At 67.5% G+C, this 56,741-nt stretch carries 51 protein-coding genes, 3 tRNA genes and 1 pseudogene (1 of these 55 running past the window's edge); 32 read left to right on the top strand and 23 right to left on the bottom strand.

The features are described 5' to 3' along the window. The 6 genes from BMX29_RS16055 to BMX29_RS16030 form a co-directional block, all read right to left on the bottom strand. On the bottom strand, positions 1-176 hold the start of the coding sequence (locus tag BMX29_RS16055; protein WP_043842338.1) for a hypothetical protein. It extends 181 nt beyond the left edge of the window; only the first 176 of its 357 coding nucleotides appear in the window; it begins with the start codon at positions 174-176; its stop codon lies off the left edge, out of view. Positions 177-665: 489 nt separating this feature from the next. Next, complete coding sequence (locus BMX29_RS16050; RefSeq protein ID WP_244889265.1) at positions 666-2,414, bottom strand: fused MFS/spermidine synthase; 1,749 nt, start codon at positions 2,412-2,414, stop codon at positions 666-668. After that, positions 2,324-3,607 carry a TRAP transporter large permease gene (locus tag BMX29_RS16045; protein WP_043842340.1) on the bottom strand — a complete coding sequence of 428 codons (1,284 nt, stop codon included), beginning with the start codon at positions 3,605-3,607 and terminating at the stop codon, positions 2,324-2,326. Before BMX29_RS16045 ends, BMX29_RS16050 begins: the two co-directional genes overlap by 91 nt. Then, positions 3,604-4,095 carry a TRAP transporter small permease gene (locus BMX29_RS16040; RefSeq protein ID WP_043842341.1) on the bottom strand — a complete coding sequence of 164 codons (492 nt, stop codon included), beginning with the start codon at positions 4,093-4,095 and terminating at the stop codon, positions 3,604-3,606. Before BMX29_RS16040 ends, BMX29_RS16045 begins: the two co-directional genes overlap by 4 nt. Before the next feature lie 78 nt (positions 4,096-4,173). After that, positions 4,174-5,178, bottom strand: coding sequence for a TRAP transporter substrate-binding protein (locus BMX29_RS16035; protein WP_092814807.1), 1,005 nt, complete (start codon positions 5,176-5,178; stop codon positions 4,174-4,176). A gap of 47 nt (positions 5,179-5,225) precedes the next feature. After that, entirely contained in the window at positions 5,226-6,857 is a 1,632-nt protein-coding gene (locus BMX29_RS16030) for an amidohydrolase family protein (protein ID WP_217644397.1), read from the bottom strand. Positions 6,858-7,105: 248 nt separating this feature from the next. On the opposite strand from BMX29_RS16030, the gene BMX29_RS16025 reads away from it, so the two are divergent. The 6 genes from BMX29_RS16025 to BMX29_RS16000 are packed head-to-tail and all read left to right on the top strand — an operon-like array spanning position 7,106 to position 13,176. Next, the gene (locus BMX29_RS16025) at positions 7,106-9,964 is read left to right on the top strand and encodes a monovalent cation/H+ antiporter subunit A (RefSeq protein ID WP_092814804.1); all 2,859 of its coding nucleotides are present in this window, start codon (positions 7,106-7,108) and stop codon (positions 9,962-9,964) included. Position 9,965: 1 nt separating this feature from the next. Further along, positions 9,966-10,328 carry a Na+/H+ antiporter subunit C gene (locus tag BMX29_RS16020; RefSeq protein ID WP_092814801.1) on the top strand — a complete coding sequence of 121 codons (363 nt, stop codon included), beginning with the start codon at positions 9,966-9,968 and terminating at the stop codon, positions 10,326-10,328. Next, the gene (locus BMX29_RS16015; protein WP_092814798.1) at positions 10,325-11,998 is read left to right on the top strand and encodes a monovalent cation/H+ antiporter subunit D; all 1,674 of its coding nucleotides are present in this window, start codon (positions 10,325-10,327) and stop codon (positions 11,996-11,998) included. The genes BMX29_RS16020 and BMX29_RS16015 overlap by 4 nt, the downstream gene beginning before the upstream one ends. A gap of 1 nt (position 11,999) precedes the next feature. Next, positions 12,000-12,500 carry a Na+/H+ antiporter subunit E gene (locus BMX29_RS16010; protein WP_092814795.1) on the top strand — a complete coding sequence of 167 codons (501 nt, stop codon included), beginning with the start codon at positions 12,000-12,002 and terminating at the stop codon, positions 12,498-12,500. After that, positions 12,497-12,772 carry a K+/H+ antiporter subunit F gene (locus BMX29_RS16005; protein WP_043842349.1) on the top strand — a complete coding sequence of 92 codons (276 nt, stop codon included), beginning with the start codon at positions 12,497-12,499 and terminating at the stop codon, positions 12,770-12,772. The genes BMX29_RS16010 and BMX29_RS16005 overlap by 4 nt, the downstream gene beginning before the upstream one ends. Further along, positions 12,769-13,176 carry a Na+/H+ antiporter subunit G gene (locus tag BMX29_RS16000; protein WP_092814792.1) on the top strand — a complete coding sequence of 136 codons (408 nt, stop codon included), beginning with the start codon at positions 12,769-12,771 and terminating at the stop codon, positions 13,174-13,176. Before BMX29_RS16005 ends, BMX29_RS16000 begins: the two co-directional genes overlap by 4 nt. A 232-nt stretch (positions 13,177-13,408) precedes the next feature. Here BMX29_RS16000 and ggt read toward each other — a convergent pair whose 3' ends face one another. Further along, positions 13,409-15,226 (bottom strand): gamma-glutamyltransferase, encoded by a 1,818-nt coding sequence (gene ggt, locus BMX29_RS15995; RefSeq protein WP_092814789.1) that lies wholly within the window; start codon positions 15,224-15,226, stop codon positions 13,409-13,411. 109 nt (positions 15,227-15,335) lie between these two features. Between ggt and BMX29_RS15990 the strand changes: the two genes are divergently transcribed. Then, positions 15,336-15,411, top strand: a tRNA-Thr gene (locus BMX29_RS15990). Positions 15,412-15,599: 188 nt separating this feature from the next. On the opposite strand, the gene putP is transcribed toward BMX29_RS15990, so the two are convergent. The 7 genes from putP to BMX29_RS15955 form a co-directional block, all read right to left on the bottom strand. Further along, positions 15,600-17,069 carry a sodium/proline symporter PutP gene (putP, locus tag BMX29_RS15985; RefSeq protein WP_092814786.1) on the bottom strand — a complete coding sequence of 490 codons (1,470 nt, stop codon included), beginning with the start codon at positions 17,067-17,069 and terminating at the stop codon, positions 15,600-15,602. A 186-nt stretch (positions 17,070-17,255) separates the two neighbouring features. Beyond that, a complete protein-coding gene (locus tag BMX29_RS15980; protein ID WP_092814783.1) occupies positions 17,256-18,875 on the bottom strand; it encodes an acyl-CoA synthetase in 1,620 nt (539 codons plus the stop codon). Further along, positions 18,872-19,687 (bottom strand): enoyl-CoA hydratase, encoded by an 816-nt coding sequence (locus BMX29_RS15975; RefSeq protein ID WP_092814780.1) that lies wholly within the window; start codon positions 19,685-19,687, stop codon positions 18,872-18,874. Before BMX29_RS15975 ends, BMX29_RS15980 begins: the two co-directional genes overlap by 4 nt. Continuing rightward, the gene (locus BMX29_RS15970) at positions 19,684-20,073 is read right to left on the bottom strand and encodes a rhodanese-like domain-containing protein (RefSeq protein WP_092814777.1); all 390 of its coding nucleotides are present in this window, start codon (positions 20,071-20,073) and stop codon (positions 19,684-19,686) included. The genes BMX29_RS15975 and BMX29_RS15970 overlap by 4 nt, the downstream gene beginning before the upstream one ends. Positions 20,074-20,191: 118 nt before the next feature. After that, the gene (locus BMX29_RS15965; protein WP_092814774.1) at positions 20,192-20,656 is read right to left on the bottom strand and encodes a CoA-binding protein; all 465 of its coding nucleotides are present in this window, start codon (positions 20,654-20,656) and stop codon (positions 20,192-20,194) included. Then, positions 20,657-21,022 carry a 2Fe-2S iron-sulfur cluster-binding protein gene (locus BMX29_RS15960; RefSeq protein ID WP_092814772.1) on the bottom strand — a complete coding sequence of 122 codons (366 nt, stop codon included), beginning with the start codon at positions 21,020-21,022 and terminating at the stop codon, positions 20,657-20,659. It abuts the gene before it with no gap. Then, positions 21,019-22,374 (bottom strand): selenium-binding family protein, encoded by a 1,356-nt coding sequence (locus BMX29_RS15955; RefSeq protein WP_092814769.1) that lies wholly within the window; start codon positions 22,372-22,374, stop codon positions 21,019-21,021. The genes BMX29_RS15960 and BMX29_RS15955 overlap by 4 nt, the downstream gene beginning before the upstream one ends. Before the next feature lie 73 nt (positions 22,375-22,447). On the opposite strand from BMX29_RS15955, the gene BMX29_RS15950 reads away from it, so the two are divergent. From BMX29_RS15950 to BMX29_RS15935, 4 genes are all read left to right on the top strand, one after another. After that, positions 22,448-23,254: an IclR family transcriptional regulator gene (locus tag BMX29_RS15950; RefSeq protein WP_092814766.1), complete on the top strand. Its 807-nt coding sequence runs from the start codon at positions 22,448-22,450 to the stop codon at positions 23,252-23,254. Between the two features lie 301 nt (positions 23,255-23,555). Further along, positions 23,556-24,701 carry a glycine cleavage T C-terminal barrel domain-containing protein gene (locus BMX29_RS15945; protein WP_217644396.1) on the top strand — a complete coding sequence of 382 codons (1,146 nt, stop codon included), beginning with the start codon at positions 23,556-23,558 and terminating at the stop codon, positions 24,699-24,701. 68 nt (positions 24,702-24,769) lie between these two features. Further along, positions 24,770-25,702, top strand: coding sequence for a methylenetetrahydrofolate reductase (locus tag BMX29_RS15940; RefSeq protein WP_092814763.1), 933 nt, complete (start codon positions 24,770-24,772; stop codon positions 25,700-25,702). A gap of 140 nt (positions 25,703-25,842) precedes the next feature. Continuing rightward, entirely contained in the window at positions 25,843-26,346 is a 504-nt protein-coding gene (locus BMX29_RS15935) for a P-loop nucleotide/nucleoside kinase family protein (protein WP_092814760.1), read from the top strand. Positions 26,347-26,440: 94 nt separating this feature from the next. On the opposite strand, the gene BMX29_RS15930 is transcribed toward BMX29_RS15935, so the two are convergent. The 5 genes from BMX29_RS15930 to BMX29_RS15910 all read right to left on the bottom strand — a co-directional run bounded on the left by BMX29_RS15930 (position 26,441) and on the right by BMX29_RS15910 (position 31,848). Next, positions 26,441-27,955, bottom strand: a complete 1,515-nt coding sequence (locus BMX29_RS15930) for a catalase (protein WP_092814757.1) — start codon at positions 27,953-27,955, stop codon at positions 26,441-26,443. 319 nt (positions 27,956-28,274) lie between these two features. Continuing rightward, complete coding sequence (locus tag BMX29_RS15925) at positions 28,275-29,024, bottom strand: ATP-binding cassette domain-containing protein (protein WP_092814753.1); 750 nt, start codon at positions 29,022-29,024, stop codon at positions 28,275-28,277. Further along, positions 29,021-29,959 carry an iron chelate uptake ABC transporter family permease subunit gene (locus BMX29_RS15920; RefSeq protein WP_092814750.1) on the bottom strand — a complete coding sequence of 313 codons (939 nt, stop codon included), beginning with the start codon at positions 29,957-29,959 and terminating at the stop codon, positions 29,021-29,023. The genes BMX29_RS15925 and BMX29_RS15920 overlap by 4 nt, the downstream gene beginning before the upstream one ends. Before the next feature lie 7 nt (positions 29,960-29,966). Then, entirely contained in the window at positions 29,967-30,908 is a 942-nt protein-coding gene (locus BMX29_RS15915; protein ID WP_092814747.1) for an ABC transporter permease, read from the bottom strand. A gap of 4 nt (positions 30,909-30,912) precedes the next feature. Next, complete coding sequence (locus BMX29_RS15910; RefSeq protein ID WP_092814744.1) at positions 30,913-31,848, bottom strand: siderophore ABC transporter substrate-binding protein; 936 nt, start codon at positions 31,846-31,848, stop codon at positions 30,913-30,915. Positions 31,849-32,084: 236 nt separating this feature from the next. Here BMX29_RS15910 and BMX29_RS15905 point away from each other — a divergent pair, with 236 nt between their 5' ends. The 12 genes from BMX29_RS15905 to BMX29_RS15850 all read left to right on the top strand — a co-directional run bounded on the left by BMX29_RS15905 (position 32,085) and on the right by BMX29_RS15850 (position 44,402). After that, positions 32,085-32,546 (top strand): hypothetical protein, encoded by a 462-nt coding sequence (locus tag BMX29_RS15905; RefSeq protein WP_092814741.1) that lies wholly within the window; start codon positions 32,085-32,087, stop codon positions 32,544-32,546. A gap of 150 nt (positions 32,547-32,696) precedes the next feature. Then, positions 32,697-34,358, top strand: coding sequence for a thiamine pyrophosphate-dependent enzyme (locus BMX29_RS15900; protein WP_092814738.1), 1,662 nt, complete (start codon positions 32,697-32,699; stop codon positions 34,356-34,358). Positions 34,359-34,400: 42 nt separating this feature from the next. Beyond that, the gene (locus BMX29_RS15895; protein ID WP_092814735.1) at positions 34,401-35,222 is read left to right on the top strand and encodes an NAD-dependent epimerase/dehydratase family protein; all 822 of its coding nucleotides are present in this window, start codon (positions 34,401-34,403) and stop codon (positions 35,220-35,222) included. After that, on the top strand, positions 35,219-36,427 hold the full coding sequence (locus BMX29_RS15890) for an NAD(P)/FAD-dependent oxidoreductase (RefSeq protein ID WP_092814732.1): 1,209 nt from the start codon (positions 35,219-35,221) through the stop codon (positions 36,425-36,427). The genes BMX29_RS15895 and BMX29_RS15890 overlap by 4 nt, the downstream gene beginning before the upstream one ends. A gap of 171 nt (positions 36,428-36,598) precedes the next feature. Beyond that, positions 36,599-37,795 (top strand): ABC transporter substrate-binding protein, encoded by a 1,197-nt coding sequence (locus tag BMX29_RS15885; RefSeq protein WP_043842383.1) that lies wholly within the window; start codon positions 36,599-36,601, stop codon positions 37,793-37,795. Between the two features lie 78 nt (positions 37,796-37,873). After that, positions 37,874-38,662 carry an ABC transporter ATP-binding protein gene (locus BMX29_RS15880; protein ID WP_043842385.1) on the top strand — a complete coding sequence of 263 codons (789 nt, stop codon included), beginning with the start codon at positions 37,874-37,876 and terminating at the stop codon, positions 38,660-38,662. Continuing rightward, positions 38,659-39,483, top strand: coding sequence for an ABC transporter ATP-binding protein (locus BMX29_RS15875; protein ID WP_092814729.1), 825 nt, complete (start codon positions 38,659-38,661; stop codon positions 39,481-39,483). Before BMX29_RS15880 ends, BMX29_RS15875 begins: the two co-directional genes overlap by 4 nt. A gap of 2 nt (positions 39,484-39,485) precedes the next feature. Continuing rightward, the gene (locus BMX29_RS15870; protein ID WP_092814726.1) at positions 39,486-40,025 is read left to right on the top strand and encodes a hypothetical protein; all 540 of its coding nucleotides are present in this window, start codon (positions 39,486-39,488) and stop codon (positions 40,023-40,025) included. Next, positions 40,025-41,035 (top strand): branched-chain amino acid ABC transporter permease, encoded by a 1,011-nt coding sequence (locus tag BMX29_RS15865; protein WP_043842389.1) that lies wholly within the window; start codon positions 40,025-40,027, stop codon positions 41,033-41,035. Before BMX29_RS15870 ends, BMX29_RS15865 begins: the two co-directional genes overlap by 1 nt. Beyond that, complete coding sequence (locus BMX29_RS15860; RefSeq protein ID WP_175471215.1) at positions 41,032-42,336, top strand: branched-chain amino acid ABC transporter permease; 1,305 nt, start codon at positions 41,032-41,034, stop codon at positions 42,334-42,336. The genes BMX29_RS15865 and BMX29_RS15860 overlap by 4 nt, the downstream gene beginning before the upstream one ends. 196 nt (positions 42,337-42,532) lie before the next feature. Next, positions 42,533-43,474, top strand: a complete 942-nt coding sequence (locus BMX29_RS15855; RefSeq protein ID WP_092814723.1) for a 2-hydroxyacid dehydrogenase — start codon at positions 42,533-42,535, stop codon at positions 43,472-43,474. An 82-nt stretch (positions 43,475-43,556) separates the two neighbouring features. Continuing rightward, positions 43,557-44,402 carry a fumarylacetoacetate hydrolase family protein gene (locus BMX29_RS15850; protein WP_092814720.1) on the top strand — a complete coding sequence of 282 codons (846 nt, stop codon included), beginning with the start codon at positions 43,557-43,559 and terminating at the stop codon, positions 44,400-44,402. 146 nt (positions 44,403-44,548) lie between these two features. On the opposite strand, the gene BMX29_RS15845 is transcribed toward BMX29_RS15850, so the two are convergent. From BMX29_RS15845 to BMX29_RS15835, 3 genes are read right to left on the bottom strand one after another with little or no spacing between them, the layout of a single operon-like run. Further along, positions 44,549-45,427, bottom strand: a complete 879-nt coding sequence (locus BMX29_RS15845; protein WP_092814717.1) for an NAD-dependent epimerase/dehydratase family protein — start codon at positions 45,425-45,427, stop codon at positions 44,549-44,551. Then, entirely contained in the window at positions 45,424-46,248 is an 825-nt protein-coding gene (locus BMX29_RS15840; protein WP_244889264.1) for a glycosyltransferase, read from the bottom strand. Before BMX29_RS15840 ends, BMX29_RS15845 begins: the two co-directional genes overlap by 4 nt. Beyond that, on the bottom strand, positions 46,245-47,462 hold the full coding sequence (locus BMX29_RS15835; RefSeq protein WP_043842394.1) for an NAD-dependent epimerase/dehydratase family protein: 1,218 nt from the start codon (positions 47,460-47,462) through the stop codon (positions 46,245-46,247). Before BMX29_RS15835 ends, BMX29_RS15840 begins: the two co-directional genes overlap by 4 nt. 534 nt (positions 47,463-47,996) lie before the next feature. Between BMX29_RS15835 and BMX29_RS15830 the strand changes: the two genes are divergently transcribed. The 9 genes from BMX29_RS15830 to BMX29_RS18940 all read left to right on the top strand — a co-directional run bounded on the left by BMX29_RS15830 (position 47,997) and on the right by BMX29_RS18940 (position 56,289). Continuing rightward, a complete protein-coding gene (locus BMX29_RS15830; RefSeq protein ID WP_092814714.1) occupies positions 47,997-49,115 on the top strand; it encodes an alkene reductase in 1,119 nt (372 codons plus the stop codon). 150 nt (positions 49,116-49,265) lie between these two features. Then, complete coding sequence (locus tag BMX29_RS15825; RefSeq protein ID WP_092814711.1) at positions 49,266-49,715, top strand: PAS domain-containing protein; 450 nt, start codon at positions 49,266-49,268, stop codon at positions 49,713-49,715. 229 nt (positions 49,716-49,944) lie between these two features. Further along, positions 49,945-52,353, top strand: a complete 2,409-nt coding sequence (lon, locus tag BMX29_RS15820; protein ID WP_043842400.1) for an endopeptidase La — start codon at positions 49,945-49,947, stop codon at positions 52,351-52,353. 217 nt (positions 52,354-52,570) lie between these two features. Then, complete coding sequence (locus BMX29_RS15815) at positions 52,571-52,996, top strand: HU family DNA-binding protein (protein WP_244889263.1); 426 nt, start codon at positions 52,571-52,573, stop codon at positions 52,994-52,996. A gap of 19 nt (positions 52,997-53,015) precedes the next feature. After that, positions 53,016-53,090 (top strand) — tRNA-Val (locus BMX29_RS15810). 128 nt (positions 53,091-53,218) lie between these two features. Next, positions 53,219-54,514 carry a xylose isomerase gene (gene xylA, locus BMX29_RS15805; RefSeq protein ID WP_043842401.1) on the top strand — a complete coding sequence of 432 codons (1,296 nt, stop codon included), beginning with the start codon at positions 53,219-53,221 and terminating at the stop codon, positions 54,512-54,514. A 71-nt stretch (positions 54,515-54,585) separates the two neighbouring features. Then, positions 54,586-54,661: transfer RNA gene (locus tag BMX29_RS15800), tRNA-Val, on the top strand. A 249-nt stretch (positions 54,662-54,910) separates the two neighbouring features. Continuing rightward, positions 54,911-55,774, top strand: a complete 864-nt coding sequence (locus tag BMX29_RS15795) for a PRC-barrel domain-containing protein (RefSeq protein WP_092814708.1) — start codon at positions 54,911-54,913, stop codon at positions 55,772-55,774. A gap of 95 nt (positions 55,775-55,869) precedes the next feature. After that, on the top strand, positions 55,870-56,289 hold the full coding sequence (locus BMX29_RS18940) for a hypothetical protein (protein ID WP_139197065.1): 420 nt from the start codon (positions 55,870-55,872) through the stop codon (positions 56,287-56,289). Positions 56,290-56,653: 364 nt separating this feature from the next. Here BMX29_RS18940 and BMX29_RS18935 read toward each other — a convergent pair. Next, positions 56,654-56,741: pseudogene (locus tag BMX29_RS18935) on the bottom strand (IS5/IS1182 family transposase); the annotation flags it as partial.

Below are 56,741 nucleotides of genomic sequence, written 5' to 3'. Positions count from 1 at the left end.
GCCTTCATCGCGGCATTCTTGGCGCGGACGACTTCGGTGTTGGCGGCACCGGCGGCCTCGAGGTCGAACTTGTGGGCGCTGGTTTCGCTGGCGAGCATCAGGCCGGACTCGCTGTCCACGAGGCAGGCGCCGATGAAACCCTGGATGTTCTTCAGCTCGGAGATGTTGGTCGACATGGTTAACGCATCCTGTTGCGGTTGAGGTGCGTTCCTTCTCGGGGAGCCATTTGTTTACTTATGGTTTTGAATCCGTCCGGATTGTGGGGAAATTGGGGCGGGGTTGATCGGAAATGAGACGCACAACCCGCGGTTTATGGCGGGATATTCAGCGATTGATAACGCTCGATTATTTCGTGCACGACATAAAGTCGCGAGTGCGCTCTTGCAAAATAGTTAACGTATTCAATTTTCGCAAGCCCGCATTATCTATTTGAAGTTAAAGGCCGGATCGCACCCGGAACGTGCAGCCTCCGGGGCGAGGCGCAACTCCGAGGTGCAATTTTCGACAGGTTCGATTCGGATTGTGGCACGGGGGCTGCCTGACTCGCCGGTAGAGCCAAACGGATCGCGAAAAATGGCGCGCGGCCTGCGGGGGAATTGACGCCATCGCCCGATTTCCGACGATCTTCCCGGCGCAGCCGGTTCAGTCATGCAGTCCGGAGTGTCCTACCGGTGGCCGACCCACCCGCGATCATCGGTGAATGCCCGCGCGGGCGAAATCGTGACGGGCGCGTAACCCTCCGGCGCGGAGGCGAGCTCCGCCAGGGGCTCGGGCGACGCGGCGAGGATGACATTGGCGCGTCCGCGCACGCTGAGCGGACCTTGCAGCGCCCGGACGTGGGGATACACCTCGGTCAGGATCGCGTGGACACCGCGCGCCAGGGGGCCGTCGGGCCTGTCGATCAGGTTCACGTAGACCGGGCCGTCGACGATCTCGCGCAGGCGTTCGTAGGTTTCGACGGTCACGAGGTGCGCCGGAACCGTGTCGGACGAAAACGCGTCCATCACGGCCGCGTCGAAGCTATGCTCCGTTTCGTTGAGGAAGACGCGACCGTCGGCGTGGACCATCCCGAGCCTTCCGTCGGTTGCGGCCTCGCCGCCGTCGGCGTCGTAGCCTTCGGCTTCGATCATCGACGCGGCGCGGGGCAGGTGGTCGCGCACCACTTCCGTCACCAGCGGGTCGATCTCGACCGCGATGGCCCGGGCCTCGGGTCGGTCGGCGAGAAGGCGGGTGGGCAGGGTGTAGCCGCCACCACCCACGAACAGGACCGACGGGGCGGGCCCGAGATCGCGGTCCATCCAAGCCCAGAGCACTTCTGCATAGGACAGCGCGAGCTCGGAGTCGTCCCCGAGAGGCGCGCCGTCCGGGCCGACCCGCTCCGCCGCCTGGATGGTACGGTCCGAGAACAGGCGTTTCTCGGCGCCGGACTGTTCCACGTGCAGGCAGGACAGACCGGATTCGTAGCGGCACGCCGGGGCGCTGACCACGCCCGCCAGGAGGACGAAGGCGGTGGCCCCGACCACCGCGCCCGAGCGAAGGTTGGCGGCAGCGTCCGGGGCCGTCCCGCTCTCGGGCCGCACGCGCACGAAGGGCAGGCACAGCAGCGCCGTCGCGCCGCACACGGCGAAGGTCGCGGTCGATCCGATGAGGGGCAGCGCCACGAACCCCGACAGGATCGAGCCCATGATCGCGCCCGCCGATCCGGCGGCCAGCACGAGGCCCAGCGACGATCCCTCGTGGCCGGGGCGCGCCTCGACCGCCAGCTTGGCGAGGAAGGGCGACGGGATGGTGACGCACACCGAGGCGGGGAAGAAGGCCAGCACCACGCTGACCAGCATCCCGCCGGTGCCCCGCGCGCCGAGGGCGTGGATCGCCCCGAGAAGCGTGGGCGACAGGGCCATGAGTACCGCCGTCGCCACGAGCGCGCGGCGGACATGGGCCGCTGCGGCGGACCGCTCCTGTTCCGCGACGAGGCCGCCGAGCGCGCTGCCCAGCGAGAAGCCGGCGAGCACGGTCGCGATGACCGCCGTCCAGGTGAGCAGCGAGGTCCCGAAGAACGGAGCGAGGACGCGGCCCGCGGCGATCTCGTAGGTCAGGCCAACGGCGGACAGAACGAGCGTCAGGGCGATGGTGGTCGCGAAGCGGATGGCAGCCTCCTCGGCCCCCGGGATGGGGGCGGGCCTATGGCAGGGTGGCAGAGTTCTGGCCGATGCTGACGCGGGATGGAAGGCGAAGGCCCGTTTCGTGCGGGCGCGCGGCGGCTCACGTTTGCGCGACGATGTGGCCGGGTGCCCGGCCGGGACGGTGCCCCGGCCGCGGCGGCTCAGCGGATGAGCGAGGGCAGCGCCAGTGTCACCGCCGGCACGTAGGTCACCAGAAGCAGCACCACGAGCATGATGGCGAGCATCGGCCACAGGGTCCGGACGAGCTTCTCGATCGGCACGCCCGACACCGCCGAGCCCACGAACAGCGAGTAGCCGAAGGGCGGGGTGGCCATGCCGATGGCAAGGTTGATGACCACGATGGCGCCGAGGTGGATCGGGTCGAGGCCGATGCTCTGTCCGATGGAGGTCAGGATCGCGCCGAGGATGATCATGGCGGCCACGTTGTCCATCACCGCCCCGATGAACAGCAGGGCGAGGTTCAGCAGCAGCAGGATCACCACCGGGTTGTCCGACACCGACAGGATGCCCGAGGCGATGGTGCCGGGGATCTGCTCGATCGCGATGAGCCAGCCGAAGGCCGAGGCGACCGCGATGATGAAGCACACGATGGTGGCCGTGCGCATGGACTTGACCATGATCGGGCCGAGGTCGCGGAACTTGATCTCGCGGTGGATCCCGACGCCCACGATCAGCGCGTAGGCGACGCCGATGGCCGAGGCCTCGGTGGGGGTGAAGACGCCGCCGTAGATGCCGCCGAGGATCACCAGCGGCGCGGCGAGCGACCACTTGCCCTCCCATACCGCGCGGCCGAGTTCGGACGCGGTGCTCCGGCGGGCGTCGGTGTTGATGCCCTCGCGCCGGGCGACGGTCCAGCACCAGATCATCAGGCCGACGGCGATCAAGAGGCCGGGGATGATCCCCGCGAGGAAGAGCTGGCTGATCGATTCCTCCGCGATCACGCCCCAGATGATCATCGGGATCGACGGCGGGATCATCTGCCCGATGGGACCGGATGCCGTGGCGAGCGAGGTCGAGAAGTCGCGGCGCCAGCCGCGTTTTTCCATCTCGGGGATCATGATGCCGCCGATGGCCGCTGTGGTCGCGGGCGCCGAGCCCGAGATCGCGGCGAAGAAGGTCGCCGACACCACGGTGACCATGCCGAGCCCGCCGGTGATGTGCTGCACCAGCGCCTGGCCGACCTTGACCAGGCGCCGCGACAGGCCGCCGGCCATCATCAGCTCGCCCGCCAGCACGAAGCCGGGGATCGCCAGCAGCGAGAAAACCTGCGTGCCCGCCAGAACCCGCTGGGCCAGCACGACGAAGGGGAAGTCGGCGACGTAGAGACCCACGGCCGCCGAAAGGCCGATGGCGAAGGCGACCGGCACGCCGGTCACGAGGCCGCCGAAGAAGACCGACAGGATGATCCAGGCCGTTGCGCTCATGCCGGGGCCTCGTCGGTTCTATCCGCGACGGGGATGAAGACGCGGACGAAGGCGTGCAGCGCGCCGATGACGCCCGAGACCGGCACGGCGAGGTGCAGGCACTCGATCGGCAGGCGCATGGCCGCCGTCACCTGCCCCAGAGTACGGTCGACGTAGCTGACGCCGGACCACGCGAAGAGGATACAGAAGCCCAGGATGCCGACGGCGATGACCCGCAGCCAGACGCGACGGGCGGGATCGGGCAGGGCACCGAGCGCCGCGTCGAGGCGAACGTGGTCGTCGTCGCGGATCGCGATCGTGGCGGTCAGCAGGACGACCCATGCGAAGAGGATGATCGCCAGTTCCTCGGTCCACGAGAAAGCCGATCCCAGGACGTAGCGCGAGAACACCTGGAGCACGAGCGCGCTCAGCATGATCGTGGCCAGGATCGCCACGACCCAGGCGGTCGCGCGCGCGATGGCGGCGGATATGGCGTCGAGAGCCTTCATCGGTCGACCTCCCCCTTCGGTCGGTGATCGGGCGGGCCGTGCGCCGGCCCGCCCGTGTCTAGCGTCAGGTGGCAGAGATCACTCGGAGCCGGACTGGCCGAGTGCCATGTCCACGAGGTCCGAGCCGATGTCGTCGCGGAACGAGTCGTAGACCGGCTTGACCTTCTCGCGGAACGCCTCGGGGTCCTCGATCTCGTTGATCGTCATGCCGGCTTCCTCGAGGTGTGCGAGCACCGCGTCGGCGTTCTCCTGCACCGTCTGGCGCTGGGTCTCGATCGCGGCGTCCACGGCTTCGGTGACGGTGGTGCGCTGCTCGTCCGAAAGGCCCGAGAGGAACCGCTCGGAGGCGAGGATGTCGAGTGCCGAGTAGGTGTGCTGGGTAAGCGACAGGTACTCGACCACGTCGGCGTACTTGTTGGACGCGATCACGGCGAGCGGGATCTCGAGGCCGTCGATGGTGCCCTGCTGCGCGGCGGTGAACGTCTCGCCCCAGGCCATCGGCACGGCGTTGCCGCCGAGCGACTGGAACATGTCGATGAAGACCGGATTCTGCATCACCCGGAACTTGACGCCCTCGACGTCGTCCGGCTGCTGGATCGGGCGGGCGTTGTTGATCATGTTGCGGAAGCCACCCTCGGCGAAGCCCAGCCCGACGATGCCGGACCCTTCAAGCCGCGACATCAGCTCGTCGCCCAGTTCTCCGTCCAGCGCCTCGTGCGCGGCTTCCTCGTCGGGGAAGAGGAACGGCATGTCGAGGATCTGGAACGCGGGTTCGACGTTGCCCACCGGCGCGTTGGTGATGATGCCCAGATCGAGCGTGCCGAACTGCAGCGCCTCGATCATCTGCTTCTCGTCGCCGAGCTGGTTGTTGGGAAAGAATTCCACGTCGAACACGCCCGGCGCGCGCTCTTCGAGCTCGGCCTGAATCTGGCGTGCGGCGATGGCGTAGGGGTCCGCCTCGCCGTCCGAGGTCGTCCAGCCGATCCGCATGGTCACGTCCTGCGCGGCGGCCCCGGTCACGGTGCCCGCAAGGGCGCCAGCGGCGAGCAGGGCGGCGGCGGATGTCTTCGCGATGATGTTCATGGGGTCTCCTCCCGTCATGAATGGTGGTGAAGTTGTCCCGGGCCCGGTCAGGCCACGGGGTCGAAGCCGTAAAGCCGGGCCGGGTTGTCCACGAGGATGCGGCGGCGCGTCTCCTCGTCCGGCACCCAGTCGGCGAGCATGTCCAGCAGCGCGCCATCATTGGGCATCGGCACGTTCACGTAGGGGTGGGGCCAGTCCGTCGCCCAGAGCACGCGGTCGGGGTTGGCCTCCACGATGGCGCGGGCGAGAGGCGCCACGTCCTTGTAGGGCGTCTCGGTCTCGGACGTGATCCGGTAGCTGCCCGAAAGCTTCACCCAGCTGCGCCCGTCGCGCAGCAGCGCGAGCATGTCGCGAAAGCCCGGATGATCCACGCCGCGCGAGGTCGGCATGTGGCCGATATGGTCGATCACCGTGTCCACGGGCAGCGAGCCCAACGTGTCGCGCAGGTCGGCGAACTCCGACACGTCGATCAGGAGCTGCATGTGCCAGTCGAGCGGCGCGATCTTGTCGGCGAGCTTGCGCACGTCGGACACCTCGATGCCCGACCGGAAGATCAGGTTCACCCGGACGCCGCGCGCACCGGCGGCGTGCATCCGTTCGAGCTCGGCCTCGGTCACCTCCTCGTCCACCACCACCACGGCGCGGTAGCGGTCGCCGCCCGCGCGCACGGCGTCGAGCGTGGCGCGGTTGTCGGTGCCATAGACGCTGGGCTGCACGATCACGCCGCGGTCGATGCCCAACGTGTCGAGCATCTTGCGGTACTGCGCGAGCGGCGCGTCGGGCGGCGTGTAGGTGCGCCCGTGCACGTAAGGATAGGTCTCGGCCGGGCCGAAGACGTGCGCGTGGCAGTCGCAGCTGCCCGGGGGCGGCGTGAAGCGCGCGGGCCGCGGCGCCGGGTCGGCCGCGGCGCAGCGCGGAATCTCGGTCTCTGTCATGTCTCCGATCACCGTCATCCTGCTTTCATCCCATCCCTGCAGCCCGCGCAGACCCAGGCGGTCGGCGGCGCGCAACAGGTGTCGCCACGCCGCGCGGCGGGCCTTGTCCGGATCGCCTGCCGCGATGGCGGCGCGGATCGTCTCGTATTCGGCAACCAGCTCGGCGCCCTGGCCGGCCTGCGGCACCCGCACCGTCTGGAGCCGGTCGGCGAAGCGGCCCTCGAGGTAGCGGATCAGGTCGTTCATGTGCGGATTGCGCGCCGCCGCGGCGACGGCGGACCAGAACGCGCGCTGGGCCGCTTCGGGCTGGCCGTCCTGCCGCTCCACCGCTGCCGACAGCGCGGCCACGGCGTCACCGAGACGGCGCAGGTCGGATTTCGAGCGCCGTCGCGCGGCCATGCCGGCCACCGCCACCTCGATCTCGAGCCGCATCTCGAGGATGTAGCGCAGCCCCGTCATCAGGTCCGGGCCCGTGCTCTGGATGCGGAACTTCGAGCCGTGCGGGTCTTCGGCCACGAAGGCACCGACGCCCTGCCGGGTGACCACGAGCCCGTCGTCCTTGAGCCGCGAGATCGCCTCGCGCACGGCGCTGCGGCCGACGTCGAACTCGGCCTGAAGCCGCGCCTCGCTGGGCAGCCGTGCGCCCGGGGCGAGGTCGCCCGCCGCGATCTGGTCGCGGATCTGCTGCGCGATCTCCTCGGGGAGGGATTTCGGCCGCGAAAGCTTGTGAAAGGTCATCGACATGAAGCGACTCCGGCGAATTGAGCTGAGACAAACAGATTATCAGTTGTCTGACAAGTGACGGTTTGTTGCCGAAAGCCTCGCGTCAGGATTTGCTTTCCGTAGCCTGTCCCCGCGTCACCTGACCCGAATGTTATCGCGAAACCGCGATGCGAAGGGCGAAACCGAACCGAAAATCGGGCCCTAGGACTTGAGGCTAGGGGGAAACTTCCGCATCAAGGGTCAGTGATCCAGCCACGGTGGGAGCGACCTTGTCCCTGATCCTCGTCGTCTTGATGCCCTTCCTGGGGGCGCTGTTGCCGCCGATCCTCGTTCAGGCCGGTCGCCGGACCTGCGCGCTGGGTACCCTGTCCGTCACCGTGCTGGCCCTCGTCGGGCTGGTCTCGAACTTCCCCGCGCTTCTGTCGGGCGAGACCGTTACCGCGCGGATCGACTGGCTGCCCGAGCTGGGATTGAACGTCACCTTCTTCCTCGATCCGCTGGGCGCGTTCTTCGCCAGCCTGATCCTCGGGATCGGCTGCCTCATCATCGTCTACGGGCGCTACTACCTGTCGCGCAACGACGACATGGGCGAGTTCTTCACCTACCTGCTGCTCTTCCAGGGCGCGATGGTGGGCATCGTCCTGTCCGACAACATCCTGCTTCTGCTGATCTTCTGGGAGCTGACATCGCTGTCGTCCTTCCTGCTGATCGGCTACTGGAAGCATCTCAAGGAAGGCCGGCAGGGCGCGCGGATGGCGCTGACCGTGACCGGCATGGGCGGCCTCGCGCTGATCGGCGGGATGCTGATCCTCGGCAACATCGCGGGCAGCTACGACCTCACCGAGATCCTGCAGAACCGCGAGGCGATCCAGTCCTCGGACCTTTACCTGCCGGCGCTGATCCTGATCCTGATCGGCTGCTTCACCAAGTCGGCGCAGTTCCCATTCCACTTCTGGCTGCCGCACGCCATGGCCGCGCCGACGCCGGTCTCGGCGTACCTGCATTCGGCGACAATGGTGAAGGCGGGGATCTTCCTGATGGCGCGGCTCTGGCCGGTGCTGTCGGGGTCCGAGGCGTGGTTCTGGCTGGTCACCGGGGCAGGGCTCATCACCGTCGTGCTCGGCGCGGTCATCGCGTTCTTCAAGCATGACCTGAAGGCGCTGCTGGCGTTTTCCACCGTCTCGCATCTCGGCCTCATCACCATGCTTCTGGGCACGGGGACGGCCTTCGGCGCGATGACGGCGATCTTCCACATCCTCAACCACGCGACGTTCAAGGCGGCGCTGTTCATGTCGGCGGGGATCGTCGATCACGAAGCGCACACCCGTGACATCCGCAAACTCGGCGGCCTGCGCCACCTGATGCCGGTGACGGCGACCATCGCCACGGTCGCGGCGCTGTCGATGGCAGGGATCCCGCTCTTCAACGGCTTCGTGTCCAAGGAGATGTGGCTCGAGGAGGCGCTTCATACCGAGCTTTTCGGTCCGCACTGGCTGGTGCCGGCGCTGGCCACCTTCGGCGCGCTGTTCTCGGCCGCCTATTCGTTCCGCTTCATCTTCCACACCTTCTTCGGCAAGACGCGCGACGATTACCCCAGCCATCCGCACGACCCCAATTTCGGCATGTGGCTGCCGCCCGCGTTCCTGGCGACGCTGGTGGTCATCATCGGCTGCGCGCCGTTCCTCGCCGAGCCGCTGGTCAAGTTCGTCACCGCCGCCGTGCTCGGGACGACCGCCGAGGTGCCGTCCTATCACCTCGCGATCTGGCACGGGTTGAAGCCGCCGCTCTACCTGTCGGGCGTGGCCGTCGCGGGCGGCATCCTGCTGCTGCTCCTGCACCGGTTCCTGCAGAAGGGCTGGGATGTCACCCCGCGCCCCGAGGCCAAGACGATCTTCGACGGCATCGTCGGCGGGGCGGTCTGGGTGGCCCGGCGGGTCACCTGCGGTCTGCATGACGGCTCGTTCACGCGCTTCGCAGCCATCCTCGTCGTGTTCGTGGTGGCGGCGGGCGCCTATGCCTTCGTCACGGGCGAGGCCGGAATGGGCAGCCGCGTCGTCTATCCGCCGACGGCGGTCGCCGTCGCGACCTGGGCGATGCTGGTCGCCGCGACGGGCTTCCTCGTGTTCAAGCACCGCAACCGCCTGGCCGCGCTGATCCTGATCGCGATCGTCGGCCTGATCGTGTCGGTGGGCTTTGCCTACTTTTCGGCGCCCGACCTTGCCATGACGCAGATCTCGGTCGAGGTGGTGACGGTCGTCCTCATGTTGCTGGCGCTGAACTTCCTGCCGCAGGAGACCCCGGTCGAAAGCGGCGCGGGTCGCCGCCTGCGCGACGGCCTCATCGCCGTGGCGGGCGGCGTCGGCGCGGGGATGCTGGCCTTCTACATGCTGGTGCGCGACTTCGTCGAAAGCCCGATCTCGGAGTATCACCTCGCGAACTCCTACAAGGGCGGGGGCGGCACCAACGTCGTCAACGTGATCCTCGTGGACTTCCGGGGGTTCGACACCTTCGGCGAGATCATCGTGCTTGGCATCGCGGCGCTGGTCATCTTCGCGCTGACCGAGGCGCTGATGGGCGGGCCGGTGCGGGCGCGCCTGCTGAACCGGGAGCCGCAGACACGGCTGGCGGGCGACCGGCATCCGCTGATGATGGTGGTGCTGACCCGCGTGATCATGCCGGTGCTGCTGCTGATCGGCATCTACATCTTCCTGCGCGGGCACAACCTGCCGGGCGGCGGCTTCATCGCGGGCCTGGTCGTCGCGGTCGCCATCGTGCAGCAATACATGGCGTCGGGTTTCGCCTGGGCCTCGGATCGTCAGCGCTATCCCTACCACGGGATCGTCGGCGCTGGCGTGCTGATCGCGGGCCTCACCGGCATCGGCGCGTGGTTCACCGGGCACGAGTTCCTGACCTCGTCCTTCACCTACATCAAGCTGCCGCTGCTCGAGGAGTTCGAGGTCGCCTCGGCCATGGGCTTCGACCTCGGTGTGTTCCTCGCTGTGCTGGGCGCCGTGCTGCTGTCGCTCGAGAGCTTCAGCCGCATGGCCCGACGGGCCCACGACACGGACAACGAGCACGCCATGGACATCGACCCCTCGCGGGGCACCACGAACGAAGGAGGCGCCTGACATGGAGCTTCTGGTCGCATCCGGCATCGGCGTGCTGACCGCGGCGGGGATCTACCTCGTGCTGCGGTTGCGCACCTTCCCGGTCATCATCGGCACCGCCATGCTGACCTATGCCGTCAACGTGTTCCTCTTCGCGTCGGGCCGCCTGACCGTCTCGGCGCCGCCGATCCTGATGGACGAGGCGACGCGCTACACCGATCCGCTGCCGCAGGCGCTGGTTCTGACCGCGATCGTGATCTCGTTCGGGATGACGGCGGTGGTCGTGGTCATCGCGCTCGGCGCCTATCTCGGCTCGGACGACGACCACGTGGACGAGCAGGGCGGCGCGCTTGACGCCGTGCGCAAGCTGGAGAAGGCGGAATGAGCCACTGGACCGTTGCTCCCGTCGTGCTGCCGGCGATGCTGGCCGCGTTCATCCTGCTGGCGACGCGGTTCCACGCGCCCATGCAGCGGGTCTTTTCCGTCGCGGGCACCGTGGCGCTGATCGCCATAGCCGTGGGCCTCTTCGTGCAGGCTTCCGGCGGGGACGTCTCGATCTACCAGCTGGGCGACTGGCAGGCGCCTTTCGGCATCGTGCTGGTGGCCGACCGCCTGTCGACGATGATGGTGCTGCTGACCGCGGTGCTGGCATTCTTCGTGCTGCTGCATGCGATCGGCACCGGCTGGGATACGCGCGGGCGGCACTTCCATGCCCTGTTCCAGTTCCAGCTCATGGGCATCATGGGCGCGTTCCTGACCGGCGACGTGTTCAACCTGTTCGTGTTCTTCGAGGTGCTGCTGATCGCGAGCTACGGCCTGATGATCCACTCGGGCGGAACGCAGCGGACCCATGCGGGCACGCAATACGTTCTCTACAACCTGCTCGGCTCGACGCTCTTCCTGTTCGCGCTCGGCCTGATCTATGCCGAGACCGGCACCCTCAACATGGCGGATCTGGCGCAGCGGGTGCAGGCGATCGTCCCGTCGCAGTCGTCGGGCATCCGCACCGCCGCGGTGCTTCTGGTGATCGTTTTCGCGATCAAGGCGGGCATCGCGCCGGTGCACTTCTGGCTGCCGGCGTCCTATGCCAACGCGCCGGGGCCGGTGGCCGCGCTCTTCGCGATCATGACCAAGGTCGGCGCCTATGCGATCATCCGCATCTACACGCTGGTGTTCGGCCCCGACCTCGGGGTCGCGCAGGGCCTGCTGGACACCTGGCTGATGCCGCTGGCGCTGATCGGCCTCGCCGTGGGGATGATCGGCGTGCTGGGCGCGGTGCGGCTCGACCGCATGGTGGCCTTCGCCGTGATCGGCTCCATGGGAATGCTGACCGTAGCCATGTCGCTGTTCACCGAGACCGGCATCGCGGCGGCGCTCTACTACGTGGTTCACTCGACCCTGGCGACGGCGGCCCTGTTCCTGATCGTCGACCTGGTGGCCGAGCATCGTGGCCGCACCGGTGCCGAACTGCGCCGCGCCAGACCGATCCCGGGCGCCAACATCCTTGCCGCGTTCTTCTTCGCCTCGGCCATCGCGATGACCGGCCTGCCGCCGCTGTCGGGCTTCCTCGGCAAGCTGCTGATCCTCGACGCCGCCTTCGACAGCCCGCAGGTGGTCTGGGCCTGGGCGGTGATCCTGTCGACTTCGCTGGTCGCCGTGGTGGGCTTCAGCCGCGCGGGCTCGACCGTGTTCTGGAAGGCCCGCGAGGCCGCCGAGGACCTCGAGGACGACCCCGGCACCGAGATGGACAACGTCGACAGCAAACCCGAGGCCCATCCCGAGCGGCAGCCTGTCCTGCCGCTGGTCGCCATCGGCGGACTGATCGCGCTGATCGTGGCGCACACGGTCCTTGCGGGCCCGATCAACCGGTTCATGGCGGCGACCTCGGCACAGCTGTTCGCACCCGAGCCGTACATCACCACCGTGCTCGAGACCGAGGGCAAGAAGATCTCGTATGACGGAGGGCACGGTTCCGACGATCACGGCACCGAGGCCGCCGGTGAGCACGGTTCGGAGATGACACCCGGGGCCGAAGAAGAAGCAGGGGGGCACTGACATGAACCGCGCCGCGCGAGCCGTCTTTCCCCATCCTCTGCTGACCATTCTGCTGGCCATCACGTGGTGCCTTGTTGCCAACAGCATCGCGCTCGGCAGCATCGTGATGGGCGTGATCCTCGGTATCCTGATCCCGCTCACCACGCGCGCCTACTGGCCCGACGCGCCGCGCGGCCTGCGCCTGTTCAAGCTGGCACGTTACGTTGTGCTGGTGATCTGGGACATCCTCGCGGCCAACGTCGCCGTGGCGTGGCTCGTCGTCACGCGCTCCAACACCGCCATGCATCCGAAATGGGTCGTGATCCCTCTCGAACTGCGCCGGCCGGAGGCGATCACCATGCTCGCGGGGACCATCACCCTGACGCCCGGCACGGTGTCGGCCGACCTGTCGGACGAGGGGCACTGCCTGCTGGTCCATGCGCTCGACGCCGAAAGCGCAGAGGAGGTCCGTGACGAGATCAAGGACCGCTACGAACGCCGACTGAAGGAGATCTTCGAATGAGCTTCGTCGACTATGCCATCTACGGGGCCTTCGGCGCGGTGTCGCTGGCGCAGCTGCTCGCGATGGTGCGCCTGATCCTCGGCCCGCACACCGCCGACCGCATCCTCGCGCTGGACACCATGACCGTGAACGCGATCGGCCTGATCGTCATGCTCGGCATTTCGCAAGGCACGCAGATCTACTTCGAGGCCGCGCTGATCGTTGCCATGCTCGGCTTCGTGTCGACCGTGGCCTATTGCCGGTTCGTGCTGCGGGGGGACATCATCGAATGACGCCCGAAACCGTGACCCTCATCCTCGATATCGCCATCACGATAAGCCTCGTGGTCGGCGCCGTGTTCACGCTGGTAGGCTCGTTCGGCCTCCTGAAGCTCGACGACGCCATGAAGCGCCTGCACGCGCCCACCAAGGCCAGTACGCTTGGCGTGGGCGCGCTGCTGCTGGCGTCGATCCTCGGTGCGTTCGCCCGGGACGAGCCGTCGCTGCAGGAGGCGCTGATCATGGCGTTCCTGTTCGTGACAGCACCGATCTCGGCGCAGTTCATCTGCAAGGTGAACCTGCACCGCCGCAGCTGCATGACCCCGCCGGAGCCGAGCAGCGACAGCACGTGGGCGACCCTCGACACCGCCGACGCCGGGGATGCTCCGGCGCAGCACCTGACCCCGGAAAAGGGCTGAACCGGAGCACGCGCGACAGCCCGGCACCAACACGAACGGCGACGGCGGATCCGGATATTCTTGCCAGGAAGACGGTTGGCGGATGCTGTCAGGGCCGGCTTGAGGTGCGGACTGCGCCGAAGGATCGTCGGTGCCGTCGGTGCCGTCGGTGCCGTCGGCGCGAAAGAGCCGGGTGGGGCGGCGAATCCCAGGCGTCAGGGCCGCGCCCCGCAAAGGCGCGGCCCTCTCGGGCTCACTCGCCGATGGCGATGCCCTCGCGCCGGGGATCGGCGCCGCCGAGAAGACCGCTTTCGGTCACGCGGATCGCGTGCAGCCCTGAGTTCAGATCGCGCACCTCGGTGTCGAAGCCCATTTTCGACAGCGGCGTCGCCAGACCTTCGAGCTCGGTTCCCGCCTCGAGGTCGGTGGTGCCGAAACGGTTGAGCGCGTGCGGCGCGGCGACGGCCTGCTGCACGTCCATGCCGAAGTCGAGCACGTTCATCACGCCCTGCGCCACGTAGCCAATGATGCGGCTGCCGCCGGGCGAGCCGATCACCAGCGCCGGCGCGCCATCCTGCATCACGATCGTCGGCGCCATCGACGAGCGCGGGCGCTTGCCGGGCTCCACCCGGTTGGCGATGGGGCGGCCGTCCTCGTGGGTGGCGAAGCTGAAGTCGGTCAGCTCGTTGTTCAGCAGAAAGCCCCGCACGAACAGCCGCGAGCCGAAGCCGTTCTCGATCGTGGTGGTCATCGAGAGTGCGTTGCCCTCCGCATCGACGATGGAGATGTGCGAGGTGGACGGAAACTCGATCGAGGCGTCGTCGCCCCAGAGTGTCGCGTGATCCCAGTCCGGCATCCCCGGCTCCGCCGTGTCGAGGGCGCGGTCACGGCCCTTGATCTGCTCTGCGCGGGTCTTGAGGTAGTCGCCGGCGACCAGCCCCTTGAGCGGCATCGGCACGAAGTCGATGTCCGCCATGTAGCGGCCGCGATCCGCGAAGGCGAGGCGGGAGGCGTCTGAGACCAGCCGCCATGTCTCGGCCGAGGTCGGGCCCTCCTCGGACAGCTCGAAGCTGTCGAGCGTGCCGAGAATCTGGCCCACGGTCAGCGCGCCGGAGGAGGGCGGCCCCATGCCACAGACCTCGTGCGCGCGGTAGGGCACGCAGACCGCCGGACGCTCGATCACCTCGTAGAGCGCGAGATCCGTTTCGGACAGAAGCCCCGGGTTGCCCTCGGCACCCTGCACGGTTTCGACGATGTCGGCGGCGATCTCTCCTGTGTAGAAGGCGTCGGCGCCGTCCTCGGCGAGGGCGCGCAGGGTCGCGGCGTAGTCGGCGTTGGTCAGAGTAGCCCCGGCCTCCAGCGGCGCGCCGTCGGGATAGAAGTAGTCGGCGGTCGGGCCGAAACGGCCGAGCCGATCCTCGTCGTCGGCGACCAGCGTCGCGAGGCGCGGCGAGACGATGAAGCCGTCCTCGGCCAGCGCGATGGCGCGGTCGAAGAGTCCGGACCATTCGGCGGTGCCCCAACGGTCATGCGCGGCCTGCATGAGCGCGGGCGTGCCCGGCGTGCCGACCGAGCGCCCGCCGACCACGGCGTCGTAGAACTCGAGCGGCTCGCCCTCGTCGTCCTGGAAATAGGTGGGAGAGGCATCGAGCGGGGCCGTCTCGCGTCCGTCGAGCGTGGTGACCGCGCCTTCCTCGGCATCGTACCAGACGAGGAACGCGCCGCCACCGAGACCGGAGCTCTGCGGCTCCACGAGGCCCAGCACGGTCTGCGCCGCGATCATCGCGTCGGCGGCGCTGCCGCCCGCGCGCAGCACCTCGGCACCGGCTTCGACCGCCAGCGGATGCGCCGCGGCGATCATCCAGTCCTCGGCCTCGACCGGCCGCCCTTCGGCCTTGGTCTCGAGCGCCGCGCGCGCGGCATCCGACAGGGGCCCGAACTCGGAGGCCGACTCGGCGCCGCCGGTACCTTCGGGGGCGAGCGCATCGGCCGCCTGCTGCGCGGCGAGCGGCGTGGCAAGGGCAAGAAGCGCGAGGGTGTGTAGGGCGAGGCGGGGACGTGCGGCGCGCATGGCGGTCTCCTCTGACGGTCGCGGTCCCTGACCACCTAGAGGCGAACGTGGCGCGTACCATACCGACCGCTTGCCCCGCGGCGCGGGCGGCGATATGAGACGGCTGCGTGCCGGTATAGCTCAGCTGGTAGAGCAACTGATTTGTAATCAGTGGGTCGGGGGTTCAAGTCCCTCTGCCGGCACCAGCGCACCCCCACGGAGACTGCAAGAGAACGGCCCTCGGGTCGCCGCTGCGGCGTTTTCCGGCCGAGGTTCGTGCGGGCGTATCGGGCAGGTGAAAGCGGCGGGCCGACATTCCGTTGCGGATGTGCACTCCGGTCGGCCTCGGGGAAGCGTGACAGGGGCCGGATCGCCGGCCCCTGCCTTGCGTGGCTCACTCCGCCGGGGCGGCCTCGACAGCCCGGAACTCGCCCTGGTCGGCCGTCGCGCGGCTGACCAGGTAGATGGCGAGCCAGGAGAACGCGAAGCCGGGGATCATCTCGTAGAGGCCGGTGGCGGCCTTGAGGCCGGTGAAGATCCAGAGCGCCACGGTCGCCGCCCCCACCACGAGACCGGCCACCGCGCCGAGACCGTTCATGCGCGGCCACGTCAGCGACAGGATCATGAGCGGACCGAAGGCCGCGCCGAAGCCCGCCCAGGCATTCGAGACGAGTCCGAGGACCTGGCTTTCCGGATCGCCAGCGATCAGTGCCGCCACGACCCCGACCGCGACGACGGCGATCCGCCCGACGGTCACGAGGGTCGTCTCGGACGCGTTCTTGTTGAGCACCAGCTTGTAGAAGTCCTCGGCCAGAGAGGAGGACGACACCAGCAGCTGGCTCGATACCGTGGACATGATCGCCGCGAGAAGCGCCGCCAGCAGGAAGCCGGTGATCAGCCCCGGAAAGAGATTCTCGGCGAGGTAGATGAAGATCGTCTCGCTGTCCTCGATCGAGACGCCGTTGCGCTCGACATAGGCGCGGCCGAAGATGCCCACCCCGATGGCGCCGATCAGCGCGATGCCCATCCAGGCCATGCCGATGTTGCGGGCGGTGGCCACGGCGGCGACGCTTCGCACAGCCATGAAGCGGACGATGATGTGCGGCTGGCCGAAATAACCGAGGCCCCACGCCAGCAGCGAGATGAACCCGATGAAGGTCATGTCGGACGTCCACCAGCCAAGCGTGAAGCCCTCGACGCCAGACAGCGTTTCGCGCGCCTGATCGAAGCCGCCGCCCTCACCGGCATAAAGCACGATCGCGGGCATGATGATCAGCGCGAGCATCATGATGAGACCTTGGCAGAAATCGGTGAGCGACACCGCGAGGAACCCGCCGACCACGGTGTAGGCGAGGACCACGCCGAGTGTCAGCCAGATCCCGACCTGGTAGCTGCCGTCGAAGGCGCTCTGGAAGAGCTTGCCACCGGCGACGAGGCCCGAGGCGGTATAGACCGCGAAGAAGACGACGATGATGACCGCGGAGACCATCCGCAGCGTGCCGCCCTGCGAGGGAAAGCGGTTGGCGAGGAAGGCCGGGATCGTCAGCGAATTGTCGTACCGCTCGGTCTGCTCGCGCAGGCGGGGCGCCACGACGATCCAGTTGACGAGCGCACCGATGAAGAGGCCGATACCGATCCACGCCTCCACGAGACCCGAGGCATAGAGCGCGCCGGGCAGGCCGAGCAGAAGCCAGCCGGACATGTCAGACGCGCCCGCGGACAGCGCGGCGACGGCCGGGGGAAGGTTGCGTCCCCCGAGGATGTATTCCTCGGAACTCGATGTGGCGTTCTTGTAGGCGTACACTCCGATACCGAGCATCAGGATGAAATACGCCGCGAGGCTGATTAGAACTCCCAAAGACATTAAGACCCTCCGAGCCGTTTTTGCATTGAGCGACATGCCTTTTCGGGCCCGACGCCTCTCCGACCATGACGGACTGTGTCAGTCGATCAAGGTTTGCGTCCCTCGCGAGGGGCGTGAGGGGGCGATTTATTTCGGGTCGGGCTGCCGTGGTGCGGGGCGCGCGCACATGCGGCAGCCCCGCAACGGTCAGAGCTCTTTCGCCCGGTCGCGCAGCACGTTCTTGCGGATTTTGCCGGTCGTGGTCTTGGGCAATTCGCTGAAGACCACCTTTTTCGGCCGCTGGAACCCGGCCAGCTTCGTCCGGGCGTGGGCGAGCAGTTCGTCCTCGTCGGTCGCCGCGCCGGCGGCCAGCTCGACGAAGGCGCAGGGCACCTCTCCCCACTTCTCGTCGGGCATCGCCACGACTGCCACCAGCGCCACCGCCTCGTGGGTATAGAGCGCGTTCTCCACCACGATGGACGAGATGTTCTCGCCGCCCGAGATGATGATGTCCTTGGCACGGTCGCGGATCTCGACGTAGCCGTCGGGATGCTGCACGGCGAGGTCGCCGGACCAGAACCAGCCGTCCTTGAACGACTCTGCGGTCTCGTCGGGCTGCTTGAGATAGCCTTTCATGACGATGTTGCCGCGGAAGACGATCTCGCCTTGGGTCTCGCCGTCCCACGGCACCGGCTGCCCGGTGTCGGGGTCGAGGACCAGCACGTCCTCCTGCAGCTCGTAGGCCACGCCCTGGCGCGCCTTGAGGCGGGCGCGCTCTTCCAGCGGCAGGTCCTGCCAGCCGGGCTTTTCGGCGCAGACCACGGCCGGGCCGTAGACCTCGGTCAGTCCGTAGACGTGGGTGATCGAGATGCCCATCTTCTCCATCCCGGCGATCACGCTGGCGGGCGGAGGCGCGGCGGCGGTCATCATCCGGATGTTCTGCGGAAACTCGCGCCTTTCCTCGGCAGAGGCGCCGGCGATCATCGACATGATGATCGGCGCACCGCACAGATGCGTGACGCCGTGGTCGGCAAAGGCCCGATAGATCGCGTCGGCCCGCGGCGCGCGCAGGAACACGTGGCACCCGGCCAGAAGCGTGATCGTCCACGGGAAGCACCAGCCGTTGCAGTGGAAGAGCGGCAGCGTCCACAGGTAGACCGGGTGGTGCGGCATCTCCCACGTGACGACGTTGTTGACCGCGTTGGTCCACGCGCCGCGATGGGAATAGACCACGCCCTTGGGGCGCCCGGTGGTGCCCGAGGTGTAGTTCAGCGCCAGCGCATCCCACTCGTCGTCCGGCAGCGTATAGGCGAAGCCCGGATCGCCCTCGGCCAGCAGCGCGTCGTAGGTCAGCGCGCCGATCCGCTCGCCGCCCGGGCCTTCGGGGTCCTCGATATCGACGACCAGCATGTCGCGGCCCGACGCGCGCACCGCCTCGGCCGCCATGCCCGAGAACTCGGTGTCCACCAGCAGCACTGTCGCCTCGCCGTGCCCGAGGATGTAGGCGATCGTGTCAGCGTCGAGCCGGGTGTTGTTGGCGTTCAGCACCGCGCCCAGCATCGGAACCGCCAACGCGCATTCCAGCGCCTCGGGAATGTTCGGTGCGATCAGCGCCACGGTGTCGCCCTTGCCGACGCCACGCTTCGCGAGGGCCGAGGCCAGCCGCTTGCAACGCTCGGCCACTTCGCCCCAGTTTCTCCGGATCGACCCATGGATCTGCGCGGGCAGTTCGGGATGCACCCGTTCGACGCGCTTCAGGATCGAGACCGGCGACAGCGCGGTGTGGTTCGCCGCGCACCGCGCGAGCTCGGGGCCGTTGTAGTTCATTCGCCGCTCCACTCGGGCATGGGCTCTTTCCGCGTGAAGGCGCCGATCCCGGCCTCGGTGTCGCGGGCCATCATGTTGTCGGCCATGACCTGACCGGCAAGGGCGTAGGCGTCGTCGAGGCTCATCCCGGCCTGTTCGTAGAAGGCGCGCTTGCCCGCCTTGATCGCCACCGGCGACTTCGACGCGATGACCCGGGCCATCTCCTCGGCCGTGGCCTCCAGGTCGTCGCGGGGGACGACACGGTTCACAAGCCCCAGCTCGGCCACGCGCGCGGCGGGCAGGAACTCGCCCAGCAGCAGCATCTCCATCGCCTGCTTCTGTGGCACGTTCCGCGACAGCGCCACCATCGGCGTCGAGCAGAACAGCCCGATGTTCACGCCCGAGGTGGCAAAGCGCGCGTCCTCCGAGGCCACGGCAAGGTCGCACGACGCGACGAGCTGGCAGCCCGCCGCGGTGGCGATGCCCTTCACTTCCGCGATGACCGGCTGCGGCAGGCGCACCACCCGCAGCATCATCGCCGAGCAGGTCGCGAAGAGATCGCGGAAATACTGGTGGCCGCCATCCGCGTCCGTGCGCCGCGCGGTCATTTCCTTGAGGTTGTGGCCGGCGCAGAAGTGGTCCCCGGCACTGCGCAGGATCACCGCGCGCACCGATCCGTCCGCCGCGATGTCGTCGAGCGTGCGCGAGAGCGCGGCCATCATGGCCTCGGACAGCGCGTTGATCGACTTGGGCGCGTTCAGCGTGATGGTCGCGACGCCGCCCGCGTCGGACCGGGTGACGAGGTCGCCGTCCGGCGTCGGTGCCGTATTCATTCCAGTGCTCCTCCCGCTTTCTTCCACGCCGAGACGCCGCCTGCCACGTTCACGACCGGGCTCAGTCCCATGTCCATCGCCGTGCGCGCCGCAAGCGCCGACCGGCCTCCCGAGGCGCAGTAGAACAGGTAAGTCTTGTCCTGTGCAAACTCCGGTTTGTGCGCGGGGCTGTCGGGATCGAGGTGGAATTCCATCATCCCGCGCGACGAGACGATCGCGCCCGGGATGACGCCGGTGCGCTCCTGTTCGGCGCCGTCGCGGAGGTCGACGAAGACGTGGTCGGGCGAGCGGGTGAGCGCGACGGCCTCCTCGGCCGAGATCTCCGGCACCGTCTCGCGGGCCTCGCGGACCAGGTCGGCGGCGCTCTTGGTGATGGTCTGGGCCATGGGGGGCCTCCGTTTCGTGAGGGTCGACATCCACGCGATCAGCGCGGAGAGGGGCCAGTCCGACGTGATCCCCCGCATCCGCAGGCGGACCGCGCGTGCAGGGACGTGCCGGGCCGGGTCATATCGCGAGGTCGAGCCGGGGCTTCCAGAACGGGCGGAAAAGCTCGATCTTGGGGCAGCGATCCATGACGACCTTGAGGCCGGCGTCCTCGGCGAGCCGCGCGGCGCGGTCGTCGTAGACATCGATCTGCGCCCACAGGACCTTGGCGCCGATGGCGACGGCCTGCTCGGCGATGACGTAGAGCTCTTCCTTCGGGCGGAAGACCTCGACCATGTCCACGGGCCGGTCGATGTCCGCGAGCGAGCGATAGACCGGCAGGCCGCGGATCTCGGTCACGGCGTGGTTAGGGTTCACCGGAATCATGTCGTAGCCGGTTTCGTGGAGGACCCGCAGCACGCCGTAGCTGAACTTGGTCTTGTCCGCGCTGGCGCCGACCATGGCGATCGTCTTCACCGACTTCAGGATGTCGGACAGGTAGGCCTGAGAATAGTCGTAGCGGGGCGTGATGACCGTGTCTGGCATCTAGGGCTCCTTCGATGTGGCGATGTCCGCCTTGAGCTCGTGCGGCTCCAGCGGATCGAGGAACGGGTTGCGGTAGAGCTTGTCGTGACTCTCGACGCCGATCTCGAGCGTGCAGTCCGTGACCGGCCGCGCCACGCAGAGCAGGACGTAGCCGCGCGACAGTTGCCGGTTGTTGAGCGCGACCTGTCGGCGCTGGTCGACCTCGCCGTCGGTCAGCTTGGCGGCGCAGGTGATGCAGCCACCGTACTTGCAGCCGTAGGGCAGATCGACGCCCTGCTCGCGCAGCGTGTCGAGCAGGGGGCGGCGCGCCTCCACGACGTAAGTCGCGCCGTCACGGTTCGCGAGGGTGATCGTGTGCGTGGTCACAGCCAGATATCGCTCGTGCAATCGCCGCCGGGATAGCGGGTCTCGTGGCAGCGGCTGGGGCCGTTGGGTTCCTGGCCGAAATCGACGATGAAGTCCTCGTTGATGGTCATGCCACCGTTCTCGACGTCGCAATCGATCAGGACCATGACACCGCCCTTTTCGCGGATCTCGGGGTAGAACTGGTTGTCCCAGGTCGAGAACAGCGACGTCGTGACGTAGAGCCGCTTGCCGTCGAGCGAGAGCTGGAACATCTGCGGCCCGCCGGTGACCTCGACCCCGTTCACCTTCGGCGCCTTGCCGAGCAGGCCGCCCATGTAGACCTGCCCGGTGAGCTTGGGGTTGTGCGGGTCGCTGATGTCATACTGGCGCATGTCGCCGTGCAGCCAGTTGTTGAGGTAGAGATACCTGTCGTCCATCGACACGAGGATCGCAGACATCACGCCCGGCACGGGGATCGGCCATTCGGGGTGCGGCTCGTTCTCGACGTCGATGACCTTTTCCCACTCCCAGGTGCCGGCATCCGACTTCCAGAAATGGATCACGTTGCTGCTGAGCGCCGCGCCGCAGAAGCCGTGGGTGCTGTCGGGGTCGTGGAGGAACTTCACCTCGAGCGGGATCAGCCCGTCCTCGCCGAGATACATGGTCTCGACGGGCTTGCGCGCCTCGAAATCCCAGACGTGCAGGCGGCGGCCGTATTTCAGGTGGCCCACCTCCTCGAGGTCGAAGCCCGGCATGAAGGTGTTGGGCGCCGCCCATTCCGAGCTGATCATCACGTTGTGACGCGGCTGGTACCAGAAATCGTAGCCGAAGGGGATGTCACCCATCGACTCCTCCCAGCGGCCGACGATCTCGAAGTCCTTGTTGAGGTGCAGGTAGCCGCCCGGCGCCTCGCCCTTGGCGTCGCCGAGAAACGAGATGATGATCTCGGAGCCGAGGCAATGCACCGTATGCGGGCCCGAGAGGTCGGTCTTGGACTTGATCTCGGCGCCGTCGATGATCTTGTGCAGGCGCGGCGCGCGCGGGTCGGTGGCGGTGTCGACGACGTGGATGTTGTTCGACCGCACGCCCGGCACCAGCAGGTACTTGCGGCTCATCCCGGCGTCGTCGTGGCATGACGAGCAGGCGTTCCAGCCCATGTGGTGCAGCTCGTCCCCGATGCCCGGCATCTCGAGCCGGTGGATTACCTGGCTGTAGGTCGGGCTGTCGGGATCGGCGTCCACCGTCGCGAGGTAGTCGGGCTTCTGGATGCCCGTGCCGGTGTAGATCGCGATGGTGTAGAGCAGCTTTTCCCGCGGTGCCCTGATCGCCTCGGCGGGGCTCGCGTAGCCCGGTCCGCAACATGTTCCGTCCATCGGTCCGCTCCTCCCTTGAGTCTGCCGTGATTCCCGCATATCGAAAATCTGCGTCTCACGAAACGAGAAAATCATGCACCTCGACCGTCTGACACTGATCCTCGAAACCGTCGGCCAGAAGGGCGAGGCGACCGTGGCCGACATCTGCGCGCATACCGATCTGCCGCGCCCCTCCGCCTACAGGCTGGTGCAGGAGCTGGTGGGTGCGGGCCTGCTGGAGCCCGTCGCCCGCGGGCGCTTCGCGCTGGGGACGCGGCTGAAACGTATCGTGCGAAGCGATCATTCGGACGCGGCGCTGATCGAGATCGTCGCGCCCGCACTACGGCAGGCGTCGGCGGAGCACGGCGCGGCGTTCTTCCTGTCGCGCCAGCGCGGTCGCGCGGTCGAGATCATCCACGTGGAGACCCCGGACACCGGCGTCTCCTTCCTGCATCCCGGACTCGGCAAACGGCCGCTGCACGCCTGTTCGTGCTCCAAGGCGGTCGCGGCGTTCTCGCCCGATCTGCTGGCCTCGAAGACCCTCGAGGGGCGGCTGAAGGCCTATACCGAGTTCACCCTGACCAGAGTCGAGGATCTCGCCGCCGAGTTGGATGTCATCCGGGCGCGCGGCTACGCCGAATGCGTCGAGGAGATCGAGCGGGGCATGTGCTCGGTCGCGGCGCCGCTCGCCGATACCGGGCCTGGCGCGACCATGTCGATCGGAGCCACCGGATCGATCCGGGTCTTCACGCCCGAGGCGCGCGACCGGATCGGCAATGTTCTGTGCGGCATGGCGCGCGACCTGTCGCGGCATCTTGCCGGTGTCGAGCCCGTCGATCCGGCGACCGCGACGCCGCGCCCGATAAACCGCCCGGCTGCCTCCGGCACCGCGGTGAAGTAGGCGGGGGAAGGAACCTGAAAGATGTGCTCCCGTTGGTCCCCACGGGTCCTGTCGGCATGTCTTCATCCGTCCGCGGGGTCCGTTCGCGCACGGCTTCGTGCTCTGCCGGTTCAACCATGCGCGATGTCGGTTTTGAGCGATCCACCCCGACGCAGCGTAAAGCATGGTCGCCGTGGGAGGGCTTCGATTCGGAGGAGGATCGGAGCGGTCGGGCACCGGACGCCACAGCACGCGTCCCCAGCGCCCCACGCTTCTCGGAAGGCCCCTTTGCGACAGCTGGCTTGATAGGAGGAGCCCGTCGATGATGGAGAATTTCGGCTTCGGAACGCAGATCAGGAAATCGCCCTACTTCGACGCGACGGTGCGTTGGGGCGCTGCGGCGTTCTCGGTCTACAACCACATGTATATCCCGCGCGACTTTGGCGACCCGGAGCAGAACTTCTGGAACCTCGTGAACACCGCGATCCTGTGCGACGTCGCGGTCGAGCGCCAGGTCGAGATCACCGGCCCCGACGCGGCCCGGTTCACGCAGCTGCTCACCCCGCGCAACCTGTCGAAGATGGCCGTCGGCCAGTGCAAGTATGTGCTCATCACCAATGCCAATGGCGGGATCCTGAACGACCCGATCGTGCTGCGGCTGGCCGAGAACCACTTCTGGATCTCGCTCGCCGACAGCGACATCCTGCTGTGGGCGCAGGGCCTCGCGGTGTTTTCGGGCATGGACGTCCAGATCCGCGAGCCCGACGTCTCGCCGCTGCAGCTCCAGGGGCCGAACTCGGGCCGGATCATGCGCGCGCTTTTCGGGGACGAGATTCTCGACCTGAAATACTTCTGGCTGCGCGAACTCGAACTGGACGGCATCCCGCTGGTCGTGTCGCGCACCGGATGGTCGAGCGAGCTGGGCTACGAGCTTTACCTGCGTGACGGCAGCCGCGGCGACGAGTTGTGGGAAAAGATCATGGCGGCCGGTGCGCCCCACGGTCTGAAGCCGGGGCACACATCGACCATCCGCCGCATCGAGGCGGGGATGCTGTCCTACCACGCGGACATGGACCCCGATACCAATCCCTACGAGCTGGGGCTTGGCCGTCTGGTGGATGTGGACGCCGACATCACCTTCATCGGCAAGGAGGCCCTGACCCGCATCCGGGACGAGGGCATCACCCGCAAACAGGTCGGTCTCGTCATCGACGGAGAGCGCTTGCGCGGGCCGAACACGGTGTTCTGGTCGGTGGTCAAGGATGGCGAGACCATCGGCAAGGTGACCTCGGCGGTCTACTCGCCGCGTCTCGACCAGAACATCGCGCTGGCGCTCGTCTCGGCCGAACACGCGGTCCTCGACGACACCGTGACGGTGATGGTGCGTGACGTGCCGGTTTCGGCGCGCATCGTGGATCGCCCGTTCCACGACCCGAAAAAGTCGATCGCCCAAGCCCAAGTGGCCTGAAGCTCCTGAAAGAGATCCGGGCCGCCCGAGAGGCGGGCCCGGATCCGTCGTGAAAGGACGAACGAGCGATGACGCTGATGAGCTTTCTCAGGCGGAGCGGCACGGAAGGGCGCGGCGACCTCGCCGCGCTTCTCTCGGGTTATTCCATCGAGGTGATGCCGCGCACCGCGAGCCGGATCGCGGACCTGCGTGAGATGATCCCGGCGGGAACGCGGGTCTACATCGCGCATGTCGAAGGCACGCCGATCGACGACATGGTGGCCTGCGCGCGGCGCGTCCGGGCGGAGGGGTTCACCCCCATGCCGCACATCCCCGCCCGCCACATCGACACGCGCGCCAGGCTGGACGCGTGGCTCACGCGCTACGCCGGAGAGGCCGGCGTGTCCGAGGCCCTCGTCATCGCCGGAGGATCGAAGCGTCCGCAGGGGGTTTTCGACAGTTCCATGGCGCTGCTGGAAACCGGCCTCTTCGACCGTCACGGGTTCACCCGCCTTCATGTTGCCGGACACCCCGAGGGGAACCGCGACATCGATCTGCACGGTGGCAATGCTCTCGTCGACGATGCGATCCGCTGGAAGCAGGACTTCGCGGAGCGCACCGACGCCGCGATGGCGCTGGTCACCCAGTTCGTCTTCGACGCGGCGCCGGTCATTGCATGGGAACAGCGGCTTCGCGCCAGCGGAGTTCATCTTCCCATACACGTCGGTGTCGCCGGACCCGCCAAGCTTCAGACCCTTCTGAAATTCGCGGTGATGTGCGGTATCGGTCCGTCCCTGTCCGTGCTTCAGAAGCGCGCCAAGGACATCACGCGGCTGGTCCGGCCCTTCGAGCCGACCGACGTTCTCGAGGCCATCGCGCGATACAAGGCCGCGACGCCCGATACCCTGATCGCCGGAGCCCACCTCTTTCCGCTTGGCGGGATCGAGCAGGCCACCGAGTACGCCAACCGCCAGATCGGAGTGGAGCCGCGCAGTGGGCCGGGCAGGGCGGTGAATGCGTGACCTGAATTGGATGCTGCGCCCCGCTTCGACCAGCTTCGGCGTCTCCTGCTTCCTGTCAGTGGCCTACCCGGAGCGTGTGATCTAGGCTGAGAGTGAGCCGGACGGGTCTGACTGTCCGGCTTCCAGCCGAGGGACTCGCCATGCCCGCCCTCATCTCCTTCGCCGGCTTGCCTGGCACCGGCAAGAGCACCGTCGGCCGGCATCTCGCCGCGGCGACCGGCGCGGCGTTCCTTCGCGTGGACGAGATCGAGGCGGTGATGCAGGCGCGCGACCCGGGGCGCGAGATCGCCGACGAAAGCTACCGGATCGCCGCGGCGCTCGCCGTGTCCAACCTTCGGGTCGGCAATTCCGCGATCATCGACTGCGTGAATCCATGGCCCCTGACCCGAGACATTTTCGCCGACGCGGCGCGGCAGGCCGGGGCGAAGTTACTGGGCGTGGAGTTGCGCTGCGACGACCGGTCCCAGCACCGGCGGCGGGTGGAGGGGCGCGTCCTCGACATTCCGGGTGGCTTCAAGCCCACATGGGCCGAGGTGCAAGAACGCGACTACGTGACGTGGACCGACGCGGCGGTCCGCATCGACTCGGCTGCCTGCGATCCCGACGCGGCGGTGCGCGTCATCCTGAAGGCGCTGGCGAAATGACTGACACAGCGGTGTAGCCCGGTCAGACGAAAGGAGGGACCGCGATCACCGCGATCCCTCCGTCAGGGGACACGCCCCCTGATATGGCGCAGACCTACTCGGCCGCTTCGACCGGTGTCTGGTCGGTCACCGGCAGGGCCGGTTCGCCGTGATCGCCGGTCTCGAGCGCGCGGCGCACGCCGGCCTCGTAGTCCGGGTGGACACGCTTGAGCACGGCAAGCCAGCGCTCCTTCACCGACTCCGACACCGGGGCCATGCCGCCGGCCATGTTCTTGTGGAGCCGGTCGCGGTGTGCGTCGTCGAGCACTTCGAGGTAGAGCTTGCGCGGCTGCACGTAGTCGATGTCGCTGTCCTCCTGGAGGAAGCGCGCGGCCACGGCCTCGGCGTCAAGCTCCATCGGCGGCTCCTGAACGCTCTCGTCCGCCACCGGGCCGTCGTACTGGTTCGGCTCGTAATAGGCGTTCGGATTGCCGAAGTCGTTGGTGAAGAACCGCATGGAGCCGTCCTTGTGGTAGTGCTGGACGTTCGCGTTCTTCGGTGCGTTTGGCGGCAGCGCCTCGTAGTGCGTACCGATCCGGTAGCGGTGCGCGTCGGCGTAGGAGAAGATCCGCGCCTGCAGCATCTTGTCCGGGGAGAAGCCGATGCCCGGCACCACGTTGTTCACGTTGTAGGCGGCGTTCTCGACCATCTGGAAATAGTTCTCGGGGATGGTGTCCATGACCAGCTCGCCCACCTCGATCAGCGGGAAGTCGTCGTGCGGCCAGACCTTGGTGAGGTCGAACGGGTTGAAGTCCGTCTTGGCCGCGTCCGCCTCCGGCATGACCTGGATATACATCGTCCATTTGGGCGGACGGCCTTCCTCGATCATGTGCCACAGCTCTTCCTGGTAGCTCTCGCGGGTGCGGCCGATGATTTCCTGCGCCTCCGCGTCGGACAGGGTCTCGTGGCCCTGGTGGGTGCGGAAGTGAAACTTCACCCAGTGCCGCTCTCCGGCCGCGTTCCACATCGAGAACGTGTGCGAGCCGTAGCCGTTCATGTGCGCGGGGCTTTTCGGGATGCCGCGGTCGGACATCAGGATGGTGACCTGGTGCACGCTTTCCGGCTGGCCGGCCCAAAAGTCGAACATCGCCTCGGGCGAGCGCATGTTGGTCTTGGGGTGGCGTTTCTGCGTGCGGATGAAGTCGGGGAACTTGTAGGCGTCGCGGACGAAGAAGATGGGGGTGTTGTTGCCCACCATGTCCCAGTTGCCCTCTTCGGTGTAGAACTTCAGCGAGAAGCCGCGAACGTCGCGCTCGGCGTCGGCCGCGCCACGCTCGCCCGCGACGGTGGACCAGCGCGACAGCACTTCGGTCGTCTTGCCAACCTCCGAGAACATCTTGGCGCAGGTGTATTTCGTGATGTCCTTGGTCACCGTGAAGTGGCCCTGCAATCCCCAGCCCTTTGCGTGAACCACGCGCTCGGGGATGCGCTCGCGGTTCTGGTGGGCGAGCTTTTCGAAAAGCTGATGATCCTCGACGAGCAGCGGACCGCGGCCACCGGCGGTCTTGGAGGTCTGGTTCGTGGGGTAGGGGGCCCCGGACGTGGAAGTGAGGGTGGGTTTCCGGCTCATGGCTGGGATCCTTTCAGGCTGAAATGGCCCGCGCAGGTCCACGGGTCGTCGCTGCCGAAACACGCGGACCGGAGCTTCGTTCCGATCCCCCCCTCCCGTCGCAGGCGGGTCTGCGCCGACCCGCAGGGGCAGGGTTCGGCGGCGGGAGCGGCGCCGCTCGGCACTGCCGAAAGAGACGCGGCAAAGTGTTTCCATCCCTTGCTTTCGGCCGAGCGTTGGGCGGGTGATCTGCCTCTTCTTGCAGCGCTGTTTTGTGTCGCGAAAATTGCGTCTTACGGGGAGGTTTTCAGGCTGATCCGCACCCGGGCGCCCGCACGGGTCAGGTCAGCACGACCCGGCTGCCCGCCACCTCGTGCACGTCGATCGGCGTGTCGTAAAGCGCGCTCAGCGTCGGGCCTGTGATCACCTCGTCCGGCCGGCCGGCGGCGAAGACGCGGCCGGCCTTGAGCGCGATCAGGGCGTCGGCAAAGCGCGCCGCGATGGACAGGTCGTGCAGCACCACGACAACCGCGACACCGGCCCGGGCGCGCGTTCGCGCCACCTCCATCACCCGGCGGACGTGGCCCAGGTCGAGGTTGTTGAGCGGCTCGTCCAGCAGGAGGGCGCGTGGCGTCTGCGCCAGCGTCATCGCGATCAGCGCCCGCTGCCGCTGCCCTCCCGAGATCGTGTCGAGATGACGCCCGGCCAGAGCCGAGAGATCCAGCTCGGCGAGGCACGCGTCGACGATCCGGAGGTCGGCATCGTCCAGTCGTCCGCCGGAATGGGGATAGCGCCCGAAGCCCACGAGGTCGGCCACGGTCAGCCGGGGCGTGATCGTCGTGTTCTGCCGCAGGATCGCGAGGCGGCGCGCGCGTTCGGGCGGGGGCATGTCCGACAGGTCCGCGCCGTCGAGCGTCACCGACCCCGCGGACGCCTTCAGAAGCTGCCCGATCACCGCCAGCAGGGTGGACTTGCCCGCCCCGTTCGGCCCGACGAGCGCGGTCACGCGACCGGGCGCGATGGTCGCGTCGATGTCGTGAAGGACAGGCGCGCCGCCCAGCTTCGCGGACAGGGAGCGGATCTCGATCATCGCGCGGCTCTCCTCAGGATCAGGATCAGAAAGACGGCGCCACCGAGGCCCTCGATCACCACCGACACCGAGGTCTGCAGCGAAAGGACCCGCTCGAACAGGGTCTGGCCGGCGACCAGCACCACGCTCGCCAGCAGGGCCGAGAGGGGTAGCAGCACCGCGTGCCGCCAGGTGCCCGCAACCGCGTGGGTCAGCGCCGACACCAGCAGCCCGAAGAACACCACCGGGCCCACCAACGCGGTCGACACCGACACCAGGACCGCGATCAGGACCATCACGCGCCGGGCCTCGCGGTCGTGATCCACGCCGAGAGCCGTGGCGGCGTCCCGTCCCAGCGCCACGACGTCGAGCCGTGCGTGGCGGGCGAGCAGCGCGGCGAGCGCGAGCAGCGTGACCGCCGCCGCGGGCCAGAGCAGCCGGTCGTCCACGCTGTTGAACCGCGCGAAGCTCGCCGACTGCACCACCGCGAAGTCGGCGGGGTCGATCATGCGGTTCAGAAGCCCCGAAAGACTGCGGAAGAGCGTTCCGAAAATGATCCCGGTCAGCACCAGCCGGTTGAGGTCGGCTCCCCGGCGCAGGAGCCATGCAAAGAGCACGAGCGCCGCTCCGAGCATCAGCGCGGTTTCGGCTCCGAACAGCACCCGCGCGTCGAGCGCCGCGAGGCCGACGCCGCCCAGGCCGAACACCAAAAGCGTCTGGATCAGCACGTAGAGCGCGTCGAAGCCCATGATCGCGGGCGTCAGGATGCGGTTGCCGGTCACCGTCTGGAAGGCCACGGTGCTTGCCGCGACGGCGCTGCCGACGACGATCAGCGCGGCCAGCTTCTCGCCCCGGAAGGCCAGCACGAAGGACCAGTCCCCGCGGGCGCCGAGCGTCAGGAACACCGCCGAGGCGGCGGCGAGCGCGAGGCCCGTGACGAGAAGGGGGCGGGACATGGCGCGCTCAGCCCCGACCGTGGGCCGGACGGCCGTGCAGCAGCCACAGGAAAAGTCCGGCGCCGAGAACGCCCAGCACCGTGCCCACGGGGATCTCGTAGGGGTAGCGCAGCAGCCGGGCGAGGATGTCGCAGGCCAGGACGAGGGCCGCCCCGGACAGCGCCACGAGGGGTAGGGTGGCGCTCAGGTTGTCGCCGCGCAGACGGCTGACGATGTTCGGCACCACGAGGCCCACGAAGGGGATCATGCCGACGGTGACCACGGTGACGGCGGTGATGACCGAGACCAGCGCAAGACCGAGCGCCATCACCTGCCCGTAGCGCAGGCCGAGGTTGAGGCTCGCATCCTCGCCAAGCCCGGCGATGGTGAAGCGCCCGGCATAGACGAAGGCGAGCGCGCTGGCCGCGCCAGCCGCCCACAGGAACTCGTAGCGGCCGAGGAGGACGCCCGAGAACTCGCCGTTCATCCAGATGTCGAGGAATTGCAGGAGGTCGCGCTCGAAGGCGAGGAATGTGGTCGCCGCACCGAGGATGCCGCCGTAGACGAGGCCGGTGAGGGGTACCAGCAAAGGCTCCTGCGGGGGCAGGCGGCGCACCATCGCGAGGAAGCCCGCTGTGCCCACCAGCGCGGCGGCCGTCGCCGCCAGCATCTTGAGCCACAGGGCCGAACCGGGCGCCACCAGCGTCACAACCACCAGCCCGAGGCCGGCCGCCTGCGCGGTGCCGGCGGTCGTCGGCTCCACGAAGCGGTTGCGCGCCAGCATCTGCATGATGACCCCCGCCACGGCGAGGCCCGCGCCCGCCAGCAGCGCGGCGGCGGTGCGGGGCGCGCGGCTGACCGCCACCAGCCACAGCCCCTCGGCGTCGGCGGTGATCGAGCCGACGCCGGTGAAGAGGCTCGCCGCGATCAGCACGACGAGGCCCGCGGCGATGGCGGCGCGCGCCCGCATGGGTTTACGACCCGGCGGCTGCGGTCAGGGCCTCGGTCACGGTCTTCAGCGTGCGGCGCGTGGCCTGGACGCCGCCGCTGGCGATGTAGACGTCCGCCGCGCCGAGATAGACCACTTGGTCCGACTGCCAGGCCTTGGTCTCGCGCACGAGCGGGTTGTCCAGCGTCGCCTCCGCGCCCTGGCTGTCGGCGCCGATGGCCGCGCCGCGGTCGATCACGAAAAGCCAGTCGGGATCGGCATCGCGGATGAACTCGGAGGACACCGGCTCACCGTGCTGCGCCGCGCTCAGCCCCTCGACGGCCTCGGGCATCCCCGTCGCCTCGTGCAGCCAGCCAAACCGCGAGCCCGCGCCATAGGCCGACATCTTGGCGCCGTTGGTCAGCACGATCAGCGCGGCGCCCGCGTTGCGGCCCGCGGCACGGGCGTCTTCCAGCGCCGTGTCGAGGTCTGCCATCAGGTCGGCGGCCGCGTCTTCCTTGCCCCAGATGCGGCCGTAGGCCTCGATCCGGGCGCGGAGCCCGTTCAAAAGGTCCGTGCCCTCGATGGTCATGTCGATGGTGGGGGCGAAGTCCGCCACTGCCTCGGCTTGCGGCGCCGAGCGTCCGCCGACCATGATGAGATCGGGTTGCAGGGCGTTCAGCGCCTCGAAGTCCGGCTCGAACAGGGTGCCGATATCGCCTTGGTAGTCTGCGAGCCCGTCGAAGTAGGTCTTGTCGGTGGAGGTCAGTCCTTCGACCCCGAGCGCATCCAGCGTGTCGAGTGCGGCCATGTCATAGACTGCCGTGGTCGCCGGAGCGCGCGGCACCTCGGCTGTGCCGGTCGCGGTTTCGACCGAGAGCGTGTCGTCCTGCGCCAGCGCGGGACCGGTCGCAAGCGTGAGGGCGGCGGCCGGGCCGGCGAGGGCGATCGCGGTCGACAGGGCGAGGGATTTCAGGGACATGGGCGAGGCCTCCTTGAGGGTGAGCCGGTTTCCGAGCTTTTCGATAGGGTATGTGCTGACGAACGTCCACCCGGCCACGGCCGCGTTTTGTGCACATGCGCGATCACGTCTCCGGGAACGCCTGGCGTTGCGTCGGCGAAGGACGATTGACCCCAGAATAATTTCCGATAAAAATAATCAGGAAATCCGTGCAAGGTATGCCCCATCAGGGATCGACGCGAACGAGGAGCTACCGCATGTCCCACTACCACGCCGCCGACCATGGCACGCCGCTCTCGGCGCTGGGCTACTCCGAGGCCGAGCGCGATACCCTGCGCGTGGCGCGCCACTTCTTCCACGCTTTCTGCGAACCCGAGAAGCAGGGCTGGATCGCCGCCTTCGCCCACGCGCTCAACGTTCGGGGCGCCGAGGCGGGGCCGCACTTCGCGCTCGCCACCCTGAACGCGATCCAGGCTGTGCGGCGGGTGCGGCACTCGGCCTTCCGGTTCAACTGTCCGACTTGCCGCGAATGCGCGCTCTACCTGTCGTCGAACGAACGGACCTTCATGGCCGCGCTGCGCGCGGCGCAGGCCGGGGATATCGCACGGCTGCGGGCCCATGCCTGGCTTCTGTGCGAGGCCAACGAGGCGGGCGTCGTGGTCGAGGCGTTCCGGGCCCTTGCCGCGACGATCCACGACCGGGAGCCGGTGACGCTCTGATCCGGGATGGCGGAGTGCGCCGGGCGATGGCCGGCCCACGCCCTGCCTGCCTGCGGCGTTCTCGGGCCCACGCCCTTGCCGCTCGGGGCCATTCCTGATCTTCCTTGGCGCAGCGGGCGCACGCGCCCCGGCGGACGGAAAGGGTGCGACATGCATGGCGGTCAGGTTCTGGTGGAAAGCCTCGTGGCGCTTGGCGCGCGCAAGGCGTTCGGCGTGCCGGGCGAAAGCTTCCTCGCCGCGCTTGACGGGATGCACGACAGTGCCGGCCGGCTCGACTTCGTGAACTGTCGCAACGAGGGCGGGGCGTCCTTCATGGCGGCGGCCTGGGGCAAGCTGACCGGGAGCCCGGGCGTCGCCTTCGTCACCCGCGGGCCGGGCGCCACCAACGCCTCCATTGGCATCCACACCGCGCGGCAGGACAGCGTGCCCATGCTGGTCTTCGTGGGGCAGGTCGCCACGCATATGAAGGGCCGGGAGGCGTTCCAGGAACTCGACTACCGCGCGGTCTTCGGCACCATGGCCAAGTGGGCGGTCGAAATCGACGACCCGGCACGGTTGACCGAAATCGTCTCTCGCGCATGGACAACGGCGCTGTCGGGTCGCCCCGGCCCGGTGGTCGTCGCGTTGCCGGAGGACGTGCTCTCGGCGCCCAGCCCCTGCGCGCCCCTGACCGGCGCGGTGCGCGTGGCCGCGCCCGCGCCGGATCCCGACGCGCTGGCCGAGGCGCAGGAGATGCTGGCGGAGGCGACGCGCCCGCTGATCCTGATCGGCGGCTCGGACTGGAGCGCCGACGGCCGCGCCGCTCTGCAGGCCTATGCCGAGGCCTCGGACATCCCCGTCGTGGTGGCGTTCCGCTACCAGGACAGCTTCGACAACCACTCGCCCTGCTATGCCGGAGAGGCCGGGGTGGGAATGCCACCGCATGTCCGGGGCCTGATGCGCGAGGCCGACGTGATACTCGCGCTCAACACCCGGTTCGGCGAGAACGTCACCGGAGGCTACACGCTCCTCGACGTGCCGGAACCGCGCCAGCGGATCATTCATGTCCACCAGAGCGCGGACGAGATCGGCAAGGTCTACCGTCCGGCGCTGGGCCTGCACGCCAGCCATGATGTGTTGGCCCGGTCCCTGACGCCGTCGAAAGCCGACCGCGGGACGTGGCGCACCGAGGCCCGCGCGGCGTTCGAGGCCAGTCTGGACGTGCCCGCGCAGCCCTCGCCCGTCGATATGGCCGCGGTGATGGCACACCTCGCAGAAGTGCTGCCCGAGGACGCCATCGTCACCAACGGCGCCGGCAACTTCGCGATCTGGCCGAACAAGGTTTTCGCCTATGGTCCCGGCCAGCGCCTGCTGGCGCCGCAATCGGGCGCGATGGGCTACGGCCTGCCCGCGGCCATCGCCGCGAAGATCGCCCACCCGGAGCGGACCGTGATCTGCTTCGCCGGTGACGGCGACTTCCAGATGAACGGGCAGGAACTGGCGACGGCCCGGCAGGCCGGCGCCGTCCCGGTGGTGCTGGTCGTGAACAACGGCATCTACGGCACGATCCGCGCTCACCAGGAGCGGAACTACCCCGCGCGGGTGTCGGGCACCGACATGACCAACCCCGACTTCGCGGCGCTGGCGCGCGCCTATGGCGTGCATGGCGAGCGGGTGGGCGCCACGGCCGACTTCGCCGCTGCCTTCGAGCGGGCGCTCGCGTCCGGCACAGGCGCGGTGCTCGACCTCGACGTGGCCGCCGACGCCGTGAGCCCCCGCCAGACCCTGTCTCAGATGCGCGCGGCGGCGCAGGCCGCCGGGGCGGCCGGATGAGAGCAGCGCACCCAAACAACTACTGACAGACCCGGAGGCGCCATGAGCGAGCCCATCTTCGACACGATCCTCATCACCGGCGCCGCCGGCAATCTCGGCACCGAGCTGCGCCGGGGTCTTGCGCCTCTGGCCCGCCGCCTGCGGCTGAACGACCGCGAGGAGATCGCCGACCTCAAGGTCAACGAGGAAGCCGTGATCTGCGACCTCTCGGACGAGGCCGCGGTGATCGCCATGTGCGAGGGCGTGGATGCCATCGTGCACTTCGGCGGCGCGCCGGTCGAAAAGCCCTGGCAGGAGATCCTCGATAGCTCCATCCGCGGCAGCTACCACGTCTACGAGGGCGCCCGGAAGCACGGGGTGCGCCGGGTGGTCTACGCCTCGTCGGTCCATGCGATCGGCTTCCACACGCTCGAGTCGAACATCGACGCCCGCAGCCCGCAGCGGCCGGACACGCTCTACGGCGTGTCGAAGTGCTTCGTGGAGAACCTGTCGAGCCTCTACTGGGACAAGTTCGGCATCGAGAGCGTCATGGTGCGGATTTTCTCGTCCTTCCCAGAACCGGCGGACCGTCGGCACCTGTGGTCGTGGCTCAGCTTCGACGACCTGAACCGGCTAGTGACCGCCGCGCTGACCGCGCCACGGGTGGGGCACACCATCGTCTTCGGGACATCCGACAACGCGATCGTGCCGCTCGACAACCGGTTGGCCGGGCACCTGGGCTTCCACCCGCAGGACAATACCGAGCCTTACCGCGCCGCCGTCGAGACCCGCACGCCGGTGCCCGATCCGCATGACCCGACCGTGGCACGCTACGGCGGGGCCTTCGTGACCTATCCGCACCCGGACGACGACGGCACCGCATGAGCGCATGCCGCGACGTGGTGATCGTGGGCGGCGGCGCGATCGGCGCGTCGGCGGCCTTTCACCTCGTCGCGGATCCGGGCTTCGGCGGCACGGTCACCGTGATCGAACGCGACCCGCGCCACACCCGTAGCGCCACGGCACTGTCCGTCGCCTCGATCCGCAGCCAGTTCTCGCAGCCGGGCAACGTCGCCATGAGCCTTTACGGCGCCGATGTCATCCGCCGCTTCCCGCAGATCACCGCGACGGAGGACGGTCCCGGTCCCGATCTGGCCTTCCACGAGGCCGGATACCTGACGCTCGCCGCGACCGGGGCAGGGGCCGAGACCCTGCGCGCGAACCACGCGGTGCAGGTGGCGGCGGGGGCGGACGTGGCGCTTTGGTCGCCGGACGAAATCGCGGCGGCCTTTCCGCATCTGAGGACCGATGACCTGATGCTCGGCGCCTATGGCCGGTCGAACGAGGGCTGGTTCGACAACATGGGAATGCTGTCGGGCTACCGGCGCGCGGCGCGGGCACGGGGGGCGACCTTCGTCCCCGGCGACGTCACCGGGCTTGTGCGCGACGGCCCGCGCGTGTGCGGCGTGGTGCTGGCCGACGGCAGCGAGATCGCGGCCGGAGCGGTGGTGAACGCCGCCGGCACACGGGCGGGGCAGGTGGGAGCGACGGCGGGGCTGAGGCTGCCGGTCGGTCCGCGCAAGCGCACGGTCTTCGTCTTCGACTGCGCGCGCTCGCCCGAGGGCAGCGCGACCGTGGCGAAGGGGCGCCTGCCGCTGATGGTGGACCCGTCCGGCGTCTACTGCCGCCCCGAGGGGCGGGGCTTTGTCACCGGCGCTGCGCCCGATCCGGACCCCGAGGTGGCGTTCGACGATTTCGAGCCGCGCGAGGCCGAGTTCGACGACGTGATCTGGCCCGCGCTCGCCGCCCGGTCCGAGGCGTTCGAGGCGATCCGCGTGCAGGCGCGCTGGGTCGGGCACTACGAGTGGAACGCCTTCGACCAGAACCTCCTGCTGGGCGCACATCCCGATGCACCGGGCCTCGTCTCGGCCTGCGGGCTTTCGGGACACGGCTTGCAGCAGGCCCCGGCGGTGGGACGCGCGGTGGCCGAAATCGTCCTTTACGGCGCGACGCGCGCGATAGACCTGTCCGACTTTGGCGTCGCCCGGGTGGACGAGGGCCGGCCTCTGACCGAGCGAGCGGTAATATGACGTTGCGGCGCGCCCGCTCCGGATGCCGCCGACGTTGACGGCGGCGCGCGTTCGTTCCATCACGATTGGGCCTGTCGCTTACAAGACAACGTGCCATAATCCGGCGGCGGGCGTCCTGCCCGAGCCGCATATCCGGCCCGGTGAGGGCCACAGAACCGACAAGGGAGACACATGCGACACCTTCTTCTGACCGCCGCCGCCGCGAGCCTGACCGCGGGCGCGGCCTTCGCCGAAAGCCACACCGACTCGGTCAAGATGGGCGTGCTGCTCAGCTTTACCGGTCCGATCGAGAGCCTGACGCCGGCGATGGCCGCGGGTGCCGAAATGGCGATCTCGGAAGCGTCGGGGGACGAGAACTTCATGGGCGGCATGGCGATCGAGCCGGTCCGCGGCGACGCCACCTGCGTCGATGCCGCAGCCGCCACGGCCGCGGCCGAGCGCATGGTGACCTCGGACGGCGTGACCGCGATCATGGGCGCCGACTGCTCGGGCGTGACCACCGCGGTTCTCGCGAACGTCGCGGTGCCGAACGGCATCTCGATGATCTCGCCCTCGGCGACGTCGCCGGCGCTGACCGAGGCCGAGGATGACGGCCTGTTCTTCCGCACCGCACCCTCCGACGCCCGCCAGGGCGAGGTTCTGGCCGCGATCCTGAGCGAGGAGGGCATCTCCTCGGTCGCGGTGACCTACACGAACAACGACTACGGCAAGGGCTTTGCCGACGCGTTCCAGGCGGCCTTCGAAGAAGCGGGCGGCGAGGTCACGATCGCGGCGGCGCACGAGGACGGCAAGGGCGACTACTCGGCCGAAGTCGGTGCGCTGGCCTCCGCAGGCGGCGACGCGCTCGTCGTGCTGGGCTATGTCGACCAGGGTGGCGCGGGCGTCATGCAGTCGGCGCTCGACACCGGTGCGTTCGACCTCTTCGCGCTGGGCGACGGCATGATCGGCGACAGCCTGACCGAGCGCTTCGGGACCGACATCGACGGCACCATCGGCACCGCGCCGGGCTCCGAGAACGAGGGCGGCGACGTCTTCGCGGACATGGCCTCGGAAGCCGGGATCGACGGCACGTCGGTCTATGCCGGCGAAAGCTACGACGCGGCCGCGCTGACCATCCTCGCGATGGCCAAGGCGGGTTCGGCGTCGGCGTCGGACTTCAAGGGCGAGGTCATGGGCATCGCCAACGCACCGGGCGAGCAGATCCTGCCGGGCGAGCTGTCGAAGGCGCTGCAGATCATCGCGGACGGCGGCGAGGTCGATTACCAGGGCGCGACCGGCGTCGAGTTCGTCGAGCCGGGCGAGGCCGCGGGCTCCTACGCTCAGTTCGAGGTGCAGGACGGCGCGCTGACGGTGGTCGGCTACCGCTGATCCCGACCTGACGGAACGACCGGACAGCCCGGGCCGCACGCGCGCCCGGGCTGTTCCAATAGGCAAAAGGGACACCGCATGATCGTCGTCGACGACCTGCACAAGCATTTCGGGGGCTTCCACGCCGTCGACGGGGCCAGCCTTCGGATCGAGAAGGGCTCGATCACCGGGCTGATCGGCCCGAACGGCGCCGGCAAGACCACCCTCTTCAACGTCATCGCGGGCGTGCTGTCGCCCACCTCGGGGCGGGTGACGATGGAAGGCGAGGACATCACCGGCCTTCCGCCGCACGCCCTGTTCCACAAGGGCCTGCTGCGCACGTTCCAGATCGCGCACGAGTTCTCGTCGATGACCTGCCGCGAGAACCTGATGATGGTGCCGCCCGGCCAGTCGGGCGAGACGCTTTGGAACACGTGGTTCGGCCGCAAGCGCATCGCCGACGAGGAACGCGCGCTGCGCGCCAAGGCCGACGAGGTGCTAGAGTTCCTGACGATCTCGCATCTTGCCGACCACAAGGCGGGGCAGGTCTCGGGCGGACAGAAGAAGCTTCTGGAGCTTGGGCGCACGATGATGGTCGACGCGCGCATCGTCTTCCTCGACGAGGTGGGGGCGGGCGTGAACCGGACGCTGCTGAACACGATCGGCGATGCGATCCAGCGACTGAACCGCGAACGCGGCTACACCTTCGTGGTGATCGAGCACGACATGGATTTCATCGAGCGTCTCTGCGACCCGGTCATCTGCATGGCCGAGGGCAAGGTGCTGGCCGAGGGCACGCTGGCCGAGATCAAGGCCAACGAGGAGGTCATCGAGGCCTATCTTGGCACCGGTCTCAAGAACAAGGACAAGCTGGAGGCGGGTGCATGAGCGACGCCTATTCGGGACGCGGCACCAAGGACGCCTCCGTCGTCAATCCGCGGCGCGGCGGCGACATGCAGCCCGCCCACCATCGCAGTGGCCCCACGCCGGACGTGAGCGGCGCGCCCTTCCTCGAGGGCCACGCCATGACCGGGGGCTACGGCAAGGGGCCGGACATCCTGCACGATTGCACCATCGCGGTGAATCCCGGCGAGATCGCCGTGATCGTCGGCCCCAACGGGGCGGGCAAGTCCACCGCCATGAAGGCGATCTTCGGGATGCTCGACCTGCGCGGCGGCAAGGTCGTGCTGGACGGTCACGACATCTCAGCGCTCAGCCCGCAGGACCGGGTGCGCGCGGGCATGGGGTTCGTGCCGCAGACCTCGAACATCTTCACCTCCATGACCGTGGAGGAGAATCTTGAGATGGGTGCCTTCATCCGCGAGGACGACATCCGCCCGACGATGGAGCAGGTCTACGACCTGTTCCCGATCCTGCGCGAGAAGCGTCGCCAGCCGGCGGGCGAGTTGTCGGGCGGCCAGCGCCAGCAGGTCGCCGTGGGCCGCGCGCTGATGACCAAGCCCAAGGTCCTGATGCTGGACGAGCCGACGGCGGGCGTGTCGCCGATCGTCATGGACGAGCTCTTCGACCGGATCATCGAGGTCGCCCGCACCGGCATCCCGATCCTCATGGTCGAGCAGAACGCCCGCCAGGCGCTCGAGATCGCGGACAAGGGCTATGTCCTCGTGCAGGGGGCGAACGCGCATACCGGGTCAGGCAAAGAGCTTCTGGCTGACCCAGAAGTGCGCCGCTCGTTCCTGGGGGGCTGAGCATGGCCTTGGCACGACGCAGCACGGGCGCGGCGGCGCTGGCGCTCTGGGTCGGACTGGCGGGCTGCCTCGTCGTCCTGCCCCGAACCGGCCATGGCGAGGAAATCCTCAGGAAGACGACCTTCAGTGTCGTGGCGTGCACGTTTTTTCGGAGCTGCGACGCCTCCGATACCTGCGAAACATTTGGCCCGGCGAAGATGGCTATAAACCTCATGCAGTTCGGCGAGCAGATCAATGCCCTGATCTATGCATCGCCGCTGCTGATCGAGGGACCGGAGGTCGACGGACCAGAGGCCCGAGTGCTTTTCGGCACCTGGATTCGGGACGCTCGGTCTACCCTGGGGTTTGTGAAATTCACTGACGACGGCACGAACGAGGTCACCATCCCGTTCCGGTACGGCTTCTTGCAGGACCGGGTGCTGCGGATGTCACGGCGACTGAACCACTCCGGGACGCCGGCGCGCATCGACGTTGAAGCGCTTGGACTAAGCGGGCTTCGGCGCTCGCGCATTCTCGGCACCTGCCGTGTGGAGGACAATTAATGGATCTTCTCAACGCCTTGATGGTGCTGATGAACTTCGTCGTGATGCCGGCCACGGCCTACGGCGCGCAGCTGGCGCTGGGTGCGCTGGGCGTTACGCTGGTCTACGGCATCCTGCGTTTCTCGAACTTCGCGCACGGCGATTCCATGGCCTTCGGCACGATGGTGACGATCCTGTTCACCTGGGCGCTGCAGGGCATCGGGGTGTCGCTCGGCCCGGTGCCGACCGCGCTGCTGGCGCTGCCCCTGGGGATCGCCGGCGCCGCGCTGATGCTGCTCGGGACGGACCGGGCAGTCTACCGCTTCTACCGGCGGCAGAAGGCCAACCCGATCATCCTCGTGATCGTGTCGATGGGCGTGATGTTCATCTACAACGGCATCGTCCGACTGATCGTCGGTCCGGACGACCGCCGCTTCGACGACGGGGAGCGCTTCATCTTCACGGTGCGCGACTTCGAGGCGTGGACCGGCCTCGAGGAAGGCTTCGGCCTGCGCACGAGCCAGGCGATCACCATCTTGACCGCGATCGTGGTGGTCGCGGCGCTGTTCTGGTTCCTCAACCGCACCCGCACCGGCAAGTCCATGCGGGCGTTCTCGGACAACGAGGACCTCGCGCTCCTGTCGGGGATCAACCCCGAGCGGGTGGTGGCGGTGACGTGGATCATCGTCGCAGCGCTCGCCACCGTGGCGGGCGTGCTCTACGGCCTCGACAAGAGCTTCAAGCCGTTCACCTACTTCCAGCTCCTGTTGCCGATCTTCGCGGCGGCCATCGTCGGCGGCCTCGGCTCGCCGCTCGGGGCGATCGCGGGCGGGTTCGTGATCGCGTTCTCGGAGGTGACGATCACCTACGCCTGGAAACGGGTGCTGGAATATGCGCTGCCCGAGGCGGTGGCGCCCGACGGTCTCGTCCAGCTTCTGTCCACGGATTACAAGTTCGCGGTCAGCTTCATGATCCTCGTGATCGTCCTACTGTTCCGGCCCACGGGCCTCTTCCGGGGGAAGTCGGTATGAGCCACACCCTGCGCACAACCCTTCTGTTTGCCGGCACCGCCGGCCTGATCGTGCTGACCGGCCTGCTGCAGAGCTGGAACTCGGCGCTGGTGATCCTCAACATGGGCCTCGTCTCGGCGGTCATGGCTCTCGGGGTGAACCTGCAATGGGGCTTCGCGGGCCTCTTCAACGTGGGCGTCATGGGCTTCGTCGCGCTCGGCGGGCTGGCGGCGGTTCTGGTTTCGGTCGAGCCGGTGGGCGAGGCCTGGTCCGCTGGCGGCCTCCGCCTGCTTGCGGGCCTCGTGCTGGGCGCGGCGTCGGTCGTGGCGGCCGTGCTCGCCTGGCAGCGCATGGTGCCCGGGCGCCTGCGGGCGCTGGCTGTCGTGGCGATCCTGCTTCTGGGCTTCGTGATCTACCGCGCGGTGTTCGACCCGGCCGTGGAGGCGGTCGAGGCGGTCAATTCCTCGACCTCGGGCTTCCTCGGCGGGCTCGGCCTGCCGATCCTGCTGTCGTGGCCGGTGGGCGGGCTTCTGGCCGCCGGCGCGGCATGGGTGATCGGCAAGACGGCTCTCGGCCTCCGCTCGGACTACCTCGCCATCGCGACGCTCGGCATCGCCGAGATCGTCGTCGCCGCGCTCAAGAACGAGGACTGGCTGGCGCGCGGCGTGAAGAATGTGATCGGCCTGCCGCGGCCCGTGCCCTACGAGGTGGACCTGCAGCAATCCGACATCTTCATCAGCCGCGCCGAGGGCTTCGGCCTCGACCCGGTGACGGCTTCGGGCCTCTGGGTGAAGGTGAATTACGGCATCCTCTTCGCAGTGGTGCTGGTGATCGTGTTCGTTCTGGCGCAGCTGGCGCTGAACTCGCCGTGGGGTCGGATGATGCGCGCGATCCGCGACAACGAGACCGCGGCGCGGGCGATGGGCAAGGACGTCACCCGCCGCCACCTGCAGATCTTCGTGCTGGGCTCGGCGGTCTGCGGGCTTGCCGGCGCGATGATGACCACGCTCGACGGGCAGCTCACGCCGGCCTCGTACCAGCCGCTGCGTTTCACCTTCCTCGTCTGGGTGATGGTGATTGTCGGCGGGTCGGGCTCGAACCTCGGTGCGGTGCTGGGCGGCTTCCTGATCTGGTTCCTGTGGGTCCAGGTGGAGCCGATGGGGCAACTCCTGATGTCGGCCATCGCGGCGCCGCTGGCGGACGGCTCGGCGCTCAAGGCGCACCTGCTGGCGTCGTCGGCGCATATCCGGCTGCTCACCATGGGCCTCGTGCTGCTTCTGGTGCTGCGGTTCAGCCCGCGCGGGCTGATCCCGGAACGCTGAGCTCGGAGGACGGCGGCCCGGCGGGTCGCCTTCCGCGCCGTCCGTCCGCGGCCGGCGTGACCAAGGAACGGTCACCGGACGCCATGGCCGCGCGGGGGAGGCAGGATTCCGGTGAAGGGCCGACGGTAACGCGTTGACATCGCAGGTGCCAGGCGCACACCTCTGCGCCGATCCGGACCGAGATTGGAGGCCCCGCATGTCCCGAACCCTTGCCGTAGGCACCTATTCCGAGGAGGCCGACGCCGCGCTGTCCGAGACCTTCGATCCGGTCCGCCTGGCGGCGATCGCGGACCTCGCCTCGCTCGACGAGACCACGCGCGCGGGCATCGAGGCGGTGGCCTACAAGGGGGGTGGCAAGCCGTTCGGGCCTGCCGAGATGGACCTTCTGCCGAAGCTCGGCCTGATCGCGAATTTCGGCGTGGGCTACGACGCGATCGACACGGGGGCGGCGCAGGAACGTGGCATCGCGGTGACGAACACGCCCGATGTGCTGAACGACGACGTTGCGGACTTCGCCATCGCGCTTTGGTTGATGCAGCGGCGCAGCACCGACATGGCGGGTCGCTGGCTGCGCGACGGACGCTGGGCCTCCGAGGGACCACCGCCGCTCGCCCACACCGCCAGCGGGGGCCGCGCGGGCGTGCTGGGACTGGGCCGGATCGGGCACGAGATCGCCGACCGGCTTGCCGCCTTCAAGATGGACGTGCACTACTACGCCCGCTCCGAGAAGGAGACGCCGGGCTGGACGTTCCACGCCGATCCGGTGGACCTCGCGGCCTCGGTGGACGTGCTGTTCGTGGCACTGAAGGGCGGCCCCGAGACCGCGGGCTTCGTCACGCGCGAGATGATCGAGGCGGTGGGCCCCGGCGGCTGCCTTGTGAACATCGCGCGCGGCAACACGGTGGACGAAGAGGCGCTGATCGCCGCGCTGCAGGACGGGCGTCTCGGCGGTGCTGGGCTGGACGTCTTCGTCGGAGAGCCGGAGGTGGACCCGCGTCTTCTGGCGCTGCCCAACGCGGTCCTGCAACCGCACCATGCCACTTCGACGCATGAGTGCCGCGCCGCGATGGGCCGGGTGCAGCGCGACAACATCCGGGCCTTCCTCGACGGGCGTCCGCTGCCCACGCGCGTGGCCTGACTCGACCGCGCGCGGACCCTTGCGGCCACGGCCCGGTTCGGCCCATCCTGCGCCCGGATCAGCACCACCGGGAGGGACGAGGATGAAACTGCTGCGCTTCGGAGCGAAGGGCCAAGAGAAACCGGGCCTTCTGGACGCCGAAGGCCAGGTGCGCGACCTCACGGGCCATGTGCCGGACTTCGCCGGAGACGGCGTGTCGTTCGCCGCGCTGGACCGGGTCCGCGCGCTCGACGTCGAGAGCCTGCCAGTGGTCAATTCGCCGGGCCGGCTGGGGGCGTGCCTCGGCCGGGTGCCGACGTTCCACTGCATCGGGCTGAACTATGCCCGCCACGCTGCCGAAACCGGCGGCAAGCCGCCGCCCGAGCCGATCCTGTTCTCCAAGGCCGCCTCGGCGCTGTCGGGCCCGAACGACGACGTGCCGCTGCCTCGCGGCTCGGAGAAGGCCGACTGGGAGGTCGAACTGGGCGTGGTGATCGGGCGCGAAGCCCTTTACGTCTCGGAGGCCGAGGCACTGGACTACGTGGCCGGCTATTGCGTGGTCAACGACGTGTCCGAGCGGGAATTCCAGATCGAGCGCAAGGGCCAGTGGATCAAGGGCAAGTCGGCGCCCGGCTTCGGCCCCGTCGGGCCGTGGCTCGTGACCGCCGACGAGGTGCCGGACCCGCAGAAGCTGGCCTTGTCGCTCTCGGTGAACGGCGAGACGATGCAAAGCTCGAACACCTCCGACATGATCTTCGGCGTGGCGCACATCATTTCGTACATGAGCCGGTTCATGCGCCTCGTGCCCGGTGACATCATCGCCACCGGCACGCCCGAGGGCGTGGGCATGGGCATGAAACCCCAGCGGTTCCTGCGCGCGGGCGACGTCATGGAACTGAGCGTCGAGGGGCTGGGCACCCAGCGTCAGACCGTGCTCGCGGCGGAGTAGGGCGGGCGCGCCGGGTCGCTGCGCGCATATGCGGGCGCTGGTCCGGGGCGGCTGCCGATGCGAAGGTCAGACACCCGCCACGTGCCTTCGGTCGATACGGACGCCTGCGTTCCGGCTGGAGCCGCCGCGGCGGACACGTCCCTCGCTCAGACCAGCCCAAAGGCCGTCAGCAGCGCCGGTAGTTCCATTTCGAGCCGCGCGCGGCCGTCCGGAGCCCAGCCAAGCCCGACCAGCGTCTCGCAGGTCATCGCGCTGACCGGCGCGTCCGAGGGGGCGGGCAGGGCCGCCTCCCGCCCCGCCGCGCGCGCTGCCGTCCCGACAAGCTCTCGCGTGTCGAGGAGGATGTCCGACACGTGCACCGGCCCCGCCGGAGCTTCCGCTGCCACCAGCCGCGCGAGTGCATCGGCAAGATCCGCGCCGTGCACCTCCGTCCCGCGCCGCGGGGCAGGCGCCCGGCCTGAGAAGGCCTCGGTCAGTACGTCCCGCCATTTCTGCCAGGCCGGCGGCGTCGCGCGCGGCAGGTCGTGCGGCTCCAGCCCGAACACGCCTGTCGCCCGCAGCGACCAGCCGCGAAGGGGCAGGGCGGAGAGATGCCGCTCGGCCGTCAGCTTGGCCTGCCCGTAGAGCGATTTCGGGTCGGGCGCGCATCCCTCCGGCAGGTCCGCGCCCGGGGGCAACCCGTCGAACACCGCACGCGACGACAGGAACGCCACCCGCGGGACGCCCGCCCGCGCCGCCGCGTCGAAGAGCCGTCGCGTCCCGTCGAGGTTCGCGGCGAGAAAGCCGTCGGGATCGTCACCCTCTCCGCCACGATAGCGCCCGGGGATGTGCGCGAAAGCCGTGTGAACCAGCAGGTCGGTGCCAGACAGCTCCGGCGGCGCCGCGCCGAGGTCGTAGGGCAGGTGATCGACCGGCCCGCCCGGCGCGTGCCGGGTCAGCGCCGTGACCCGATGGCCGTCCGCCAGCGCGCGCGCCACGAAGAACCGCCCGACATAGCCCGTGGCCCCGGTGATCGCGACCCTCACGGCGCGGGCAGGGCGGCGAGGTCCGGCGTCTCGCCGCGCGCGTAGGTCTGCCACAGCTCGATGAGCGGGCGCAGCCGGTCGGCCTTGGCGTGGTCCTGCCACGGCTTCTCGTACTGGAAATGCAGGACGTTGATCTCGTCCCACGCCCAGAGCTCGGGCATGTTGAACCAGACGTACTGGAGCATGTTGTCGAAGACCGGCAGCCCGTGCCAGGCGGGGAAGTGGTCCTGCAGGAAGGTCTGGTCGGTGCGCCGCCAGAACGCGCCCGGCGCGTCGAGCCGCTCGAGCATGCCGCGGAAGGTGTCCTCGGACGGTCGTGCGGTGAACACGCCGGAGTTCATCCGGTGGAAGTCGCCAAGCCCCTCGTAGACGTTCGGCGCGGCGCAGAACTCGGGATAGTCGAAAAGCCGGTCGATATTGCGCAGCACCAGCGTGTCGGCGTCCAGAAAGACCACCCGCGCGTAGTCGAGCTGCCACAGCCGCAGCTTCGCGAAATTGTCGAGCGGTGTATGGAAGGGTGGCTTCTCGCCCTTGGTGAAGGGGTTGCGCCCGTGCACCTGGTCCTTGGCGTGGGCTGCGTTGAACGCGGGGCTGGTGGGCAGCAGGTCCGTTTCCACCAGCCGCGCGCCGCGATCGCGCAGCACGGCCAGCGCGTCCGCGGGCACCGCCTCGGTGTGCAGCACCACGCGATCCGCGTCCGAGCCGGTGAGCGCCAGAGAGTGCAGCAGCGCCGCCGCTCCCCGCGCGAAATCGGCATTGGTGACGAGCGTAACGAAGGCCCGGTCCGTTCGGGCGGGGCCTTCGGGGCGCAGCGCGCTCACGACACCGACTTGAGCGATTTGCCCTCCGGGTCCCGCTCGACCCGCTGGCCGAGCGCCTTGGTCCAGCCCGACACCGCCGGAACGCGGCTGCGGTCGATGCGGTGGGCATATTTCTTCGCCACGTCCACGACCTCGGACAACAGGCCCTCGGCCAGCGTCGTCGGCTCGAGCCCGAGCGCGAGGAACTTGTCGTTCTTCACGATGAGGTCGTTCTCGGCGGCTTCCTTGCGCGGGTTCGGCAGGTAGGCCACGCGCGCTCCGGTCTGGCCCGCCACCATCTCGGCGAGGTCGCGCACCCGGTGCGTTTCGGTCATCTGGTTAAAGATCGACACCCGGTCACCGGCCTCCGGCGCATCCTGCAGCGCAAGCTCGATACAGCGCACGCTGTCCTGGATGTGGATGAAGGCGCGGGTCTGCCCACCGGTGCCGTGCACCGTGAGCGGGTAATCGATCGCCGCCTGGATCAAGAAACGGTTAAGCACCGTGCCGTAATCGCCGTCGTAGTCGAAGCGGTTGATCAGCTGCTCGTGGCGGCGCGTCTGCTCGGTGTGGGTGCCCCACACGATGCCCTGGTGCAGGTCGGTGATCCGCACGCCGTCGTTCTGGGCGTAGAACTGGAACAGGATCTGATCCAGCGACTTGGTCATGTGATAGACCGAGCCGGGGCGCGTGGGATACAGAATTTCCTGCTCCTTCTTGCCCGCCGGCGTGTCGATCTCGACATCGAGGTAGCCCTCGGGGATCGGCGCGCCGACCGAGGAATAGCCGTAGACGCCCATCGTCCCGAGGTGGACGAGATGCGCGTCGATGCCGGTTTCCACCAGCGCGGTCAGCAGGTTGTGCGTGGCGCTGACGTTGTTGTCGACGGTGTAGGTCTTGTGGCGGTCGGACTTCATCGAGTAGGGCGCGGCGCGCTGCTCGGCGAAGTGGACGATGGCGTCGGGCCGGTATTCCGCCAGCCACTGCTTGAGCCGCTCGTAATCCTTCGCAAGGTCCAGCAGGTGGAAGTGCAGGCTCTCGCCCGACACGTCCTTCCAGATGCGGCAGCGCTCCTGGATCGAGTCCATCGGCGTCAGCGACTGGACGCCGAGCTCGGTGTCGATCCAGCGGCGGCTGAGATTGTCGATGATGTGGACGTCGTGGCCCTTGGCCGACAGGTGAAGACAGGTCGGCCAGCCCACGAAGCCGTCCCCCCCGAGAATGGCGATACGCATCAGGACCGCTCCCTTGTCCGTTCCGTTCCGGGCCGCCACGCCGGGCGGCCTCTCGTGCTTGACCGCCGCTTAGGGCGCCCCCGTGTGAAAGTAAAATGACTCTTTTGCAACGGGGGGCAAGCCGATCGCCCGCGCCCGGCGGTCCTCCGCGCCTCCGCGATGACCATCCGGACACTGCGTTGCGACGCTTTGCATACTGTTCTTGCTGCGACGCACAGGCCCGCACATGCAGAGCCTTCGCGGTGGCCCGCCAGCCCGTAAACAGGTCCGGTCCGGCCATGTCTTCTGTGCGCGGCAAGTTCCGGTCCTTGCCGCTTCTTCTTGGCAAAAATATCCCGGGAGCGCGAGGACAAAGCGCTCGCTCCGTCCCCAGACAGCCAAGGACCGGCCCTTCGGGTTCCGTCGCACCGACGCACAGGAGTTGCGCGGGATGCAAGGCGGCGTGCCGCGGGGGCAGGGGTGGAAGGTCGCGTGCGACTTCCTAGCTCCGTGCCATCCGATGCCACGCATCAGGCAACCGAAAGGACATTTCCGATGACCGAGGCCAAGCTCTTCTCCCCGACCACGGCCGGCGACATCGCGCTCAAGAACCGCATCGTCATGGCCCCGCTCACGCGCAACCGCGCGATGAACGAGGACGACGCGCCGATGGACATGCACGTGGAATACTACACCCAGCGCGCCGGCGCCGGGCTCATCATCACCGAGGCCACGCAGATCTCGCCCGAGGGCAAGGGGTACGCCTGGACGCCGGGCATCCACTCCGACGCTCAGGTCGAGGCGTGGAAGAAGGTTGTCGACGGCGTGCACGAGGCCGGTGGACGCATCGTGCTTCAGCTCTGGCACGTGGGCCGCATCTCGCACACCTCGCTGCAGCCCGGTGGGCAGGACCCGGTGGCGCCGTCCGCGGTGCGTGCCAATGCCCCGACCTTCGACGGCGAGAAGAAGGTCGACGTCTCCGAACCGCGTGCCCTGCGGCTGGACGAGCTGCCGCGCATCGTCGAGGACTACCGCCGCGCTGCCGAGAACGCCAAGCGAGCAGGCTTCGACGGGGTCGAGGTCCATGGCGCGAACGGCTACCTGCTGGACCAGTTCCTCAAGGACGGCTCCAACAAGCGCGAGGACGCCTATGGCGGGTCGCTGGAGAACCGGTCGCGGCTCCTGTTCGAGGTGCTCGACGTGGTGACCGGCGTTTGGGGCGCGGGACGTGTGGGCGTGCGCCTGTCGCCGTTCTCCAGCGCCAACGATGCCACGGACAGCGATCCCAAGGCGCTGGCCGAGCACGTGATCGACGGCCTGGCGCCGCTGGGGCTCGCCTATGTGCACATGATCGAGGGCCAGACCGGCGGTCCGCGCAACTGGCCCGACGACGTGGACATGCGCGCGCTCAAGGACCGTTTCGGCGGCGTCTGGATGGGCAACAACGGCTATGACCGCGACCTCGCGATTTCGCGGGTCGAGAACGGCGACGCGGACCTCGTGGCCTTCGGCGTGCCGTTCATCGCCAACCCGGACCTGGTCAAGCGCCTGCATCGCGACGCGCCGATGAACGAGCCCGATCAGGACACGTTCTACGGTGGGGGAGAGGCCGGTTACACCGACTATCCCTTCCTCGAGCAGGTGGCGACGGCAAACCACACCGCCGCCGAGTGAGGGGCCCCGGCTCGGCCGGAAGACGAGATTGCGACAGGGCGTCCCGAAACGGGGCGCCCTTGCGCGTTTTGTCTGGGCTTCGTGCGACGTCCTGCTAATGATTATGGCAGGAAATGAAAAAGACGTTCGCACGAGGAAAGGGCAGGACGCATGGCACCGCAGCAGATGGCACGAACCGAGATCACCCGCGACATCGAGGATGCGCGCGCCCACGGCGTCGAGATCGACATGCGCACGGCGACCCTGATGGCGTTCTCGCCCGATTGCGTGAAGCTTCTCGAGACCGACGGCCGGCTGCGCTACATGAGCCACAACGGTCGCTGCGCCATGGAAATCCCGGACCTCGGACCGGTGCTGGGGCAGGAGTGGTGGGCGCTCTGGCCCGAGCGGGCGCGCGCGCTTCTGAAGGATGCGATCGAACTGGCGGCGCAGGGCCGGCAGGTCAACTTCGTCGCCGAATGCCCCACCGCAGCCGGTACGCCGGCCTGCTGGGACGTGACCCTGACCGGCATCGCGGCCGCGGGCGGCGGCTCGGTGAGCGAGATCGTCGCAGTCTCGGCGTCGACCGACAAGCCGCCAAGCGAACTGGTGGTCTACTAAGCCGGGGCACGTCCGCCCATTCGCCAACATATTGCGCTTCGAACGTCGCCTTGGCGACATTCTTGGGGTGCCGAACGCTGCGGCGGTAAGCCTGCGATGCGATCGGCGCTGGCGCACGGCGCTTGAAAAGGGCTAGCCTCGGACACAAATCGTCACCCGAGGATAGGGGACTGCAAAAGGCCGCCGCCACGCCGGGGCCATGCCGTCCTGCTCTAGCAAAGGAAAGCGTATGCAACAGCCACTCAACGCCTCTTACCCGGTGCTGCCGCTTCGCGACATCGTCGTCTTTCCGCACATGATCGTTCCGCTCTTCGTGGGCCGGGACAAGTCCGTGCGGGCACTGGAAGAGGTCATGCAGGACGACAAGCAGATCCTGCTGGCAAGCCAGATCGACCCGGCGGAGGACGACCCCACGTCCGACCGCATCTACACCGCGGGCGTGCTTGCGAACGTGCTGCAACTGCTCAAGCTGCCCGACGGCACCGTGAAGGTGCTGGTCGAAGGTCAGGCGCGGGTGAAGATCACCGAGTATCTCGATAACGAGGACTACTTCGAGGCGCGCGCAGAGTATCTCTCGGAAATGCCGGGCGACAACACCGCGATCACGGCGCTGGTGCGTTCGGTCGCGGACGAGTTCGCGCGCTATGCGAAGATCAAGAAGAATATCCCCGAAGAGGCGCTTTCGACCGTCTCCGAGACCACCGAGCCGGCGAAGCTTGCCGACCTCGTCGCGGGTCATCTGGGCATCGAGGTGAACCAGAAGCAGGAGCTTCTGGAAACGCTCGCCGTGTCCGACCGGCTGGAGAAGGTCTACGGCCACATGCAGGGCGAGATGTCGGTCCTGCAGGTCGAGAAGAAGATCAAGACCCGCGTCAAGTCGCAGATGGAGCGCACTCAGCGCGAATATTATCTGAATGAGCAGATGAAGGCCATTCAGAAGGAGCTGGGCGACGGCGAGGACGGCCAGAACGAGGTGCAGGAGCTCGAGAAGCGCATCTCCGAGACGAAGCTGTCCAAGGAAGCGCGCGAAAAGGCCGACGCGGAGATCAAGAAGCTCAAGAACATGAGCCCGATGTCCGCCGAGGCCACCGTGGTCCGCAACTATCTCGACTGGATGCTGTCGATCCCGTGGGGCACCAAGTCCAAGGTCAAGAAGGACCTGGGCCGCGCCGAGAAGATCCTCGACGACGATCACTACAGCCTCGAGAAGGTGAAGGAGCGGATCGTCGAGTATCTCGCCGTGCAGCAGCGCTCGAAGAAGCTGAAGGGGCCGATCATGTGCCTCGTCGGCCCTCCGGGCGTGGGCAAGACGTCGCTCGGCCAGTCCGTCGCGAAGGCCACGGGCCGCGAGTTCATCCGTATCTCGCTGGGCGGCGTGCGTGACGAGTCCGAGATCCGCGGCCACCGCCGGACCTACATCGGCTCCATGCCGGGGAAGATCATCCAGGCGCTGAAGAAGGCCAAGACGACCAACCCGCTCATCCTGCTCGACGAGATCGACAAGATGGGTCAGGACTTCCGCGGCGACCCGGCCTCGGCCATGCTCGAGGTGCTCGACCCCGAGCAGAACGCGACCTTCGTGGACCACTACCTCGAGGTCGAGTACGACCTGTCGAACGTGATGTTCCTGACCACGGCGAACTCCTACAACATGCCGGGCCCGCTGCTGGACCGGATGGAGATCATTCCGCTGTCGGGCTACACCGAGGACGAGAAGGCCGAGATCGCCAAGCGGCACCTGTTGCCCAAGCAGATCAAGAACCACGGTCTCAAGGACGGCGAATTCGTCGTCGAGGACCAGGCTCTGGTCGACACCATCCGCTACTACACCCGCGAGGCGGGCGTGCGGAACCTCGAGCGCGAGCTGGCCAAGATCGCCCGCAAGGCGGTGACCCAGATCGTCAAGAAGGAGACCTCGACGGTCACCGTGACCGCCGAGAACCTTCCGGACTTCCTGGGCGTGCGAAAGCATCGTTACGGGCTGGCCGAAGACGAGAACCAGGTCGGCGTGGTCACGGGCCTTGCCTACACGTCGGTGGGCGGCGACCTGCTGCACATCGAGGCGCTGCGCCTGCCGGGCAAGGGCCGGATGAAGACCACCGGCACGCTGGGCGACGTGATGAAGGAGTCGATCGACGCGGCGTCGTCCTACGTGCGTTCTGTGTCGCCGCAGATCGGGGTCAAGCCGCCGCGCTTCGAGAAGTGGGACATCCATGTCCACGTGCCCGACGGCGCGACGCCCAAGGACGGCCCGTCCGCCGGTCTGGCCATGGTCACGGCCATCGTCTCGGTCCTGACTGGAATCCCGGTCCGGAAGGACATCGCCATGACCGGTGAGGTGACGCTGCGCGGCAATGCCAGCGCCATCGGCGGCCTGAAAGAGAAGCTGCTCGCGGCGCTGCGCGGCGGGATCAAGACCGTTCTCATTCCCAAGGAGAACGAGAAGGACTTGGCCGAGCTGCCCGACAATGTGAAGGAGGGGCTCGAGATCATCCCGGTGGAGCACGTCTCCGAAGTGCTCAAGCTGGCCCTGATCCGCGAGCCCGAGGCCATCGACTGGGACGAGGAGGCCGAGGCCGCCGCTCTCGACGCGATGGCCCGTGCCGACGACAAGTCCGACGGTGCGGTCACGCACTGATCGCTTCGGCCCGATCCTGACGAACAGCGGCGGCGTCCCAAGGGGTGCCGCCGCTTTTTTGAGTCCCCCGGATGCAAAATTGTGGAGATCGGGTCACGGTGTCGACGCATGGCTGCGCTCGCATGTCAGGGAAGTGTTCATGCGCCGGTGCCATGTTAGCGTTCGGACAAGACCGGGCGCGGAACCGTATCGCGCCAGAGCAGGAAGGACACGTGACATGGCCCGGACCACCCCGACAGACGCCCCGTCCGCCCCCTCAGCCGAGGAGGATCGCAGCGCCCGGGAGACCGCGATCGACGCGGCCGTGGCCGCAACCCTCGATCCTTCCCGCCTGCCGCCGGCGCACCAGCCGGACATGAAGAAGCGCGACCTCGTGGAAGAGGTCGTCGCCCGCAGCGGCGTCCGCAAGCGCGATGCCAAGCCCGCGGTGGAGGCACTGCTGGCCATCCTCGGTGAAACGCTGGCCTCGGGCCGGGATCTGAACCTGCCGCCGCTCGGCAAGGTCAAGCTGACCAACGCCCGCGACACCACCAATGCGGAGGTCCTGACCGCCCGGATCCGTCGCCCCTCCGCGACGCAAAAGGCGGCTTCCGGGAATGACGCCACGGACGACCACGACCCCCTTGCGTCCGGTAACGACTGAGTCTAAGAGACCGCCCACCGGGTGATTAGCTCAGTGGTAGAGCGCTTCGTTCACATCGAAGATGTCAGAGGTTCAAATCCTCTATCACCCACCATCCTCCCTTTCCGCGATGTGCCGTGACGCCCCTCCAAGCGGCGTAAGATCGGGTCTCGACCGCCTGGCCTGCGACCGCTAACACAGGGTCCGACGGGCCGCTGACCGGCCCCTGACGGGAGGACATTCATGTCGCGTTTCTTCGGTGATCTCGGACCCATCCGCTTCGACCCCCAGGGCGAGGGGCTCTGCTTCCGCCACTACGATCCGGACCGCATGGTCATGGGCAAGCGGCTCGAAGAGCATCTGCGCTTTGCCGTCGCCTACTGGCACAGCTTCGCCTGGCCCGGCGGCGATCCGTTCGGCGGCCAGACCTTCGACCGGCCGTGGTTCGGCGATACGATGGACGGCGCGCGCATGAAGGCGGAGGTCGCCTTCGAGATGTTCGAGATCCTCGGCCAGCCGTTCTTCTGCTTCCACGACGCGGATATCCGTCCCGAAGGCGCGACCTTCGCCGAGAGCCGCCGCAACTTCGAAGAGATCGTCGACATTTTCGCGTCTAAGATGGAGACGTCGAAGACCCGGCTGCTGTGGGGCACGGCGAACCTGTTCTCGCACCGCCGCTTCATGTCGGGCGCGGCGACCAACCCCGACCCGGACGTTTTCGCGTGGTCGGCGGCGACGGTGAAGCAGTGCATGGACGCGACCCACAAGCTCGGCGGCGAGAATTACGTGCTCTGGGGCGGCCGCGAGGGCTACGAAACGCTGCTCAACACCGACATGGGTCGCGAGCTCGACCAGATGGGCCGGTTCCTGTCGATGGTCGTGGACTACAAGCACAAGATCGGCTTCGAGGGCGCGATCCTGATCGAACCCAAGCCGCAGGAGCCGACCAAGCACCAGTACGACTACGACGTCGCCACGGTCTACGGCCACCTCCAGCGCTTCGGCCTCGAGAAGGAGGTAAAGCTGAACATCGAGCAGGGTCACGCGATCCTCGCCGGCCACTCCTTCGAGCACGAGATCGCACTGGCGCAGGCGCTGGGCGTGTTCGGCTCGATCGACATGAACCGCAACGACTACCAGTCGGGCTGGGACACGGACCAGTTCCCCAACAATGTCCCCGAGGTCGCTCTGGCCTATTACGAGATCCTCAAGGGCGGCGGTTTCGCCTCTGGCGGCACCAACTTCGACGCCAAGCTGCGGCGCCAGTCGCTCGACCCCGAGGATCTGGTGGCGGCGCATGTAGGCGCGATGGACGTCTGCGCGCGCGGCCTGATCGCCGCGGCCGACATGCTTGAGGGCGGCGAGCTCGAAGCGGCGCGCCGCGCACGCTACGCCGGCTGGGAGACGCCCGAAGCGCAGGCGATGCTCACGTCGGACCTCGAGACCGTCGCCGCGCGGGTGGAGGCCGAAGGCCTCGACCCAGAGCCGCGCTCGGGCCGGCAGGAAATCCTAGAGAACGTGGTCAATCGCTACGTCTGAACACCGGTGCGCCGCCACTTCGCCCTTGCCCGCGGGTGGCGGCGGCCTTACACCGCGTGGTGCCCCGGTTCGGGTCGTTAGCTCAGTTGGTAGAGCGTCTCGTTTACACCGAGAATGTCGGCGGTTCGAGTCCGTCACGACCCACCATTTTTCAATGACTTACCTTGCAATCGCTTTGACGGTTTCCCAAAGTGAAGAAGGTGTTTCCCAAAGTAGCGGTTTGTGGTCGGGCTCTTCTTTCGGATGCTTGGCCACTGTTTTTGCGGTATTTAATCAAAGGTGAGGCCTTAATCAAATCACCTTGTGGTCGACCTGAGTCTCAGCACTCAAGGACAGCAAATTATTCATAGGCTCGCGCGAGGGTAGAGAATCGGGTAGCATAAATATGCCGCGCCGATGAAAGTGAAAGCCTTCGCTTTCCAGAAGCGGTCCGATCATTTTGGAAGATTGGATTTTTGTATGATGAAATTGCAATATATATCTTCTGCACTGTTCGTTGCCGCAACTACGGCAACCCCATCTGTAGCCCAAGATATGTCGGCCTGTGATGCGCTGTCCGTGCTAATACAAAGGGGGGCTACGGCTGTTCCGGAGAATCCCGATCTTTTCGGGTATCCCTTCGAAAGCGAGGTTGATTGTGGTAATGCGGTATCTCGCCTTATCGGTAGTGACTATGAAGGCCCATCAGATTTCAACTTTGAGATCGTTGATCTCAGCTCAAGAAATCCCCAAGACGTTATTGGATTAGATATATATTCCGCTGGTGAGCGTGTCGGAGAGATTGACGAGATATTTCAGGCTCCGTGGTCTTCAGAGTATGAAGCTATTGTGACGGTCGGCGGTTTCTTAGGTATTGGTAGCCAAGAAGTCCTGGTAAGCCCGTCCGAGATCGTCGGTGTGTCATCGGATACGGGATTTGTTGGGATAATTTTGGCCTCACGTAAGGATATTCAGACGCGGAGCATGTCTGACGCGCAACCCTTTCGCAATCAACTTCCCCCGGCACCAGGTACAGGTGGGGATAGGAATATGCCGACGATCATTGGTCCAGGTATTGAGCTGATTGAAGTTCCCCCCATTGGTCAGACACTCTCCTTGAGTGAGTTGCGTTCATCTAGAAAATTCGCGGTGCTGGAAGATATGCCGCACGAAGATTTTGCCGGGATTGGCTCCATAGCTTTTCTGCGATCACCAACAAGCTCTCTGAGAGACACAGCCGATAAGATTTGTCGTGGTTTTTGCTATCTGTTAATTCCGTGAGTACGCAGTTTTCGAGGGGAACTAGCATCGATCGCCAGGTTGTGACTGTTTGGCCAATGCTGTCTCAACAGGAGGCGGATCAGCTGGAGGGGAAGATGCAGGGGACCAGTGATCCTGCCGAAATTTGCTCGAAAGCGATTGATGCTTACGACTGGAATACTGGTAGCGACGAGATAGCATCGGCAGCTCGCTTCTTCACAGCGCGCGGCAAAAGCGACGTGGCAGCGAGAGTCGGTACAAGTGATCAAGATGGCCCTTGGCTTCTAGCTTGGGCCCCGGGGGAAAACAGAGGAAGTACCGATGACGATGTCCTCGTACTCGCCTTTGACTTGTCCTACGTCGAAACTCAGGAAGAATCCGAGCGAGCATTCCAGGCTTGGCGAGTAACCATCGAGCAAAACTCCGATCTATGGTCGACTTCTAATATTGCGAACGAGAATTGGAGTTCTGCAATTATTCGCTTCGCGAATATGATTGGCGAAGATTTGAATTTCTACGAACGAATGGCGCGGTGAGGTCGAAGAATGTTTAAAGCAATAGGTTGTACCGCTGCCCTTGGGTTCGTTTTAGGCATTATAGCTATCGCAGTCCTAGATGCAAATGTTCCTGCGGGAGGCGAAAAGTTGTCAGTCGCCGGTAAGGCATTCATAATGGCCCTAGGGGCGGCAGTTGGTGCACTGTTGGGGGCTTTGGTAAAGGCAATTGTTTTTAGGGGCTGAGATGCCCGACCTACAATGAGCAGCTCAAGGAGGTAACGGCCGACAAGCGAATGGCTCTATGTGTTCTCGCTTGCGCCAAAGTCTGGCAAGATTACCAGTGTCTCGACATTCATATGCTCGACTTCTGCTCGCCTGGCGTATGTTCAGGACTCGTTCTCTCTCAAAGCCAGAAGATTACGGTCGCAGCGAGTGCGATTGCTGAGAAGAAGGTTTGTGGGCAGCGGTCATAACGGGTCGCCACCCGTCTC

It is taken from the genome of Roseivivax marinus (assembly GCF_900109705.1).
In the GTDB taxonomy this organism is placed as follows: Bacteria; Pseudomonadota; Alphaproteobacteria; order Rhodobacterales; family Rhodobacteraceae; genus Roseivivax; species Roseivivax marinus.
The sequence above is the reverse complement of the archived record's forward strand: the minus strand, read 5'-3'. Positions and strand labels throughout refer to the sequence as shown.

Coding starts and splice junctions, on each gene's coding strand:
- BMX29_RS16045 (WP_043842340.1), bottom strand. CDS start 3,607: ATGAGCGCAACGGCCTGGATCATCCTGTCGGTCTTCTTCGGCGGCCTC.
- BMX29_RS16040 (WP_043842341.1), bottom strand. CDS start 4,095: ATGAAGGCTCTCGACGCCATATCCGCCGCCATCGCGCGCGCGACCGCC.
- BMX29_RS16035 (WP_092814807.1), bottom strand. CDS start 5,178: ATGAACATCATCGCGAAGACATCCGCCGCCGCCCTGCTCGCCGCTGGC.
- BMX29_RS16030 (WP_217644397.1), bottom strand. CDS start 6,857: ATGTCGATGACCTTTCACAAGCTTTCGCGGCCGAAATCCCTCCCCGAG.
- BMX29_RS16020 (WP_092814801.1), top strand. CDS start 9,966: ATGGAGCTTCTGGTCGCATCCGGCATCGGCGTGCTGACCGCGGCGGGG.
- BMX29_RS16015 (WP_092814798.1), top strand. CDS start 10,325: ATGAGCCACTGGACCGTTGCTCCCGTCGTGCTGCCGGCGATGCTGGCC.
- BMX29_RS16010 (WP_092814795.1), top strand. CDS start 12,000: ATGAACCGCGCCGCGCGAGCCGTCTTTCCCCATCCTCTGCTGACCATT.
- BMX29_RS16005 (WP_043842349.1), top strand. CDS start 12,497: ATGAGCTTCGTCGACTATGCCATCTACGGGGCCTTCGGCGCGGTGTCG.
- BMX29_RS16000 (WP_092814792.1), top strand. CDS start 12,769: ATGACGCCCGAAACCGTGACCCTCATCCTCGATATCGCCATCACGATA.
- ggt (WP_092814789.1), bottom strand. CDS start 15,226: ATGCGCGCCGCACGTCCCCGCCTCGCCCTACACACCCTCGCGCTTCTT.
- putP (WP_092814786.1), bottom strand. CDS start 17,069: ATGTCTTTGGGAGTTCTAATCAGCCTCGCGGCGTATTTCATCCTGATG.
- BMX29_RS15980 (WP_092814783.1), bottom strand. CDS start 18,875: ATGAACTACAACGGCCCCGAGCTCGCGCGGTGCGCGGCGAACCACACC.
- BMX29_RS15975 (WP_092814780.1), bottom strand. CDS start 19,687: ATGAATACGGCACCGACGCCGGACGGCGACCTCGTCACCCGGTCCGAC.
- BMX29_RS15970 (WP_092814777.1), bottom strand. CDS start 20,073: ATGGCCCAGACCATCACCAAGAGCGCCGCCGACCTGGTCCGCGAGGCC.
- BMX29_RS15965 (WP_092814774.1), bottom strand. CDS start 20,656: ATGCCAGACACGGTCATCACGCCCCGCTACGACTATTCTCAGGCCTAC.
- BMX29_RS15955 (WP_092814769.1), bottom strand. CDS start 22,374: ATGGACGGAACATGTTGCGGACCGGGCTACGCGAGCCCCGCCGAGGCG.
- BMX29_RS15950 (WP_092814766.1), top strand. CDS start 22,448: ATGCACCTCGACCGTCTGACACTGATCCTCGAAACCGTCGGCCAGAAG.
- BMX29_RS15945 (WP_217644396.1), top strand. CDS start 23,556: ATGATGGAGAATTTCGGCTTCGGAACGCAGATCAGGAAATCGCCCTAC.
- BMX29_RS15940 (WP_092814763.1), top strand. CDS start 24,770: ATGACGCTGATGAGCTTTCTCAGGCGGAGCGGCACGGAAGGGCGCGGC.
- BMX29_RS15935 (WP_092814760.1), top strand. CDS start 25,843: ATGCCCGCCCTCATCTCCTTCGCCGGCTTGCCTGGCACCGGCAAGAGC.
- BMX29_RS15930 (WP_092814757.1), bottom strand. CDS start 27,955: ATGAGCCGGAAACCCACCCTCACTTCCACGTCCGGGGCCCCCTACCCC.
- BMX29_RS15925 (WP_092814753.1), bottom strand. CDS start 29,024: ATGATCGAGATCCGCTCCCTGTCCGCGAAGCTGGGCGGCGCGCCTGTC.
- BMX29_RS15920 (WP_092814750.1), bottom strand. CDS start 29,959: ATGTCCCGCCCCCTTCTCGTCACGGGCCTCGCGCTCGCCGCCGCCTCG.
- BMX29_RS15915 (WP_092814747.1), bottom strand. CDS start 30,908: ATGCGGGCGCGCGCCGCCATCGCCGCGGGCCTCGTCGTGCTGATCGCG.
- BMX29_RS15910 (WP_092814744.1), bottom strand. CDS start 31,848: ATGTCCCTGAAATCCCTCGCCCTGTCGACCGCGATCGCCCTCGCCGGC.
- BMX29_RS15905 (WP_092814741.1), top strand. CDS start 32,085: ATGTCCCACTACCACGCCGCCGACCATGGCACGCCGCTCTCGGCGCTG.
- BMX29_RS15900 (WP_092814738.1), top strand. CDS start 32,697: ATGCATGGCGGTCAGGTTCTGGTGGAAAGCCTCGTGGCGCTTGGCGCG.
- BMX29_RS15895 (WP_092814735.1), top strand. CDS start 34,401: ATGAGCGAGCCCATCTTCGACACGATCCTCATCACCGGCGCCGCCGGC.
- BMX29_RS15890 (WP_092814732.1), top strand. CDS start 35,219: ATGAGCGCATGCCGCGACGTGGTGATCGTGGGCGGCGGCGCGATCGGC.
- BMX29_RS15885 (WP_043842383.1), top strand. CDS start 36,599: ATGCGACACCTTCTTCTGACCGCCGCCGCCGCGAGCCTGACCGCGGGC.
- BMX29_RS15880 (WP_043842385.1), top strand. CDS start 37,874: ATGATCGTCGTCGACGACCTGCACAAGCATTTCGGGGGCTTCCACGCC.
- BMX29_RS15875 (WP_092814729.1), top strand. CDS start 38,659: ATGAGCGACGCCTATTCGGGACGCGGCACCAAGGACGCCTCCGTCGTC.
- BMX29_RS15870 (WP_092814726.1), top strand. CDS start 39,486: ATGGCCTTGGCACGACGCAGCACGGGCGCGGCGGCGCTGGCGCTCTGG.
- BMX29_RS15865 (WP_043842389.1), top strand. CDS start 40,025: ATGGATCTTCTCAACGCCTTGATGGTGCTGATGAACTTCGTCGTGATG.
- BMX29_RS15860 (WP_175471215.1), top strand. CDS start 41,032: ATGAGCCACACCCTGCGCACAACCCTTCTGTTTGCCGGCACCGCCGGC.
- BMX29_RS15855 (WP_092814723.1), top strand. CDS start 42,533: ATGTCCCGAACCCTTGCCGTAGGCACCTATTCCGAGGAGGCCGACGCC.
- BMX29_RS15850 (WP_092814720.1), top strand. CDS start 43,557: ATGAAACTGCTGCGCTTCGGAGCGAAGGGCCAAGAGAAACCGGGCCTT.
- BMX29_RS15835 (WP_043842394.1), bottom strand. CDS start 47,462: ATGCGTATCGCCATTCTCGGGGGGGACGGCTTCGTGGGCTGGCCGACC.
- BMX29_RS15830 (WP_092814714.1), top strand. CDS start 47,997: ATGACCGAGGCCAAGCTCTTCTCCCCGACCACGGCCGGCGACATCGCG.
- BMX29_RS15825 (WP_092814711.1), top strand. CDS start 49,266: ATGGCACCGCAGCAGATGGCACGAACCGAGATCACCCGCGACATCGAG.
- lon (WP_043842400.1), top strand. CDS start 49,945: ATGCAACAGCCACTCAACGCCTCTTACCCGGTGCTGCCGCTTCGCGAC.
- BMX29_RS15815 (WP_244889263.1), top strand. CDS start 52,571: ATGGCCCGGACCACCCCGACAGACGCCCCGTCCGCCCCCTCAGCCGAG.
- xylA (WP_043842401.1), top strand. CDS start 53,219: ATGTCGCGTTTCTTCGGTGATCTCGGACCCATCCGCTTCGACCCCCAG.
- BMX29_RS15795 (WP_092814708.1), top strand. CDS start 54,911: ATGAAAGTGAAAGCCTTCGCTTTCCAGAAGCGGTCCGATCATTTTGGA.
- BMX29_RS18940 (WP_139197065.1), top strand. CDS start 55,870: ATGCAGGGGACCAGTGATCCTGCCGAAATTTGCTCGAAAGCGATTGAT.